The following is a 52,522-nucleotide window of genomic DNA, read 5'->3' as shown; positions in this document are numbered from 1 at the left end:
GGATGGATCGAGGACTACTGTGAGGTTCACCCGCACTCCGGGCTCAAGTTCCGCTCACCACGAGAGTTCCTGCGCCTCAGTGCTTAAACCCAATCGCCGCCTGTCCGGTGAAACGGGGCGCACTCCAGCGATTGAGTGCGCAGTCTTTCTTCGAGGTGTTGATTTAGACGGATTGCTACTGCGAAACTGGCTGCCGGCAGTAGCTCCACGGTCTCCACCAGTTTGACACAGATCGTGCGATACACCGGCCCTCGTAAGTGATTGTCTTCGCTGAATGCTGTCCACAACTCGATACAGCTTAGACGGTAAATCAATTGGTCGGTTGTGCCATGAAGCCACTGGGCGCAGCGTGCCTCCACCTAGGAGGTCAATCATGAACAAGCTAAGTGTTCTCGGCGTGGCGTTCGCTCTTGCACTTGTCGCTGGCCCGGCGCTTGCCCAGGGACAAGGAAACGGCCACGGCAATAACAGCCAAAACGGCAATGGCAGAGGTCAGGGCAACGGCGGCCCGCAATTAGGGGCCCCCGGGCCTGTAGCAGGAATCGGCCTACCGCTTGTAGCGGTGGTCGGGGGGATTGCCTATGTTAGGTCCCGCAAGCGTCGTTCGGATCGGGCCGACGGGTGAGCAGTTTCCGGGCGTCCAGCGCTCTGCTCTTCGCGGAAAGCCGGGACACGAGTCGTCCCATCCTCTTCAGCAGCCTAATCGCCGTCGGTGCTAGCAATGCCCTATCAAGAAATGTGGGTGCCGCCGTCGCTGAGCAGGGCATTCTCTCGGCGACGCTGAACAGTTTCGGCGTGAGCGTCTTTGTTTGGCTCGCGCTCGGCGCGGGCCTATTGCTCCTTTGGCGCTCCCCCGCAGTCGGAACGAACCGGCTTGACTGGGCACTCGCCTCTGCTGCCGGCATCGCCATGCTCGTGCCGGTACCTGATCTGAGCTGGTTCGCCGTCAGCGCCTTGGTGCTGTGCCTCTTCACTGGGTCACCTCCAGGTAGCCCGATGCGGCGCGGTGCCACGATCCTTTTGGCGGTGACCATCCCGATGTTCTGGGCACGCGTTTTTATGAGCTTCTTCAACGAGGTTATTCTCGCAATCGATGCCACACTCGTTTCCCTGGCGGTTGGCACCGATCCGGACGGCAACATCGTCCCCTTTGCCGATGGATCAGGCTCCATGTGGATCGCTCCGGGCTGCTCCTCCTTCACCAATCTTTCGCTGGCCATCCTGGCCCTTGTGGGTGTGGTAAATGTCACCTCCGGCAGGTGGTCATCAGCAAAGCTTGGCCTGGGCGCGCTCGCCTGCGTGCTTGTCGTGGTAATCAACGTCACCCGCATCAGCCTGATCGGCTATTACCCTGAGCATTACGGGCTAATTCATGGAGAGGTGGGCGCCAGTATTGCCGGTTGGCTTACGACAATGGCCATTGCGGCTATCGGCTGGTTTGCGGCGCGGCGTGATGCCATTACGTTGGGCTAGGCTGGCACTCATCCTTCTGCTCGGGGCGAGCCTTAGCTTGAAGGCCTGGCATGGCGCCGCTGCTGATCAGCCGAATGAACGGCTGAGCACCAGTTCGCTGCTCAGAGCTCTCGGGGAGGATGGCTTTACCCTCACAGAACAAGGGTGGCTGGAAAGTCCCTTATGGGTCGCCAGCAAGGATGACTGCCGTATCGTGGTCACCACAGTGTCTCCGCTGGGCTGGCATCAATCATCTATGGTTGCCCATAAGGGACAACAGGCACTGGGCTATGTCTATGACGGCAGGGTCTACCAGGAACAGCCTGTTCTGCTGACCAAGCTCGGTTACTTCTGGCACAAACTTGCGAACTATTTTTATCCGGCCGCGCAGCCGCCTGTGTTTGCGGTAGTGACCTCCAGAGGTTGTGCTGCGCAATCGATCGATACAGCTACGCTTGCGCAGTATCTTTTGTGAAAGTCGCCCTCCCAATATTCCCATCTAAGCAGCCAAAAAAGAGCTTCGCTGTGCTTCACACGTTTTTTATAGGCGGGAAAAGATCTGTGCGTGGGGGAGCTGCGGGTGCAGAAGGAGAGGGCCTTGGGAAGTTTTGACCGCCCCTCTAAGGCTCAGCCGAGCAGTCCGCCCTTCCATGCCTTGCCTTCACCGTGGAAGAAGACTCGCGTGATTGAGTACATGTCGAGTAGGTCATCTATTCGCGGCAGTGCACCGCGCATGCAGTGACCAGGCTCAACTAGCCGCGCCTCATCAATGGCAACGAGGCGCCTGCCAAGTTCATCCTCCATTGCATCAGCGATCCATTGCTCAAGACTCTCGGGCTCAAGCTTGGCCATTGCGTTCTTCCCTCTGCGCCTCGCTGTCGTGCCATTCCTTCGACACCGCTTCGAGGTTGTTAATGTCCCAGAACAGCTGCTCATCGCCCTTGTGCGGCACCTTGTGGTGCACAACAGCGCTGTTCGGTGCCGGCGCCTTACCACTCAGCAGAACGCCTGTGTGCTGGCAGGTGTAGAGATCCCGCTCTAGCACTGCCTGCCTGAGCTTCTGCCACCTGGTCGATTGATGCCAACCGCGCACTGTTGCGTCTGGGCTGTACTTGGTGTCTCGGACTTCACGAGGTGTGGAGAGGCGCGGAGGAAGCTTGTTCAGTCTCGGCTTGAGGACGGTCAACTTAGGCAATTGTGCAGAACCTCAGCTTGACGCTGGACTCCCATCAACAGGAGGCTGATCATCTTGAAACAGCCAATAGACGGATGAACTCGGAGCGCTTGCGCCAACTGAGCATTCTGCCCAACGATCGGCTGAGGGTCATTCCAGGCCCTATGTCCCACCGGGAAAGTGGGGCTAATGGCTGTGACGCTGTCGGATGACTTCACGAACAGTCGGATGATCGGCTCGTTGCTAGCGCGAGAAGGTTTAGTGCCAGCAAGGGCACGAAAAACATACTCCGCTCCCCTTAATTGGGTAGTGCACTACCCGTTCGGAGACCGGCGCCATGCGCAAGTTCCTAACGGTACGCATCAACGTGAATGTCAACGTCGCGGCCTGCATGTATGTGCTTCTGCTCGTTGCCATTCTTGTAATCTGATGCATTGGCGTCACCCAGAAGGTGGCGCTCTTTCCGCGAAGAGAAACCCACAGGACTATCGCTGGGGGGTTAACTAAGCCTCTAGTCTGAAAATCGCATTGACTGCACAAACCGTGATTTGTGGATGATCATCAAGCAGGCTCAAAGTTGTCCACCTTGAGCCGCCTGCTATACCGGTACGGCACAGAAATTCGCTCGCTTTACCGAACCGGAATAAGCCAGGCTTCCGCTGCTTCTATGTCCACAGGAACTTCAAACCTGTGCGTTTAGGTTCGTCGCCCACAGCAGGTGCATGCTGCCAATTAGGTGATACACTCTTTGCAGTACCGCGGGACTTCGGCCCCCCAAAAAGGGGGACCCGCAGGTTCCGCAGTTCCGCAGCGACGCTCCTCATCATGGACGCCATAGGGCAGTTGCTGGGCAAGCTGGCCGACCTTTTCATTGATCAGGGCTTCAATGCCCTCTTCAGCGGCTTTGGCGGTGGTGGTGGGCTGTTTGCAGGGATCGGGAAGCTATTCGGCCTGCCATCCTTTGCCGGTGGAGGCTTCACTGGCACTGGAGCCCGGGCTGGAGGTTTGGATGGCCAGGGTGGGTTCCTTGCGATGATGCACCCGAATGAAACGTTGCTTGACCACTCAGCCAATCGGGCTAATGGCGGCAATACGGTCGTCATGAACCAGAACATTTCCCTTGCCGGTGCCATGTCGCTCAACGATGTTGGTGCCATTGCCAAGCAGTTCGCAGACAATTCCGTTAGGGAAGTCAGGAAGGCTCTGCCTGGCTGGAACTTGGACATGCAGCGAAGGATGGGGTGACGATGGAATTAGAAGGCACGACGCACGAGCTAATCCAGCAACTGGCCAATGTCATCTCTGCCCAGCAAAAGCAGATTGATGCGCAGGCATCGCGGATCAACTGGCTGACTGAACATGCTACTGCGCTTGAGACGGTGCTGCGTGCCGTGCCAAGTGCCATCAGACACGCTGCCGCAGGCAACGTCGAAGAGTGGGATCATCTGATTGAGATTGTTGCCCAGGGCCATCGACAGCAAGCAAGAGTAATGGAGCCTGAGATCGGAGCGAGCCTAGAGCGTATCGCTAACATTGTCGGAGGCCTCACTGACTACGAGAACACCCCAGACACGCCCCGCTTCAAGGTAGTGCCTTCTCATGATAGCGGCGAATAATGCCGCTCAAGATGCTGAAGCCTAGGATAGGCACGCTCCCCCCCGCTGATCCGTACGGCAGCGCCCATGGTACGCCCAGGCCGCAGCAATGATGAAGCCTATCGCAAGTGGTACAAGACCGCACGGTGGCAGAAGCTAAGATGGTCTGTGCTGGTCCGCGACCTCTTCACCTGTCAGATATGCGGCCGGCTGCGAGGCGGCACAAGCAAGCTGTTCTGCGATCACGTGGAAAGGCACAACGGAAAGGGGGCTGCTTTTTGGGCTGGCCCACTCCAGACGCTATGTGCCGATCCCTGCCACAACACGCATAAGCAGCGACTAGAGAACGGCAGCGCCAGTCACGCCATTGGCCTCGACGACTAGCCGACTGCCTAGGGGGCGGGCCAAGACCTTCAATTCAGGCCACTTCTCTAGACGGGCCGGGTTATCACGCGCAAATTTCTTCCTCTGCTATGATTTACGCAGGTGCGAACCGCCTATTCAAAGGCACTTAAGCCCTTGGCACCGCATGGTTTTCCAGCGTTTGATTTCGATAATCAGAGGTACGCAGTTCGCGCAAAGTACGCAGGTGCAAACCAGTGCGTACCGCCCTCCTAGGCAGCCTTAGTATTTTCGGGTTCGATTACACTGAGGCTGAAGTTTGCCTTGGGGCCGAAATACCGCTTGAAGGCTGCATCCATGTCAGCGCTTATCTGTATGCCCTCGGCTGCATCCTGACGCGAATGTTCAGCTATGCCCAAGATATCGAGCTGCTTCGATTTAAAGTTTGCAACAGCCACATCTTCATCGTCCGTGATGCTGGTGTGGGCTTTGCTGCCCTTGAACTTGGTATACTTCGCGAGGAGATGCTCGAGTTCGATCCGATCTCTGCTGTAGGCGGCAAATGCGGCGTCCATAGCGTCTACCTTGTCGGCATAAATCGTACAGCGGTGAACAAGATCCGAAGCACCTGCTGCAATGAATGGCAGAAATAGTGCCGGTTCATATCTCGGGCAGGATGGTGTTGGCCAGACGAAGCACGAACATACTCCCAGAGCGGCCGACCTTCTTCATCCTCCTGCGCTTCTTTTTCTGCCCGAGCGATCATGCTGCTCCACGACGCAGCGCGGTTGACTAGCTGCATGGTGGTAACCATTGCGCTGAGAGCGGCTGCATGTTCCTTCGCTACTCTGGCCTCGTGATCTCTTTGTAAGGTCTGTGCGGACGTCTGCCGTGCAACGAAATACGAGATAATACCCCCGAGAGCGGCACCTCCAAGGCCGGCTAGGAGGGTAGCTGTATTGGGAGAAGCAAGGACAGAGCCTAGGTCACTCCCCCATCTGATGATTGCCCCAGAAGATATGATTAGGCCTGCCACAAAGCCTAGTCCTACCAGCAAAATCACTTTCGGACTGCTCAATTTGGTCGCGGCCATATGTTCCCCCATGTGCCATGGATTCGCCGGGACTGTCGAGAATGCCCCGGAATTGCTGGGGATTTCTTGGCACAACGACAGTTAGGCTCTAGGTTAGGATAAATAAATTATCCGTTGCTAAGCTCTTGTTTTCGCTGTCAAAATCGATGCGGTGGCGGGTAGAGAGGGATTCGAACCCCCGGAACGCTTGCACGTTCGCCGGTTTTCAAGACCGGAGCAATCAACCACTCTGCCATCTACCCGTGGGATGTGCGTTTAGCCGGAGAGCGCCACGCTGTCCAGTGTGGATCGGGCGTGGCGCGTCTGGTCTGTGTCAGGGCAGCAGAACCACCGAGCCTGTGGTCTCTCGGCCCTCGAGCGCGCGGTGGGCGTCGGCGGCCTGGCTCAGGGGGAAGGTCTTGCCGATGTTCACCTTGATGCTGCCATTGGTGATGGCAGCGAACAATTCCTGGGCACCTTCCAGCAGGGCTTCGCGCGTGCTGAGGTAATGCAGCGTTGTGGGGCGGGTGACATAGAGCGAGCCCTTGCGTGAAAGGACGGTGATATCAGGGATGCTCACCACGCCCGAGGCATTGCCGAAGCTGGCCATCAGGCCGCGAGGGCGCAGGCAATCGAGCGAGCCTTCAAACGTTGCCTTGCCGACGCCGTCATAAACAACGTCCACACCCTTGCCACCGGTGATCTCCTTGACCCGGGCAGCGAAGTCTTCGGTGCGGTAGTTGATGACGTGATCGCAGCCTTGCGCACGGGCCAGCTCGAGCTTTTCGGCGCTGCCGGCTGTGGCAATCACTGTTGCGCCCAGCGCCTTGGCCCATTGCGTGGCGATCTGGCCGACACCGCCTGCGGCTGCATGCCACAAAATGGTTTCGCCCTTTGCGAGCGGCCAGGTCTTGCGCAGCAGGTAATAGGCGGTGAGACCCTTGAGCATAATGGCCGCTGCCGTCTGGTCATCAATGCCTTTGGGAATGGGCACCATGCGCTCGGCGGCAGCCAGCCGTTCGGTGGCATAGGCGCCGATCTGTCCCTGGTAGGCAACGCGATCGCCGATCTTGAAATCGGTTACGCCTTCACCAAGCGCGGTGATGACCCCTGCCCCTTCATTGCCCGCCACAAAGGGCGTCTGCATGGGGTAGAGTCCAGAGCGCTGATAGGTGTCGATGAAGTTGAGGCCAATAGCCGTCTGCCGCAGCTTGACTTGGCCCGGGCCGGGTTCGCCGACCGAGTGATCTTCGAAGCTGAGCTGTTCAGGGCCGCCGGTCTGGTGGACAATAATCGCTTTGGTCATGGGCGTGGCTTCCGTGGAGCGGATTTGGGCCGCGCCTGGGCGCGGGCGATCGGAGATGTCTTGGACCGGACGCGTGAGGACGCCGCTTCCTGGGCACTTACCGCACCTGTAGGGCCGGTGAAGGGCGCTATGGCCGGGCCCGCGCCACCTTTGCGGGCACGCTTGCGCTGCGAGGCAATGATGTTGACCGCTTCAACAAGCACCGAAAAGCCCATGGCCGCGTAAATATAGCCCTTGGGAATGTGGAAGCCCAGACCATCGGCCACCAGCGACACGCCGATCAGCAGAAGGAAAGCCAGAGCCAGCATCTTGGTGGTGGGGTGTTCGGAAACGAACTTGGCGACGGGGCCCGACGCGACGAACATCACGGCAACGGCGACGATGACGGCGGCGATCATCACTTCCACATCGTCGGCCATGCCAACTGCGGTGACGATGGAATCGATGGAGAAAACCATGTCGATGACGATGATCTGGCCGATCACGGCCGCGAACATGGCCGTCGCCTTGCTCGCAATCTCGCTTTCATGCGGCTCTTCGATGGCGGCATGCATTTCGTGGGTCGCCTTGTAGACCAGGAAGGCGCCACCCGCGATCAGGATCAGGTCCTTCCAGGAGAGGTCGAGCCCAAAGGCGGAGATAGCGGGCTGGGTCAGGCTGATGATCCAGCTAATCACCAGCAACAGCAAGATGCGGAAGATCAGCGCAAGCGCGAGGCCCAGCTTACGAGCGCGATCGGCCTGCTCCTTGGGCAGGCGCGACACCAGAACGGAGATAAAGACGATATTGTCTATGCCCAGCACGATCTCCATGACCGTCAGGGTTCCAAAAGCGATCCACGCATTGGGATCGGACAATAGTTCAAGCATGTGGCGCTCCGGTGCGAGTCTGTGGCTGAGATATCTAAGCCTTGCCGCGATCCGGGGAAAGCCTTGCTCGCTCTTTTCCGTCGCGGCGGCTTTCAGCGACATTTCGGGCGCTGGCAAAGGCTTGCGGCGGAATGGTAGAGTTGGGCAAAGCAATTGGCAGGAGTTTTCATGACCGATCCCCGGCAGACCACCCATGAGGCCGTCGTAGTTGGCGGGGGACTCGCCGGGACGGCCGCAGCCATCGCCCTTGCCCAGGCGGGCCTTCAAACCCTCCATCTTGCGCCCAAGGGGCCGCCCGACCGGCGGACGTCCGCGCTGATGATGCCCAGCGTGCGCTATCTCCAGCGAACCGGTCTGATCGAGGCGCCGGAGGCGCTTGGTCACAAGCTCAGCCAGATCCGCATCATTGATGCGACAGGGCGCCTGATCCGCGCGCCCGAGACCTTGTTCGACGCGGGTGAAGCCGGGCTTGAAGCCTTTGGGTGGAATTTTGCCAATGCACCCTTGCTGGAGCGCATGAATGACGTTGCCAGCACCCTGCCCCAGCTGGAAACCCGTCCGCTGGCGGTCAGCCGGATTGAAGCGGGCGAGGGCCAGCATTTGCTCCACCTCGCGGACGGCACGCAGGCGAGTGCGCCGCTCTTGATCGGTGCCGATGGCAAGAAGTCGCTGGTGCGCGGCTCGGCCGGCTTCAAGACGCGTGAACGCCCATTCGAGCAATCCGCGCTGGTCTGCGATCTCAAACTTGGACGGCCCCTAGGCCATGCATCGGTTGAATTCCACTATCCCAATGGCCCGTTTACCCTGGTGCCCGCCGGGGGAACACGCGCCAATCTGGTGTGGATCGATCGGGGGGAAACATTGCAGGTGGCTCGCGACGGCGGTGAAGAGGCGCTTGGGGCGGCCTTGCTCGAGCGATCGCAGCGGCTGTTTGGTGGGATAAAAATCGCCTCGCCGAGCTTTATCTTTCCCCTCAGCACGCTTTCGGTCGATCGGGCCGGCGCCAATGGTGTGGTTCTGGTCGGCGAAGCAGCCCATGCCTTCCCGCCGATCGGGGCGCAGGGATTGAACCTGGGCCTGCGCGATGTCGCCGAACTTGCCGATGCACTTGCGGCGGGCAATCGCACCCAAGCGGATTGGGCGGAGCGCATCAGCGCGGACTATGCCCGGCGGCGCGCCGCAGACCTGGCCCGCACCGGGAGCATGGTGGACACCCTGTTCCGTTCGCTGCTGGCCGAGATGGTTCCTGTTCAGGCCCTGCGCGCTGGGGGTCTATGGGCACTCAAGCTGTTGCCGGGTTTGCGGCGGCAGGCCTTCGCGCTTGGCATGGGGGACCGGTAGCCACCGAATCCCCAGTGAACCTCATGGTGAGCCTGTCGAACCACGAGGTCGCGCCACCCAGGCCTCCACGCGCCTTCCCCCATGGTTCGACAAGCTCTCCACAAGGTCCCAAGAACTCAGCGCAAAAAGAACGGGGCGCGGTTTCCCGCGCCCCGTTCCCAATACTTTTGCTGTTGCTTACTCGGCAGCTGGCGCAGTCTCGCCTTCAGCCGGTGCCTCACCGCCATCGAGCTGGCGGCGCAGTTGTTCGGCGCGGTCCTGCAGGACCTGCTCAAGGGCATTCTCGCCCGAGGTTTCCTTGCGGAATTCGTCAAAGCTGAGCGAAGCCTCGCCGTCATAGGCGGCGGTGAAGCCAGCCAAGGTGATCTCGATGGTCAGATCTTCGTTCTGGCGATTCTTGGCGGTAAGCTTGAGCTTGCTGCCCTTTTTGAGCGAGTCGACATATTGCTCGTTGATCACCAACTGGGTGGCGCACGAGGTCGGGTCGCACAGCATGTAGGGCACGCGGACTGGCTTGGCGCCGTCGATCTGCCAGGTTAGCCCGAAGGGCAGCAGCACGCCGAGCGGAACGGCAGCAACGGCCAGCAGGCGTGATTCCTGACCGGGATCGTCGCGCAGAAGGAACGAGCCGAGGAATTGGCCGTTTGCCAGAACCACCTGGCGCATGATGCAGGCCTTCTTGCCGTCCGGGAGCGGGTCGCACACCTTGAGCCAATTCTGCTGTGGTGCCGCGGTACCAGCGGCAGGCGCAGCAGCTTCTGCAGCAGCCGGCCCTTCTGGCGCTGCAGTTTCTTGTGCATAGGCCGACAGCGGGGACAGCATGAGCGCAGCCACCGCTAGACCGGCGACGAGGGGTTTCCTGAAGTTCATAGAATATCCTTGGCTTCTTTGGCGGTCCCGGTGGCCATCGCCACCTAAGAGTACTGAACTGCCCTTCAAGTGCTGAAATCGGGCAATAACATGACCGATGAACCTTGCCAAAGCATTATGGCAGATAGGGTAAGCGCAGCCGCGTTCAGGCCGCATTTTCTGCCAGTTTTGCTAGGCGCGACAGGATTGCGGCGGTGCCCTTGAGACGATCTTCTGCCTTGGGCCAGTTGCGCGCGAACACGAGTTTCTGATCGGGCTTGATGCGCACCTGGTTGGAGATGTCGCTCACCATGCGAACAAGCGCTCCCGGATTTGGGAACTCGTTGTTGCGCAGGGTGAGTACCGCGCCCTTGGGGCCGGCATCGACCTTTTCGACATTGGCCTGACGACACAGCGCCTTGACAAGGATGACCTTGAGCAGGGCTTCAACTTCCTCCGGCAAAGGCCCGAAGCGGTCGATCAGTTCGGCGCCGGCCGCGTCGATGTCCCTGATATCGGTGAGATCGCCCAGGCGGCGGTAAAGCTGCATGCGCAGCTGCAAATCGGGCACATAGTGCTCAGGGATCATCACCGGCATGCCCAACGATATCTGCGGGCTCCACTCGTTTTTGTCCTCGTAGTCCTCATCGCCATTCTTGAGGTTGGCAACAGCCTCCTCAAGCATGGACTGGTAGAGCTCATAGCCGACTTCACGAATATGGCCCGACTGCTCGTCGCCAAGAAGATTGCCCGCGCCACGGATATCGAGGTCGTGGCTTGCAAGCTGGAAGCCCGCTCCGAGCGACTCGAGCGACTGAAGCACACCGAGACGCCGTTCGGCCGTGTCGGTCAGCTTCTTGTCGGCAGGCACGGTAAAGAGCGCATAGGCGCGCGCCTTGGCCCGGCCAATACGACCACGGATTTGATAGAGCTGAGCAAGACCGAAATTGTCGGCGCGATGCACGATCAGCGTATTGGCGTTCGGAATATCGAGCCCTGATTCCACGATCGTGGTAGCCACCAGCACGTCGAACTTGCCGTCATAGAAGGCGTTCATGATGTCGTCGAGCTCGCCCGGGGCCATCTGCCCATTGGCAACCACATAGGAAACCTCAGGCACCTGCACCCGCAGGAACTCGGCAATGTCGGCCTGGTCCTTGATGCGCGGCACGACATAGAAGCTCTGCCCGCCGCGATATTTTTCGCGCAGCAGCGCCTCGCGGATCGACAGCGGATCGAAGGGCGAGATGAATGTGCGGATTGCCAGGCGATCGACTGGCGGCGTCGCCAGCAGCGAGAGGTCCCGCACGCCCGTCAGCGCCAGCTGCAGCGTGCGCGGGATCGGCGTTGCGGTCAGCGTCAGCACATGCACATTGGCCTTGAGCTCCTTGAGGCGCTCCTTGTGACCCACGCCGAAGTGCTGTTCCTCATCGATGATGAGCAGGCCCAGATCCTTGAACTTGATGGTCTTGCTCAGGAGGGCATGCGTGCCAACAACGACGTCCACCTGCCCGTCTGCGAGACCTTCCTTTGTCACCTTAAGCTCGGCCGCCGGCACCATGCGCGAGGCCTGCCGCACGCGGACGGGAAGCCCCGCAAAACGTTCTGCGAATGTCTTGAAGTGCTGCCGCGATAGAAGCGTCGTCGGCACCACCACCGCCACCTGCTTGCCGCTGAGCGCCACGGCAAAGGCCGCGCGCAGCGCGACTTCCGTCTTGCCAAAGCCCACGTCGCCGCACACCAGCCGGTCCATGACGCGCCCGGAGGTCACATCGTCGAACACGGCCTCGATGGCCGCCAGCTGGTCCTCGGTTTCCTCATAGGGGAAGCGCGCGGCAAACTCGTCATAGGCACCGGGATTGATCTCGACCACATCGGCCTTGGTCAAAAGGCGCGCCGCAGCGATCTTGATCAACTGCTCCGCCATCTCGCGGATGCGTTTCTTGAGGCGTCCCTTTTTGGCCTGCCACGCGACGCCGCCCAGCTTGTCGAGCGTCGTATTGCCCTCGTCCGAGCCATAGCGCGTTAGCAGTTCGATGTTTTCGACCGGCAGATAGAGCTTGGTGTCGCCACCATATTCGAGCTCCACGCATTCATGCGGCGCCCCGCCGGCCTCGATGACCTTGAGCCCGAGGAAACGCCCGATGCCGTGATCCACATGAACCACCAGATCACCCGCCGCAAGGCTTGCCGCCTCGGTCAGGGCATCGCTCGCCTTCTTCTTGCGCTGCGGCCGCAGGATACGCTCGCCCAGAATGTCCTGTTCGCTGAGGACCACCAGGTCCTTGGTCTCGAACCCGGTTTCGAGCGGCAGCACGACCAGCGAAGTTGTCGCGGCGCTCGTCGTCTCTGCATCGCGCCAGTTCTCGGCAAGGCGCGGATTGGTCAGCCCATGATCCTTGAGCACCTGAACCATGCGGTCGCGCGTGCCCGTGCTCCAGCACGCCACAATCGCCCGCCGTCCGCGCCTGCGTTCTTCAAGCAAACGGTCAACAACCGCCTGGAATAAATTGGTATCCTGCGCCAATCGCTCGGCGGCAAAGCTCGGCGCTATCGAACCTCCGGCATCATCGGCAGCCTTCGTACCCGGCGCCAGGAACTGGCTGAGCTGCACCACGGAGGCACCCGCCAGCGCATAGGGATGCTCGTCCACGGCATAGAGCAGCTCGGGCTTGATCGGCTTATAGGGCGCCCCTGCGCCCGCCACCACCGGCGCCAGCCGTGCCGCTTCGCGCGCCTCGTAATAATCCCGGATTTGCGTCACGCGATCGGCGTATGCCTCGCTCGCCTGCTCGTCGAACACGAAAGGCGCATCACCGACATAAGCGGCCAATGTGTCCAGATGTTCATAAAAGAACGGCAGCCAATGCTCGGTGCCTGAATAGCGCGAGCCACCGCTCACCGAGGCATAAAGCGTATCATCGACCGTGTTGCCACCAAAGGCGGCCGTATAGTTCTGCCGGAAGCGGCGGATCGTTTCCTCGGTGAGCACCACTTCGCTCATGGGTGTCAGATCCACCCGCTTGAGCTGGCCTGTCGTGCGCTGCGTATCAGGATCAAATGTGCGGATCGATTCGAGCTGGCTGCCAAAGAAGTCGAACCGCAGCGGCGCTTCGGCGCTCGCCGGAAACAAATCCACCAAACCGCCGCGCACGGCATATTCGCCACTTTCGCGCACCGTCGGCACACGCAGATAACCATTGTTCGCCGCCCAGGCGATAAGCTTCTCGCTATCCACGATCCGGCCAGTAACAGCCGAAAACGACATGGTCTCCACCACATCGCGCGGCGGCAATCGCTGGATCAGCGCGTTCACCGCCGTCAGCACCACCGCGCTCTTGGCCCCGCTCGTCAGCGCCGCCAGCGTGTTCATGCGCGCGGCAATCGTCACATTGTTGGGCGAAACCCGGTCATAGGGGAGACAATCCCAGGCCGGCAGTTGTAGGATTGTATGCCCCGGCAACATGGCGGTGAGGATCTCGGCCATGCGCTGCAGCCGACGACCATCGCGCGCCACGAACACGATGCTGGCTGCATCCTCAGGCGCCGCCTCGACCCGCTGCTGGACCAGCTTGGCCAGCACCATGGGCTGCATGCCATCGGGCACATTAGCGATGGTGCGCGTCGGGCGCTGGGCTATTATCTCGTTCATTTTTCCACCCGCGCCTGATGATCGGCAATGACTTCGGCCAGAAACGCCTTGTCGATGTGGTCCGGCGGCGTTTCCTGCCCCATCACCCATTTGAGCAGCGGCGGATCTTCCTCGCTCATCAAGGCTTCCAGCCGGTCGAGCGCGGCATCATCCATGTTTTCGGTGTGCGCGTCGGCATAGGGCCCCAGCACAAGATCCATCTCGCGCGTCCCCCGGTGCCAGGCCCGGTAACGCAGCTTCTTGCGGCGCATGGAAATGTCTTCACCGGCAGTCATTTGACACACCATGATCCCGTTTGTTCTTGATTTGGACGCCCTGTTTACGCGTATAAAACCGGCTTGTCAGCCCTTCCGGAGCATGTTGGCCGCAAGCGGCAGGCCATGCGAGTTTGGCTTGAAGGAGAATCGCTTGGTGTCCCGCCCGGAATCGCTCTCGCAACTGTTTCGTTCCCTCCACTCCATCAAGGGCGTGGGCGACAAGCTTGCCGCCCTGCTCGCGCGCTTCTTCGGCGCCCCCGAGGGACAAGAAGCGATTGCGCTCGATATTCTGATGCACATGCCATCGGGCGTGGTCGACAGGCGTCGGCAGGTCGGCATTGCCGAAGCCTACCTCAACCAGATCGTCACCCTGCGCCTCCACATCGACCGGCACCAGCCCCCGCCCAAGGGCAAGCCGCATATCCCCCACCGCGTTTTCGCTCATGACGAAACGGGCGACGTGCAGCTTGTCTTTTTCCGAGCCCAGGGCGGCTGGGTTGAGCGGGCGCTGCCGGAAGGCGAGGAGCGTTTCGTTTCCGGCCAGATCGGTTTCTTCAATGGCGAAAAGCAGATCACGCACCCGGACTACATCGTTGAGCCCGACAAGTTCGAAACCCTACCCCTGGTTGAACCGGTGTATCCGCTCACCAACGGACTAAGCTCCAAGGCCCTCTCCAAGCTGGTCCGCCAAGTGGTCGAAACCATCCCGCCCCTGCCGGAATGGGCCGGCGAGCACATTCTGCAGGAACGCAAATGGCCGACCTTTGCCCATGCCATGAAGTCCGTCCACCTGCCCGCCTCCCCAGAGGAGGCGGAGCTCTGGGCCCCTGCCCGTATGCGCCTAGCTTATGACGAATATTTCGCCGGCCAGCTCACCCTCCAGCTGATCCGCTCAACGATGGTCGCCGATCGCGGCATCGCCCGCACCTTCACTGGCGAAATTACCGAACGCGTCCGGCAGGCCCTGCCGTTCTCCCTGACCGAAGGGCAGCAAAAGGCCGTCGATGAAATCCGTGCCGACCTCCAATCCCCCAATCGCATGTCGCGCCTTCTCCAAGGCGATGTCGGCGCCGGCAAAACCGTGGTTGCGCTCATGGCCATGGCCGCCATGGCCGAAAGCGGTGCGCAATCCTCCCTGATGGCGCCGACAGAAATCCTGGCCGCCCAGCACTTCAAGACCCTCAAGCCGCTCTGCGACCTGGTCGGCCTTGGCTGCGAGCTCCTCACCGGCAAGATGGGCGCCGCCGAACGCCGAACCAAGCTCGCCGGCATCGCCAGCGGCCAAACCACCATTGTCGTTGGCACTCACGCCCTGTTCCAGTCCGGTGTCGAGTTCCACAATCTTGGCCTTACGGTCGTTGACGAGCAGCACCGCTTCGGCGTCCACCAGCGGCTCGCGCTCTCCGACAAGGGCAAGCACACCGACCTTCTGGTGATGACCGCCACCCCAATTCCCCGCACGCTGGTTCTCACCCATTTCGGTGACATGGAAGTTAGCATCCTCAGGGAAAAGCCGCGCGGCCGACAGCCAATCGACACGGCCGTACTCTCTATCGGTGACTATGACCGTGTCATCGCGCGCCTGCGCGCCCGCCTCGCGGAAGGCGCCCAGGCGTTCTGGGTTTGCCCGCTGGTTGAGGAAAGCGAGCACCTAGACGTCGTCGCGGCCGAAGATCGCTTTGCCGAACTGCAAAAAGTCTTCGGCGACCAGGTCGCCCTGGTCCATGGCCGCATGAGCGCTGCCGCCAAGCAGGAGGTCATGCAGCGCTTCTCCGCCAACGAGCTCAAGCTCCTCGTTGCCACCACCGTCATTGAAGTGGGCGTCGACGTGCCCAATGCCTCGATCATGATTATCGAACACGCCGAGCGCTTCGGCCTAGCCCAGCTCCACCAGCTCCGCGGCCGCGTCGGCCGCGGCACCCAACGCTCCGCCTGCCTGCTGCTTTACAAGGACCCCTTGAGCGAAACCGCCCGCGCCCGGCTCGACACCATCAAATCCACCGAAGACGGCTTCGAAATCGCCGAACGCGACCTCGAACTGCGCGGCCAGGGCGACGTCCTCGGCACCCGCCAATCCGGCATGCCCGGCTACCGCCTCGCCGTGCCAGACGTCCACCGCCACCTCCTCGACTTCGCCCATGACGACGCAAAGGATTTGCTGAGCCGTAACCCCGGCCTCAGCGGCCCTGAAGGCGAAGCGGCACGAACCTGCCTCTATTTGTTCCGGAAGGATTTGGCGATCCCGCTGATCCGGGCGGGTTGAGCAGATGTCTTTTCTCACCCACCGCGCCGCCCTCGGACTTGATCCGAGGGCCACTGTCAACGCGGCACGCGCGGCTAATGGTCCTCGGATCAAGTCCGAGGACGGCCCGTGCTTGCGATGAGCAGGCGCCCTACTCCACCGTTACCGACTTAGCCAAATTCCTCGGCTGATCCACGTCCGTACCCATGAACACAGCCGTGTGATATGCCAGCAGCTGCACCGGAATCGTTGCCAGGATCGGCGCCACAAAGCTCGACACCTGTGGAATGACGATCACATCAGCCACGCCGTGCCCCACCGTTCCGGCTCCTTGCGCATCAGTGATCAGGATGATCTTGCCGCCACGCGCCGCGACCTCTTGCATGTTGCTCAGCGTCTTGTCGACCAGCTCGTCCGATGGCGCCACAACGATCACCGGCATATCCTCGTCCACCAAGGCGATGGGCCCGTGCTTGAGTTCACCCGCTGCATAACCTTCAGCATGTATATAGCTGATTTCTTTCAGCTTCAATGCGCCTTCCATGGCGATCGGGAACATCGGGCCACGACCCAGATAGAGCACGTCCTTGGCCTTGCTCAGACGCTTGGCAATGTCCATGATCTGCGTTTCGGTGTTGAGCGCCTGCGACACGGCCGTGGGCAGATGCACCAGCGAGCGCACGAACTCCGCCTCCTGCTCCGCCGTCAACACGCCCCGCGCGCGCCCGGCAGCAATGGCGAGACTTGCCAAAGCCGTCAGTTGCGCCGTCAGCGCCTTGGTGGATGCCACGCCGATCTCGGGACCGCACAGGATCGGGAACACCACGCTCGATTCCCGCGCAATGGTGGATTCCAGCGTATTGACCAGCGAGGCCACATGTTGGCCCTGCCCCGCGCAATAGCGCAGCGCCGCCAGCGTGTCGGCCGTTTCGCCGGATTGGGAGATGAAAAGCGACAGGCCGCCTTTTTCCAGCGGGGGCTCGCGATAGCGGAATTCGGATGCCACATCGATATCAACCGGTAGTCGCGCATAGCGCTCGAACCAGTACTTGGCGACCGCTCCAGCAAGATAGGCCGTGCCGCAGGCGCTGATCGTCAGGCGCGTCAGATCGGCAAAGTCGAAGGGCAATGTTTCGCGGATCGCGACCTTTTCGGCGCCCATATCCACATAGTGGCTCAACGTATGCGAGATCGTCTCGGGCTGCTCGTAGATTTCCTTGGCCATGAAGTGGCGGTGATTGCCCTTGTCGACCAGCAAGGCCGAGGCTTGCGACAGCTGCTGCTCACGCTGCACAATGGCATCCTTGCCATCTCGGATGGTGACGCCTGCCGGTGTAATCACCGCCCAGTCGCCATCTTCGAGGTAAGTCAGCCGTGAGGTAAACGGCGCCAGCGCCATGGCGTCCGACCCTAGATACATTTCCGTGGTGCCATAGCCGATCGCCAGCGGCGCACCATGGCGCGCTGCAATCAGCAGCCCATCCTCGCCCTTGAACAGGAAGGCCAGCGCGAAGGCGCCCTTGAGCTTTTTCAGCGTCCGAGCAACAGCGAGTTCAGGGTCCGCCCCGTTGGCCAATTCGCGTGACACCCAAAGCGCCACCGACTCCGTATCGGTCTGCGTCTTGGGCAGATAGCCATCTTTGGCGAGGTCCGCCAGCAGTTCCCGAAAGTTCTCGATAATGCCGTTGTGAACGACGGCAACGCGCTCGGTCGCATGAGGATGCGCGTTCTGCTCGGTCGGTGCCCCGTGGGTTGCCCAGCGCGTGTGGCCGATGCCGATCTGGCCACTCAGCGGCTCGAAGCTCAGCTTCTGCGCCAGATTGCCGAGCTTGCCCTCGGCGCGGCGGCGCGCAATGTCGCCACCTTCGAGCGTTGCGACGCCCGCGCTGTCATAGCCGCGATATTCCAGGCGCTTGAGCGCATCCACCAACCGGGTAGCGACTGGCGCACTACCGACAATTCCAACAATGCCGCACATGCTATTTTCCCTTCGCCGCTTTCTTGGCAAGCGCCCGCTCGCGCACTTTGGGCGCATGGCCCCGCTTGTTTTCCTGCCGCGCCCGGCCAAAGGCGACAGCGTCTGGCGGCACGTCTTCGGTGATCACGCTGCCGCTGGCAACCAGCGCGCCTTCCCCGACGGTCACCGGCGCCACCAGCGACGAGTTGGACCCCACAAAGGCATTGTCCCCGATAATGGTACGATGCTTGTTGTAGCCGTCATAGTTCACCGTGATCACGCCGGCGCCGACATTGACGTTCGCGCCCACTTCGGCATCACCGATATAGGTCAAGTGACTAACCTTGGCGCCCTTGCCGATCTTGGCCTTCTTGATCTCGACGAAATTGCCCACCTTGGCGTTCTCGCCAAGGTTCGCCTCCGGCCGTAGCCGTGCAAAGGGCCCCACTGACGCATTGCGGCCGATATGAGCGCCTTCCAGATGGCTGAAGGCGTGGATCACCGCGCCGGTCTCGATCACTACCCCCGGTCCGAACACCACATTGGGCTCGATCGTCACGTCCTGCGCGATCTCGGTATCATAGGAAAACCAGACGCTGTCCGGATCCTTGAGCGTCACGCCTGCCTTCATGAAGTCTTCGCGCCGCAGCTTTTGAAACTGCGCTTCGGCCGCGGCCAGACGTACCCGGTCATCGACCCCCATCACCTCGCCAGGGTCGGCTTCAATGAACTCCACGCGGCGGCCGTCCGCATTGGCGAGTTCAACAGCATCGGTCAGATAGTATTCGCCCTTGGCATTCTTGTTTCCGATGCGGTCGATGATCCCGGTCAGCACTTCCGCGCGGAACCCGATAATGCCGGAATTGGCCAGGCCGATCTTGCGCTCTTCTTCGGTGGCGTCACGATGCTCGCGGATGGCGAGCAACTTCCCGCCATCGGTCAGTAGGCGCCCAAGATTGGTGGGATCGTCCGGCCGATAGCCGACCACGACGATGTCGGCGCCGCCATCGAGCCGTTCGGTAATGGCGCTCACCGTGGTGCTCGAAACCAGGGGATTGTCTGCATAGAGCACAACGACATGGCCTTGGTGCTGGGCAAACGCCTCACGCGCTTGCCGCACCGCATGGCCGGTCCCCAGTCGCTCCAGCTGGCTGAATATGCGCGCACTGCTGGCGTGACGGCTCACCTCAGCCTGAACGGCATCATGGTTTGGCCCCACCACGACGCAGATATTTCCAGCGCCCGATTTCAGCGCCGTTTGCATGACATGTCCGACCATCGGCAAGCCGCCAACGGGATGGAGAACCTTGGGAATTGCCGATCGCATACGGGTGCCTTCGCCCGCTGCAAGAATGATCGACAGCAGTTCAGTCATGACGCGTTCTCCGGTTGAGCCGTCTATTGCCGCCCAAATCAACAGATTTATGGCAGGTAAGCGTTGGCGAATAGCTAATCGTGGCCGCATGTTCAAACCAAAGCTTCACACTTGATTCGAATGCGAGACGAGGGAACGTTGCGTGGCCAGGGCATCTGAACAATTCCGGCAATCGGATGCCGCGCTGTGGGGCGTCGTCGCCCTGGTGTCCTGCGCCATTGCGGTGATGGGTGCTAATGTGTCTGCTCTTATCCCCTCCAGCGTTCTTGGTGGGCTGCACCGCACGCGCATAGAAGGTGCTTCGCTTGAGCAATTGCGCCTGCAGGTCGCCGATCTGCGCCAGCAATCGGTCGAGCTCAAGCGGGAAAACGCTCAACTTCTGACCCGCTTTGCGCTTGAGGAGCAGCAGAACAACGAAGTCGTGCAGCGCGTCGGGGCCCTTGAGGTCAGCCTGCCGCGGATCATGGAGGCCATGCCGGAAGGTGGCGGCATCGACCGCTCGACGATCACATCTTCGATTGGCGAAGAACCGCCGCTCGTTTTCGACGCCGATGGCGGCTCCGTCGCCATTCGCCAGCGCCCGATGCAGGAAGCCCAGCCAGGGCCTGCCGAACAGCCCCTGCCCGATCAAATTGCCGCCTTGCCGTCCACAAACGACTTCGCTGTTGCCCTAGGCGCTCCGGTGGCACCGGAACAGGCCGAAGCTGCCTGGCGCGATCTCTCGATGAAGCTTGGGCCACTCCTGTTCGGCCTGTCGCCGCATGTCGTGGACGACGGCGCGGGTAGGCAGCAGATCGTGCTTGGCCCGCTCCCGCAGCGCGCCGAAGCGGCGGCCCTTTGCATGCAGGTGGAACGCGTTTCAATCTCCTGCATGCCCACACAGCTTGTGGGAACACCGCTTCAAACCCCCGCTCCCGCGCAATAGCGGTTGACAGCGAAAGCTGGCTGACTATGTTCCGCCGCATCGCCTCCGGGCGTAAGCTTTTGGTGCGTGCCGGTAGCTCAGTGGTAGAGCATTCGACTTTTAATCGAATGGTCGAGGGTTCGACCCCCTCCCGGCATACCAAAATTCTCTCCCCATCAAAGCGAGCCTAAGCGGTGTCACAGGACAGCATCGATCTGCTCAAGGTGCTGGCGGCCACGGCCCTGGTGTTCGCCCTTGGCACGCTGGTGATGCTCTATGTCATCTTCGGCATGTCGCAATATGGCGCCGATCTGCCGAAGATCGGCTCGCTGCCGCTGACGGCGCCACCAGAGATGGTGCCGCTGCTGGCCAATACGCAGCTGTTCGCCACGCTCGCTGCCGCCCATGTCACTGCCATGGGCCTTGCGCTCCTGATCACCAGCCAGACCATCGACATGGCGCTCTTGATCACCTCCAAGGCCGTGACTGTAGTCATCACCGCCCTGCTTGGCTTTGCCGGCGGGCACATGATCTTCCTGCAGCTCAACGAGAAAACGGCGCTGAACCTGCAGGCTCTCACGCCCGCCCTGATCGCGCTCGCAGCTTTCTTCGTTCTCTCCAGCGTGCTCAGCATCCCGAACTTGCGCCAGCTCGGAAACTTACGCTTCGTGATCGGCATCGGCCTAATCCTGATCGGCCCCATGCTGCTGATGTGGCTATAGTCACTCCTTCCCTAGTAGACCTCGTTATGAGCTTGTCGAACCACGAGGTCGTGGCACGATAGCTCCACTCACTCGACCGCATGGTTCGACAAGCTCACCATGAGGTCTCAGGCCGCTCGCTGCGCGGCCTAGCTCAGCCATTACAACAACCACCAATGGTCACCCTCGGGCCTGACCCGAGGGCTCTAGTCTTTCGGGTGGTGAAGCAAAGTACAGTCCCCTCGGGTCGAGCCCGAGGGTGACGATCAGGGCATGTAACCACCCCACGCTAACAAAAAGGCCAGGATCGCTCCCGGCCTTCCGTTTATTCTTTGTCTGCCGTTGCCTTGGGCTTCTTCGGCTTTGGCAGCGCCTTGGGCTTGGCTGGGCGCGGTGGAACCGCAATCAGCTCCAGCTTGGCGTCTTGCCCCTCGCCTACCACGGCCACGGTCACCGTGCCGCCATTGACGAGTTCGCCGAACAGCACCTGGTCCGCCAAGGGCTTCTTGATGTGCTCCTGAATCACGCGGCCCAGCGGACGCGCACCCATACGTTCATCATAGCCGCGCTCCGCCAACCAATCGGCGGCTTCGGGCTGCAGGATGATCGTGACGCCACGCTCGGCCAACTGGCCTTCGAGCTGCAGCACGAACTTCTCGACAACGCGACGGACCACTTCGCGTGGCAGCGGCGCAAACGAGATGATCGCATCCAGGCGATTGCGGAATTCGGGCGTAAAGGTGCGGTTGATCGCCTCTTCATCGTCCCCCTGCTCGCGCTTGCGGCCAAACCCGATCGGGCTGCGTGCCAGTTCCTGCGCGCCCACATTGGACGTCATGATCAGGATCACATTGCGGAAGTCCACGGACTTGCCGTTGTGGTCCGTCAGCTTGCCGTGGTCCATCACCTGCAGCAGGATGTTGTAGAGATCCGGGTGGGCCTTCTCGATTTCATCGAGCAGCACCACGCAGTGCGGATGCTGGTCCACGCCATCGGTGAGCAAGCCGCCCTGGTCAAACCCGACATAGCCCGGAGGGGCACCGATCAAGCGCGACACGGTGTGCCGCTCCATGTATTCGGACATGTCGAAGCGCAGCAGTTCCACGCCCAGCGTATCGGCGAGCTGCTTGGCCACTTCCGTCTTGCCGACGCCGGTGGGGCCGGTGAAGAGGTAGGAGCCGATTGGCTTTTCCGGTTCACGCAGGCCGGCACGAGCCAGCTTGATGGCTGATGTCAGCGCGACAATCGCCTGGTCCTGGCCGAACACCACGGTCTTAAGGCTCTGCTCAAGGCCCGACAGCAATTCAGCGTCAGATTTGGTAACCGTCTTGGGCGGGATGCGGGCGATCGTTGCAATGGTGGCCTCGATGTCCTCGACATCGATCACCTTCTTGCGCTGATCTTCCGTCACCAGCATCTGCGATGCGCCGGTTTCGTCGAGCACGTCGATCGCCTTGTCGGGCAGCTTGCGGTCGTTGATATACCGCGCGCTCAGTTCCACCGCAGCCTTGAGGGCATCGTCGGTGTACTTGATCTTGTGGAACTCTTCGAAATAGGGCCGCAGGCCTTTGACGATCTCGATAGCATCGGGCACGGACGGCTCGTTGACGTCGATCTTCTGGAAACGACGGACCAGGGCCCGATCCTTTTCGAAGAACTGGCGATATTCCTTATAGGTGGTCGAGCCAATGCAGCGGATCGCACCCGAAGCCAGGGCAGGCTTGAGGAGGTTCGACGCATCGAGCGCACCGCCAGAGGTGGCGCCCGCACCGATCATGGTATGGATTTCGTCGATGAACAGGACAGAATTCGGAAGCTTTTCAAGCTCCTTCATCACGGCCTTGAGGCGTTCCTCGAAGTCACCGCGATAGCGAGTACCGGCCAGGAGCGAGCCCATGTCGAGCGAATAGATCACCGCTTCCTTGAGCACTTCAGGCACATCGCCTTCGACGATCTTGCGGGCAAGACCTTCGGCGATGGCCGTCTTGCCGACGCCAGCGTCACCCACATAGATCGGGTTGTTCTTGGAGCGGCGGCACAGCACCTGGATAGTGCGGCGCAGTTCGGCATCGCGCCCGATCAGCGGGTCGATCTTGCCCGAACGGGCCTTTTCATTGAGGTTGACGCAGAAATCGGCCAGGGCCGAGCTCTTCTTGGCTTCCGCCCCGCCTTCCCCCTGGTTGTCGCCGTCGTCGGCACCACGCACCTTGCGCTCCTCGCTGGGACCGGACTTGGTGATCCCGTGGCTGATGAAATTAACCGCGTCCAGCCGGCTCATGTCCTGCTGTTCGAGGAAGTATGCGGCGTGGCTCTCGCGCTCCGCAAAGATGGCGACCAGCACGTTTGCGCCCGTCACTTCTTCACGGCCCGAGCTCTGGACATGGATCACCGCGCGCTGGATCACGCGCTGGAATGCCGCCGTCGGGCGGGCGTCCTGGCCGTTGGCAACGATCAGGCTGTCCAGTTCTTCATTGATAAAATCTTCAAGATCGCTCTTGAGCGCGTCGACATCGACGTCACAGCCGGTCAGCACGGCGATCGTTTCACGGTCGTCGGTCAGGGCCAGCAGCAGGTGCTCGAGCGTTGCGAACTCATGGTTGCGCTCACGCGCCAGGTTCATCGCCTGATGCAGAGCCTTTTCAAGTCCGCGGGAAAATGAGGGCATATGATGTTCCTATTGCTTTTCCATCACGCATTGCAGCGGATGCTGGTTTTTGCGTGCCGTATCCATGACTCTGGTGACCTTAGTCTCGGCCACCTCGTAGGGATATACGCCGCACTCACCCACCCCCTTTTGGTGCACGTGCAGCATGATCTGGACGGCCTCTTCACGCGATTTGTTGAAGACGTCCTGTAGAACGAGAATGACGAACTCCATGGGCGTGTAGTCGTCGTTGAGAAGCAGCACCCGATACAAATTCGGGCGCTTGGTCTTGGGCCGGGTCTTGGTAATGATCCCGGTCTCGGTTCCACCCTTGCCATCTCCCTTGCCGGGGTCATCCTCCTTGGGACCCGCCCAGGCAGGCGCAGGCACCAGGCGCATCGCGACTGGGGCCTCTTCGTTGGTTTCGAGGAGGTCTTTGGCAATCATCGGGCAAACATCTGTCGTCAAACGAAGCAGCATGGTGAGGACCATTATGTAAGCAAAACTTCGCCGCTGTTAAGGGGCATTGCATCCCGAATTTGTGAGCGATGTTTGTGGGGAAAGAGTGGAACCAAACAGGGTCTTGGTTCCACACAAAGATGGTGTGTGAACGGCGAATTTCAAGTTGGCCGCAAGAGGGTGCCATCGTTCCAGTGACGACGGGCTATTCCTGCTTTAAACCCGAGACTGACAACTCTGGTGTCGGCCCCCATGCGATATCATCCCGGGTCGGGCCTGGGATGACATCGAGTATGCAACGGGATTGCGCCTTAAGCACCGCTCGTCACCCTCGGGCGAAGACCCGAGGGCTCTTCACTTGCAAAACGCTCACCAAAGTAAAGTACCCTCGGGTCGAGCCAGAGGGTGACGATCCAGTTTGTGTTGGCCTCTGCCCTAGCCCATCCACGATGTCATTGCCCGGGTCCCGACCCGCCCGAGGCAGGCTACCGAGTCAGCACCCGTCTCGAGATCCCGCCACAGCCGCAAGGTGGTTCGATCGTTCACCGAACCAACCACAAATCTCAGGATGGATCCCGGGTCGAGCCCGGGATGACATCGAGTGCGGACCTGAACCGTGCCCCACCCTTCCCTCCGCAGACGAATGGCACCATGCTGCCACACCCACCGCACCACCCTCCCCCTCGCGGGGAGGGCAAGGGTGGGGGGACGAGAGCCACGATGCGAGTACAGGCAAACAGACAAACACCCCTCACCCCAACTCCGCCGCCATCTCCGCGAAAAACCCCTCAGGCCCGTCCATCTCCTTCAGCCGCTTCCCTTCAATTACCAGGAACCGGCTCCCCAGCCCTCGGACGAAGCTCCTGTCATGCGACACCAGAACACAGGTCGCTCCGTGAGCTAGGATTTCCTCCTCCAGCCGCTCCTGCCCCGCGATGTCGACATGGTTGGTCGGCTCATCGAGCAGGTAGAAATTGGGCTGCAGCAATCGCATCGCGAGCAGGCCCAGCCGCGCTCGTTGCCCGAACGACAACTGTCCGATCGGCCGATCCTGCTTTTCCAGCGGGAATCCGGCCGCTGCCAGCAGGCTCTTGCTGCGCTGGTCGCCTTCGTTGAATGCGCCGGTGATGTAGTCGAGCGGCGAGCGCTTGTCGGGCAGAAAGCTCATCGCCTGGTCGACATAGCCCGGCACCACTTGCGGACTGATGCGGATGCCTGCCGTTTCCTCTCCCCTCATGGCACGGTGCAGCAGCCCCATGAACTGCGACTTGCCCGCGCCGTTTCGCCCTAGGATCACCAGCCGGTCCCCCTGGAAGATATGGAGCTTGTCAATGCGGAACAGCTTGTCACCACTCGGCGCCCGCACCTCCACATCCTCAATCGCGGCCATCACCTTGGCCTGCGCGCCGCTATTGCCCAGCTTGATCTCGCCGCTGCGCTCCTTGTGCACCGACAGGACCCTTGTTTCGATCTTCTCGGCACGCTCGCGCAGATATTTGGATTTCACCACCAGCAAATCGCTGCCCGAGTTGATGCCGATGTTGGTCAACTTGGCGGCCTGCTTGCGTAGACGGCTGACCTCCTTGAGGTCGCGCTCGCGCTGGGCTTCAGCCGCCTCATCAGCTTCGGCCAGGGCAATGCGCGCCTTGCTATAGGGCAGCGCGAAATAGTGGGACTGGTCTGGCCGCAGAAACAGGGTGCGGTTGGTCGTGACGTCGAGGAACTCCCGATCATGGCTCGCAATCACCACGGGAATGTTGCCGATAGCCCTGTTGATCCAGTTTTCCAGTTGCACCAGCTTGCCCAGATCAAGGTGGTTGGTCGGCTCGTCCAGCAACAAGGCGTCGGGCTGCGTTACCCAGCAGCGCGCGATCAGCGCTATGCGCTGCCAGCCGCCGCTCAGTTCCGTCAGCTTCCGGTGGCGCATAGCCTCGGGCGTCTGGAATTCATCGAGCACCACATCGACCCGCCAACAGTCGGTTTCCCGATCAACCGCAGGCAGCGCCTCGAGCACAGCCTCATGGAGCGTCAGGCCCATGCTCTGCTTGGGCATGTCCTGTTCCACATAGCCCATTTGCAGGCCACGGGAGCGCACGATGTCGCCGGCGGTGAGTTCCCCCTGCCCGGCCATGGCCCTGAGCAAGGTCGTCTTGCCCCGGCCGTTGCCAGCCACCAGCCCGACGCGGTCGCCGTCGCCGAGCACGACGTTCAGATTGGAAAAAAGAGTTTCACTGGCCACAAGGCCGGCATTGCGAAGGCTGATCGAGCCCATCTTGATCTCACGGAAAGCGGCGCCTGCCCTGCAGCACGCCAAAGCCATTCTGGAAGCGGCAGGCGCAAGCGCTCAAACCGCGTGGAAGGGCAAACCGGAAAATGGAGATAGGAGAAAGCGTCCGTACCAGTTCCTGGTCAGCCCTGCAGCTTTTGCCACAGGGCCTGGACGGGGCCACGAGAGCGATGCTCGAACATCAATGTCATCGGAGCCTCCCTCTTTTGGTGCTGGCCTTGCAAAAGGCATAGCCAAACCCGCTGCGAAAAGCAATTCGCAGCAGGGTTAGACCAGAAAGAAAAAGGTCGATGTCATGATCAATGCCCCGAAACGCGGGACTGTCAGACTGGCCAACCGGTACGCAATACTAATAAATCCGGCATGCGGCCAATATCTGACGGCAGGTGAGCCCGGCGAAATCTGGTACGCAGAACGAAGATCTCGACCGGCTCGCATACGGCAACTCCATACAAAAACCGTATGTCCACTGTTCTAGCAGCGGGCGTTTAAGAAAGTGCTTTCAAGAAGCAAACGGAACGTAAACTCGACGCCCGATCTTGGGACGGTTCTGTTTCGATCCCTAGGCTAGCGCAGCCGGCGCTCGTCCTCGATGCGTCCGGTGCAGGCGTTGAAGTCGAGCAGGTACACAGCGCCATCGCGCGTCGCACGCACCTGCACGTGATCCTCATTGGGTGCATTGAGTGCTATATTGTCGTATCCGGCATCGGCGACAGCGTCGCGGATCTGCCGGTCGGTCATGCAGAGCGCCAGGCGGGGCTCACGGGGAAACAGGTCGTCGCGCTCATCCCCAAAGAAAATGCCGAAGCTCTGGGCGTGGGCGGCGGAAAAAGGAAGCAGCAGTACGAGCGTCAGAGCTGTCGCTAGCGTTCTCATTTAAGGCTCCTCAACGCTTGTGTGGCAGTCTCAACGGTAACAGTCTGCTAACACAAACGCGGTGTTGGTGGACACAGTTGCCAAGGCGAGGGAAAGCCGGTCACGGCCAGTTTTGCAGTTTTAGGACTGCATTATGCTAGAAGGCGTCCTTCGCCCGATTCGGGTACGAAAGCGGAACATTCATGTCGCAAGCAGAAGATCTTTTCGGCGGCTCCATCGAAGCCGAACCGCAGCTCACCAAACCCAAGGCGCCCAAGCTGGCGCCCGTTTCGGCGAGCCCGGCCGGATCATACACGGCTGCAGATATTGAGGTCTTGGAAGGACTTGAGCCAGTCAGGCGGCGTCCGGGCATGTATATCGGGGGCACCGATGCCAACGCCTTGCACCACCTCTTTGCCGAGGTGATCGACAATTCCATGGACGAGGCCATCGCCGGCCACGCCACGCGCATCGAGGTTCACCTTGGCGCCGACGGATATGTCACCGTTTCGGATAACGGTCGTGGCATTCCAGTCGAGCCCCATCCCAAGAACCCCCAGATGTCGACGCTTGAACTGGTGCTGACCAAGCTCCACGCTGGTGGCAAGTTCGACTCCAAAGCCTATGAAACTTCAGGCGGTTTGCACGGCGTGGGCGTGTCCGTGGTGAACGCCCTGTCGGATGACCTGGTGGTCGAAGTCGCCAAGGATCAGACGCTCTACCGGCAAATCTATTCGCGTGGCATCCCCCAGACAAAGGTGGAGATTGTAGGCCGCGTCAACAATCGCCGCGGCACCACCACCCGCTTCCATCCCGACCCGCAGATCTTTGGCGAAACGGCCCGTTTTTCAGCAACGCGCCTGTTCCGCATGACGCGCGCCAAGGCCTATCTTTTCGGCGGCGTCGAACTGCGCTGGAGCTGCGACGAGAGCCTTGCCAGCGATGACGCTCCCGCCAAGGCAGTGTTCCATTACCCCGATGGCCTTAAAGACTTCATGGCCGCCCGCATCGAGGGCGAAACGCGCATCGTCGATGACCTCTTTGCCGGCAGCCATGGCAAGCCCGGCACCCATGGTGCTGTAGAATGGGCCGTGGCCTGGACGCTTGGTGATGGCGGTGTTTCTTCCTATTGCAACACCGTGCCAACGCCCGATGGCGGCACGCACGAAGCGGGCTTGCGCGCCGTTCTGCTGCGTGGCCTCAAGAGTTACGCAGAGCTGACCAAGAACAAGGCTGCCGCTATCCTGACAGCCGAAGACGTTTTTGCCCATTGCAACGCCATGCTCTCCGTCTTCGTGCGCGAGCCTGAATTTGTCGGCCAGACCAAGGACAAGCTGGCTTCCGGCGAGGCCACGCGCATTGTCGACACGGCCCTGCGCGATGCCTTTGACCATTGGCTCGCAGCCTCGCCCAACCAGGCCGGCAAGCTGCTGGATTGGGCCGTTGAGCGCGCCGAAGAGCGCCTCCGCCGCCGCAAGGAAAAAGAGATCGATCGTGCCAGTGCCACGCGCAAATTGCGCCTCCCTGGCAAGCTCGCCGACTGCACGCAAACCGCCGCGCAGGGCGCCGAACTCTTTATCGTGGAAGGTGACTCGGCTGGCGGCAGCGCCAAGCAGGCGCGCAATCGCCAGAGCCAGGCGGTGCTGCCCCTACGCGGCAAGATCCTCAATGTCGCCGGCGCCAGTCGCGAAAAAATGCAGGCCAGCCAGCTGATTTCCGATTTGATCCAAGCGCTTGGCTGCGGCACGCGTGACCGCTACCGGGAAGACGATCTGCGCTACGACAAGATCATCATCATGACCGATGCTGACGTCGACGGCGCCCACATTGCATCCCTCCTGATGACCTTCTTCTTCCAGGAAATGCCCAAGCTTATCGACGGCGGACACCTTTATCTCGCCCTGCCCCCGCTCTACCGCATCAGCCAGGGGGGCAAAACGCTTTATGCAAGGGACGACGCCCATAAGGACGAGCTTCTCGCCACCGAGTTCACTGGCAAGGGCAAGGTCGACATGACGCGCTTCAAGGGCCTGGGCGAAATGCCCTTCGCCCATTTGCGCGAAACCACCATGTCGCCGAAGACCCGCACCCTGCTCCAAGTAAAGGTGCGCGATGATCTGGATGCGACCAAGTCGAGTGTTGATCGGCTGATGGGGACCAAGCCCGAGGCACGCTTTGACTTCATCCAGGCCAATGCAGCCTTTGTTACGGATCTCGATATCTAGCGCTCTGGTATCGTCGGTTTAAGCACGAATCCGGCAAGACCGTTGACTCCGAAGGGGTTTGCGCTATGTTCCGCCGCGCTGGCGCAAGTCAGGCGCGACGGCTGGATCTATTTGTCCGCCTCCCGCTGCTGACGCTGCTCAGGGCCATTCCGCCGTTCTTGCACTTGCTGCATCCCGTCAGGTGGCCACCCAGTTCGCGGGCATGAGCGTACTTACAAGTTATGCCCGCAACTGCCGAACCGGTGTACCGTTCGAATAATTCGACGCGGACTTGGCACCGATTGCCTATATGATGTGGATTACCTGATTTGAGCGACGATTTCTCCGGGCTTGGCCTTTCCACCAAAGTAACCGACGCGGTTTCCGCAGCCGGATACACCAAGCCAACCGAGATCCAGGCGCAGGCCATTCCTCACCTGCTGAACAAGAAAGATCTGATCGGCATTGCCCAGACGGGCACCGGCAAGACGGCGTCGTTTGTTTTGCCCATGCTGACACTGCTCGAAAACGGCCGTGCGCGCGCCCGCATGCCGCGCACCCTTATTCTCGAGCCGACGCGCGAACTCGCGGCGCAAGTCGCCGAGAATTTCGAGAAATACGGGAAGAACCACCGCATCACCATGGCTCTGATCATCGGTGGCGTGTCCTTTGAAGACCAAAACAAAAAGCTCGACCGTGGCGTCGACGTGCTGATTGCCACGCCTGGCCGGCTGCTCGATCAGATCGATCGCGGCAAGATCATGCTGAATGGGGTCGAAATCCTGGTCATCGACGAAGCCGATCGCATGCTCGACATGGGCTTTATCGATGACATCGAAAAGATCTGCTCGCGCTTGCCGCCCCGCCGCCAGACCATGCTGTTCTCGGCCACCATGGATGGCCAGATCGAGAAGCTGACTAAAAAGTTCCTCAAGGATCCGGTGCATGTGCAGGTTTCGCGCACGGCATCGACGGCAGACACCATCGATCAGAAACTGGTCAAGGTCTCGTCCAAGCCGGAAGACAAGCGCTCTTCCCTGCGCGACCTCATTCGCGGCGCAGAAGGGCTGACGAACGCCATCATCTTCTGCAATCGCAAGCGCGATGTGGCGACGCTGGCGCGTTCTCTTGAGCGGCATGGATTTTCTGCCGGGGCTCTCCATGGTGACATGGACCAGAAGAGCCGCACCGAAACCCTTGATGCATTCAAGAACAACCGCCTGACGCTGCTTGTCGCCAGCGACGTTGCTGCGCGCGGTCTTGATATCCCCGCCGTCAGCCATGTCTTCAACTTCGATGTTCCTGTGCACGCCGAAGACTATGTGCATCGCATCGGTCGCACGGGCCGTGCCGGTCGCCTGGGCGTTGCTTACACGCTGGTCGCGCCTGCTGACAGCAAGCACCTCGAGGCAATCCTTAAGCTGATCCAGAAGCCCATCGACTGGCTCGAAGCGCCTGCCGTCGCAGTGCCTGAGGAGACAGCCGAAGAACGTCCCGCTCGTCCGACCCGGACGCGTCGCGGGGGCGCGCGCACCCGTCCAGCGGCTGCAAAGGAAACGGTTCAGACCGAGGAAGCAGCGCTGCAGGAGGTTGCTGAAAAACCACTGGAAGAAACGCCGCAGCCGAGCAAGCGTTCGCAGCGTCAACGTTCGCGTCGGCCGTTGGAAACAACCGAGAACGATTCTAGCGAGAGCAGCAATTCGCCATTCGGTAATGACGGTCCAATACCGGCATTTCTGTTGCGACCGGTGCGTATTGCCAGCTAATTACCTCTAAAACATAGTTGAAGATGCACTCCGGTATATTTTTTCCTTCCTTAACTTCAAGGCAGTAACTATAAGGAGCCAAATCTTCAACATGTGGCGCAGCTGATTTGATTATCGGCGCGTGAGGGGACACAAGTGTCGGAGCAGGAATATAAAAGAGCGCTTGGCTATGCCAACGCTGCGTTTGACTTATTACGGCGTTCCAGTATTCCTCCTTATCCGCAGTTCTATGAACTGCTTTATACATATTCGACTGGCGTCAATCCGCACCTCAACCAGCGCATCAATGACATATTCCGCAATGGTGGCACGCCCGATGCGGATCTTGCTGAAGCTCTCTACAACGAATTCTTGAAGTCAGACGTCAGTGACCGCATGTCTGACGTTTCTGAACGCATGCATGCTCGCATCGAAGCGGTGCATGACGCGATCGACCTGGCCATGAACAATGCCCAGACCTATTCCGGCTCACTCGAATCCGCCGCCAGTCATCTGCGCCAGCCGCTTGCTCCCAAGGCCATCAGCTCGCTGGCGGAACAGCTTCTGGCGCAAACCCTTCAGATGCAGGAAACCAATCTGTCGCTGGAAGAAAAACTCCAGGCTTCTCGGGACGACATTGCGTCCCTCCAGCGAGACCTCGACGATGTTCGCCGCGAATCCCTGCTTGATCCGCTGACCAAGATCGCCAATCGCAAAAGCTTTGATGATGAACTCGCGCGGGCGATTGCCGAAGCCCAAACGAGCGACTCGCCCCTCAGCCTCATCATCGCCGACATCGATCACTTCAAGAATTTTAACGATACGTTCGGGCATCAGACCGGCGATCAGGTCCTGCGCCTGGTCGCGATGACGCTCAAATCCAACATCAAGGGCAAGGATGTTGCGGCTCGCTATGGCGGCGAGGAATTCGTCGCGGTACTTCCCTCGACTGATCTGGCGGGCGCGGTGATCGCAGCAGAGAATATCCGAAAAGCCATACAGGCCAAGGAGTTGCTCAAGCGCTCCACCAACGAAAAGCTCGGCCGCATAACGGCTTCGTTCGGTGTCGCTGCCTTCCACCCGGCGGATAGCGCGTGCTCGCTTATCGAGCGCGCCGACCGGTGCCTCTATGGCGCCAAGCGCTCCGGCCGCAACCGGGTCGTCAGCGAAGAAGAGCTGGAGCGCGTGCTCGAAAAGATCAATGCGGATATGACCGCAGCCTAGTTTGCCGGCTTGAGCTCCACGCCCAGGCTCTCCAACATGTTCCAATATTCGGGGTAAGTCTTGCCGGTGCAGGCCGGGTCCAGGATCGTAATCCCGGGAATGCGCAGCCCAGCCAAGGCAAAGCTCATGGCAATGCGGTGATCATGGTAGGTCTCGATCCGCGTTGTTTCGTTCCGCTGCGCCAGCTTGCGGCCTAGGTCGGGATCGGACGCAACCAGGAGATCATCGCCCTCCTCCGTCCCCAAGCCCGGCAGGATGCGCGACAGTTCCGTCGCCACGGCTTTTGTGCGGTCGGTTTCCTTGACCCGCAGATTGGCAATGCCAACGAAGCGGACAGGGTTGTTGTTGAACGCGGCCAGCACGGCCAGCGTGGGCACCGCATCCTGCATCTGCGAGCCATCGATCACAGGTGGCATGTTGGGGAATTGCGCAATGACTGCCTGAGCCGCCGCGTCAGGCTGGGAAAAGGCATCGGGCGCCACGCCGAGGTCGATTTCGCCGCCCGTAAGCACTTCGGCTGCCCACAAATAGGTGGCTGCAGACGCATCAGGCTCGATGTGGAAGTCGGTTGCCTTGTAGCCGGTCGGCTTCACCAACCATGTGCCGGCATTGAGTTGCTCGACATCGGCGCCAAAGCTGCGCATGGCCGCAAGGGTGAGGTCGACATAGCCGCGCGCGCCGATCTCCGTACCGGTAAGCGCCACTTCAATGGGGCCGTTCCCTAGCGGAGCAGCCATCAGCAAGGCGGAAACATACTGACTGGACAGACCCGCATCAATCTCGACACGCCCACTACCGAAGCTACCATTGCCGCGAACGATCACCGGCGGGCACCCGGTCGGGCTGGTTGCGTCAACGCCAAGGGACTGGAGCGCCGTCACCAGTGGTCCAATCGGACGAACGCGCATCTCTGCGTCGCCATCGACAACAACCTCACCCTGGACAGTCGCCACGGCAGCCGTGAGGAAGCGCGTGGCTGTGCCAGCATTGCCGAGGAACAAGGGGCCTTCCGGCTGCTGTAGTTGGCCGCTGCTGGTGACCACAAAGGTGGTGGCATCAGGCTCGTCTACCGCTACGCCCATCTGCCGCAAGGCGGCGGCCATGAGTGTCGTGTCCTTGCTCTTGAGCGCGCCTGTGAGGCGGCTCGTACCCGTTGCAAGAGCGGCCAGGAGCAGTGCCCGGTTGGTGATGGATTTGCTGCCTGGAGGTGAAACGCGGCCGACGAGCGGATGGGTCGGCGGGACAATGGTCAGGGCCGCAGGCAGGCTAGTCATGGCACAACTCGATAGGGAGGGTCGGACCCCTGCCCCTTAGGCCAAACAGCCCTAGGACGCAACCGGCGCTCAGGCGGTTGCGCGCGCTTCCGCAATCGCCTTGAGGTCAGCAGCCTTTAGCGTCACGCTCTCGCCGCAGCCACAGGCGCCGGTCTGGTTCGGATTCTTAAAGGTGAAGCCGGAGCTCATTCGGGTTTCCTCGAAGTCCATCACCGTGCCGAGGAGGTACATGGTTGCTTTGGGATCGATCCAGACATCGACCCCCTTGTCAGCAACGTGGTCGTCGCCCTTCACCGGCTCAGTTACATAGTCCATGGTGTAGGAAACACCGGCGCAACCAGCATTCTTGATGCCGACGCGCAGCCCAATTACGGGCTTCTCGGAATCTTCAATGATCTCCGTGATCCGTTCAGCAGCGGCGTCGGTCAGGGACATGATCTTGAAGGCCATGGAGCTACCTCGATTATCGGCGTTTCACGATATATAGGGCGAAACGCCGGCGATTACCACCAGTTCAGCGCGACCTGGGCTTCTTCGCTCATTCGTGATGCGTCCCACGGGGGATCGAACACCATGTTGACGGTGACGTCCTGAATGCCCTCGACACCGCGGGCGGCATTCTCCACCCAGCCGGGCATTTCCCCAGCAACTGGGCAGCCCGGAGCGGTTAGGGTCATGTCGATGCTGAGGTTACGGTTGTCGTCCAGATCAACCTTGTAGATCAGGCCGAGCTCATAGATATCGACCGGGATCTCGGGATCATAGACGGTCTTAAGCGCGCCGATTAGATCACTCGTGATGCGCTCGACCTCTGCTTCCGGCAGCTCGCCTGACACGTTTGGCGTGATGCGCGGCTCAGGAATGGTCGGGGCTGGCGCGATTTCGGGTTCGTCGGTCATGAGGTCCTCGCTACTAGGCGAAAAATTTCTGGGCGCGTTCAATGCCGTCGACCAGCGCGTCAACGTCGTCCTTGCCGTTATATAGGGCGAAGGAGGCGCGGCAGGTAGAGGTGACGCCAAAGCGTTTCAAGAGCGGCTGAGCACAATGCGTGCCCGCGCGCACTGCGATGCCGTAGCGGTCGAGAATGGTCGCGACGTCATGGGCATGAGCACCCTTGATCTCGAATGAGAAGATGCCGCCCTTGCCTGCTGCCGTGCCGATCATCCGGAGCGAATTGATGCGAGTCAGCTGCTCCTGGGCGTACTGCGCAACCTCATGCTCGTGAGCGTCAATCGCCTCGCGGCCAAGCTCGTCCATATATTCCAGTGCGCGGCCCAGCCCGATGGCCTGGACAATGGGCGGCGTACCAGCTTCGAACCGATGGGGCGGCGCGTTGTAGGTGACGCCTTCCAGAGTCACGGTGTCGATCATCTCGCCGCCGCCTTGATAGGGCTGCATCTCGGCCAGGAGATCGTACTTGCCATAGAGAACGCCAATACCGGTCGGCCCATAGAGCTTGTGGCCGGTCATCACATAGAAGTCGGCGCCGATGTCCTGCACGTCGACCTTGGTGTGCACGGCTCCTTGCGAGCCGTCGATCAGCACGGATATCCCCCTCGCATGGCACTCGGCTACAATGGCCTTTACAGGGGTTATTGTACCCAGCACGTTGCTCATATGCGTAACGGCAACCATACGGGTACGGGGAGAAAGGGCAGAAATAAATGCGTCGAGGTCGAAGCTGCCGTCGTCGCGCACATCGACCCATTTGATCACGGCGCCCTGGCGTTCACGCAGAAAATGCCAAGGAACGATGTTGGAGTGGTGCTCCATGATTGTGGTGACGATCTCGTCGCCTTCGCCGATACGAGGGCCAGCGAAGGATTGCGCAACGAGGTTGATGGCTTCGGTCGCCGATTTGGTGAAGACGATTTCTTCGGCCCGGCTGGCATTGAGGAAGCGCTGTACGGCCAGGCGCCCGCCTTCGTAAGCTTCGGTTGCGCGATTAGCCAACGTGTGCAGGCCACGATGTACATTGGCGTATTCATGGCGGAACGCATGATCCATCCGGTCCAGCACCTGCACCGGCTTCTGGGCCGAAGCGCCGCTGTCGAGATAGACGAGCCGCTTGCCGTGGATCTGTTCGGACAGGATCGGGAAATCGGCGCGGGCTTTTTCGAGATCGAAGGTCATGACGTTTCCATTTCTCAGTCGTCACCCTCCCCCTTGCGGGAAGGGATCGAGGGTGGGATGTGGAAGCCCGGATGTCGTGGCTTACAACACCCCCCTCCCCACCTCCCCCGTCGAGGGGGAGGTGCCGCGCAGCAGACGGGACGCTATAGCGCCCCTGACATAAGCCTTGGCCTACTTACCGAGCAGCCACCCGTCGACAACCATGTGTAGGGCCTCGGACAGCGCTTCATCCTCGATCGGGTCAAGCACTTCCTCGATAAACCCACGAACCAGCATGGTTTCGGCTTCAGCCTGGGGGATGCCGCGGCTCATCAGATAGAACATGCTATCCTCATCGAGCTTCCCGCAGGTAGATCCGTGGCCGCACACAACGTCGTCGGCATAGATCTCAAGTTCGGGCTTGGAGAGGATCTCGGCCTCGTCCGAAAGCATCAAGCCCTGGCTCATCAGCTTGGCGTCCGTCTTCTGCGCGTCGCGGGCAACAACCAAACGCCCCTGAACGACTGCCTTCCCACGCCCACGGGCGATGGACTTAAACAGCGGTTGCGATGTCGTGTGGGGCACGGCATGCGCGGCGTCCATGGTGATATCGGCGTGCTGGCCATCGGCAACGAGGTTCATCCCCGTGATGTTGCCGTGGGCGCCTGCGCCTTCATAGCGCGGGAACAAATGCGTACGGCTGAGCCCCGCACCGGCGTGGATCACCAGCGTGCGGAGCTGCGCATCTTCAGCCAGGTGATATTCGTTGGTCGCGAAATGCGAAGACGCCTTTGCCGAGAGATCAACCGTGACATGGGTCAGGTTTGCGCCCTTGCCCAAGGCCACATAGGTGGCGTGGTTGCCCACATGGGCGACTTCGGAACCAGAGAAAACCTCCACGATCGTCGCTGCCGCACCATCGGCCACGAAGATCTTGAGGGCATCTGCGACGTGCGCAGCTTCGCCTTCAATCCGGTGGTCGATCTGGATGACCTGATCGAGGGAACGCTCGATGGTCAAAGCCAGACTCTGCTTCGCAAGGGCGCCATTGAGATGAACCAGAATGTCATCGCGCGTGCTGAGCACACCACCTTGTGCACGGCCGACCGTGACCCCGGAAGGGGCTGAAAGGTCAGACGGAACAAGGCCATTGGTAATGGCGATGTGATGGGCGCCAGCGACTTGCAGCGGCAAGGGGCCAGCCTTGAGCGCGAGCTCAAGGGTAGCACTGCCATCAACCATCGGCGGCACAGCCCGCAACAGCGTCTTGAGGTCCGTGTAGTGGTAAGCCTCGACCCGCCTTGTGGGCAGACCAGCCACGGCGATGCGCTCGGCGGTGGCATCAGCTCCAACGCTCTTGAGTTGCTCGATCAGCGTATTTTCAGCCGGGCCAAGCCGGACGGGGAACGAAACAGCCATGGTCAAGCCGCCGCAGTGTCGAAGTCGGCATAGCCCTTGGCTTCGAGCTGAAGTGCAAGGCTCTTGTCGCCGCTCTCGACGATCTTGCCATCGGAGAAGACATGCACGACGTCGGGAACGATGTGGTTCAGCAGGCGCTGGTAGTGGGTAATGACCAGCATGGAGCGACCGGCATTGCGCAGAGCGTTGACGCCCTTCGAGACGACCTGCAAGGCATCGATATCGAGGCCGGAATCGGTCTCGTCGAGAATGCACATCTTGGGCTGGAGCAGCGCCATCTGCAGCACTTCGGCGCGTTTCTTTTCGCCGCCAGAGAAGCCGACGTTGAGCGGACGCTTGAGCATGTCGGTGTCGATGTTGAGGTCGGTGCCAGCAGCCTTCACGGCGCGCATGAAGTCAGGCGTTGAAAGCTCGCCCTCGCCGCGTGCCTTGCGCTGGGCGTTCATGGCTGCCTTGAGGAAGGTCATGGTCGCAACGCCCGGGATTTCGATCGGGTACTGGAAGGCTAGGAACAGCCCAGCCGCGGCGCGCTCGTCCGGCTCCATGTCGAGCAGGTTCTCGCCGTCGAGCAGCACTTCGCCTTCGGTGATCTCGTAGTCTTCCTTACCGGCCAGCACATAGCTCAGCGTCGACTTGCCCGACCCATTGCGACCCATAACGGCGTGGACTTCGCCGGGCGGAATGATGAGGTTAACGCCCTTAAGGATTTCACGATCTTCGATGCGGGCATGCAGATTGCGGATTTCAAGGATGGGGGTGGTCATTTTGCTTCTCCAGTTCCCAGCCTGTGTCGCTTGCGAGCGCCGACAGGCAATTGTTTAGTAGACCTCATCCTGAGCTTGTCGAAGGCGAGGTCGTGGCAGTCAGGTGGCAAGACTTCATGGTTCGACGGGCTCACCATGAGGTCTGATAATGGGGCCAGGCTTAGCCGACGCTACCCTCGAGGCTGATCGAGATCAGCTTCTGCGTCTCCACCATGAACTCCATGGGCAGATGCTGCAGCACGTCGCGAACGAAGCCGTTGACGATCAGCGCCACCGCTTCCTCTTCGTTGAGGCCGCGCTGCTGGCAATAGAACATCTGGTCGTCCGAGATCTTGCTGGTGGTCGCCTCGTGCTCGAACACCGCAGTGCCGTTACGAGATTCGATGTAGGGCACGGTGTGGGCACCGCACTTGTCGCCGATCAGCAGCGAGTCGCACTGGGTGAAGTTGCGCGCGTTCTTGGCCTTGGCGTGTGCCGAAACCTGGCCACGATAGGTGTTGTCCGAGAACCCGGCAGCAATGCCCTTGGCAATGATACGGCTGGACGTGTTCTTGCCCAGATGGATCATCTTGGTGCCGCTATCGACCTGCTGGTAGCCGTTCGAAATGGCGATAGAATAGAACTCGCCGCGCGAGCCGTCGCCACGCAGAATGCAGCTTGGATACTTCCAGGTGATGGCCGAACCGGTCTCGACCTGGGTCCAGGAGATCTTGCTGTTGGCGCCACGGCAGTCACCACGCTTGGTAACGAAGTTGTAGATGCCGCCCTTGCCGTCCTTGTCGCCGGGGTACCAGTTCTGGACCGTGGAGTACTTGATCTCAGCATTGTCGAGGGCAATCAGTTCCACGACTGCGGCGTGCAACTGGGCCTCGTCGCGCATGGGCGCGGTGCAGCCTTCAAGGTAGCTCACATAGGAGTCAGCCTCGGCGATGATGAGCGTGCGCTCGAACTGGCCGGTCTTCTTTTCGTTGATCCGGAAATAGGTCGACAACTCCATGGGGCAACGAACACCCCTGGGGATGTAGACGAACGAACCGTCGGTGAAGACCGCGGAATTAAGCGTTGCATAGTAGTTGTCGGTGACCGGAACTACGGACGCCAGATACTTTTGCACCAGCTCGGGATATTCGCGGATGGCCTCGGAGATCGAGCAGAAAATAATGCCGACCTTGCTCAGTTCTTCGCGGAAAGTCGTGACAACGGACACCGAGTCCATCACCGCATCAACGGCAACCTTGGGCCGCTCGACGCCAGCCAAGATTTCGCGCTCGCGCAGCGGCACGCCAAGCTTGTCGTACATTGCGATCAGGGCCGGATCGACCTCATCCAGGCTCTTTGGCGCAGGCGAGGACTTGGGCGCGGCGTAGTAATACATGTCCTGCAGATCGATCTGCGGGTAATGCACCTTTGCCCAAGTCGGCTCAGTCATGGTCAGGAAACGACGGTAAGCGTCAAGACGCCATTCCAGCATCCACTCCGGCTCGTTCTTCTTGGCCGAAATAAAGCGAACGGTATCCTCGCTCAGGCCCTTGGGAGCCATGTCGGATTCAATATCGGTCTCGAACCCATATTTGTACTTGTCGACATCAAGCGCCAGGACAGAATCCACGGTCTCGCGGTCGATGTTTTCCTTCAGCGTTGGGATATCGGCGTAGTCGGCCATTGCGGCTTCTCCTTCTTGCCCGGTGGCGATTCAAGGTCGCCATGAGCCTTCTAAAACTGCAGCCTTTAGGCCGCCTGCCCTTGCCGCGTCCGGTGGCGCTCAAGGATCGATTGGTAACCGGCGACAAACGCATCGACGTCGCCCGCAGTGGAATTCCAGCCCAGGCTGACGCGCAGGGCACATTCGGCAAGCTCGGGCGCAACACCCATGGCAGCCAGCACATGGCTTGGGCCAACCTTGCCCGATGAGCAGGCCGAGCCCGACGACACTGAAAGGCCCAGCAGATCCAGCGCCATCATCGCCGTCGTGTTCTTGACACCCGGAACGGCAAAATTCGTCACGTTGCCGAGCCGCTCGCCGCCGAAGATCACCAAGTCGGGAGACAACGCACCAAGGCCTGCCTCGAGCCGGTTGATCAGGGAAGGCACTTCAGCACCCGAATACCGCCTTGAAACCGCTGATGCAGCAGCGCCAAAGGCCCCGATCAACGCCGCCGCTTCCGTGCCGCCGCGGCGGCCCTGTTCCTGGCCCCCCCCCGGGATCAGCCGCACCACATCCGCATGCGACTTGACGAGCAAAGCGCCGACGCCGGCCGGAGCGCCAATTTTATGGCCGCTTACAGCCATCATATCGGGAGCCGAAGCCGCAAAATCCAGCTCCAGCTTGCCGAAAGCCTGCACCGCGTCGATAAACAGCGTGTGACGGGTCGGCCCCACGAGCGCGTTAATCTGCCCGATGGGCTGGAGCACGCCGGTCTCATTGTTCACCCAATGAAGAGCAACCAGCAGATTGCCATCGGCTTCGGCAACTATTTTGCCCAACTGCGCGACGTCGATGCAGCCGTCGCCGAGCAAACCAACGGTGATCACAGGCAAGCCCGTTGCTTCTGCCGCCTTAGAAACGGCGGCATGCTCGCCTGCGCTCGTAACCACAGCGGTGGAGCCGAACGTCTTGGCGCCACCAACGATCGCCTGCGTGATCGCCTCTGTGGCCGAACCGGTAAACACCACCTGCTTGCGCTCGGCTCCGGCAAGCACGGCAACCTGCCCACGGGCGGTTTCGATGACGTTACGCAGCGCGCGACCGTGGGCATGGACCGACGACGGATTGCCCGTCAGCTCCAGGGTGGAGACAAGCGCTTCGCGCGCCTCCGGCAAGAGCGGAGACGCGGCATTATGATCAAGATAGATCGCCGGTCTAGTCATCGAAGTCCTATAGGGCGCCTACGCGCCGGTCATACCATCCATGCCCAAAGCCGGCGCTGCGACGCCGCCGACTCCAAACACTTCTTGAAATTTGACGCCCAACTTCATTACAAGGGGCGCTCTTGCTGGCCTTTGTACGGCCGATAACCGAGTTTCGAATTATTCTAAACTAGATTTTGCGCCCTTGTTTTAGGGATGGGCACTGGCTTAGTCAAGCCGCCAGAGCCTGCCAACGTGAGCGCCAAATCTAACCAACAGAGCCAACAGGGCCGGAAGAACAAGACCATGCCAGAAGTGATTTTCAATGGGCCGGAAGGCCGTCTGGAAGGCCGGTACCAGCCAGGCAAGGAGCCGAACGCTCCAATTGCCATCGTGCTGCATCCTCACCCGCAGTTTGGCGGGACGATGAACAACCAGATTGTCTACAATCTCTTCTATATGTTCGCCCAGCGTGGCTTTGCCGTGCTGCGCTTCAACTCGCGCGGCGTGGGACGCAGCCAAGGCCTCTTCGACCATGGTGTGGGCGAACTCTCCGATGCCGCTGCTGCACTGGATTGGTTGCAGGTCATTAATCGCGAGTCGCGCGGTTGCTGGATCGCCGGCTTCTCGTTTGGAGCCTGGATCGGCATGCAATTGCTGATGCGCCGCCCAGAAGTCGAAGGTTTCATATCGGTAGCCCCGCCGGAAAACCTTTACGACTTCTCGTTCCTGGCGCCCTGCCCTTCGTCCGGCCTCATCATCCATGGCGACAAGGATCGTGTGGCGCCGCCAACTTCGGTTCAGAAGCTGGTGGACAAGCTCAAGACCCAGAAGGGCATCACCATCGAGCAACAAATCGTCGAGGGTGCAAACCACTTCTTTGAAGGCAAAATTGATGAATTGACCACACGGTGCGCAGACTATCTCGACCGTCGCCGGCAGGAGATCGCCGCCGGCGGCGGGCGCTAAGAGAGCGCAGCACCGCGATCTGTTGGAAGGGACCTCATCCTGAGCCCGTCGAAGGACGAGGTCCCGCATGCACCGACCTCGTGGTTCGACAAGCTTACCATGAGGTCACACGAACCTCAGTGATTGTCATATGACCAAGTTCAAGTCCGATTTCCTCCAAGTGCTCGACGAGCGCGGCTTCATCCACCAGATCTCCGACCCGGAAGGGCTGGATGCGCTGGCCCTCAAGGGGCCGATCTGCGGCTATGTAGGCTATGATGCGACGGCAACGTCGATCCACATAGGCAATCTGATCACCGTCACTATGCTCTACTGGCTGCAGGAGACCGGCCACAAGGCGATCAGCCTCATGGGTGGTGGCACATCGATGGTAGGCGATCCTTCGTTCCGCGACGATCAGCGCAAGCTGCTGACCGTGGAGCAGATCGAAACCAATATCGAGAGCATCAAAAAGGTCTACAGTAACATCCTCAACTATGAGGGCTCCAACCCAGCCATCATGGTCAACAACGCCGATTGGCTGTTGAAGCTGAACTATGTCGAGTTCCTGCGCGATGTGGGCCGGCATTTCTCGGTCAACCGGATGCTGAGCTTCGATTCGGTGAAGCTGCGGCTTGACCGCGAGCAGTCGCTAAGCTTCCTTGAATTCAACTACATGATCATGCAGGGCTACGACTTCACCGAACTCAACCGGCGCTATGGCACCGTGTTGCAGATGGGTGGGTCTGACCAATGGGGCAACATCATCAATGGTGTCGATCTCAACCACCGCATGGGCGGCGAGCAGCTTTATGCACTGACGACGCCATTGCTGACCAAGGCTAGCGGCGAGAAGATGGGCAAGTCAGCCTCGGGCGCCGTGTGGCTCAATGGCGAACTCTTCAGCCCCTACGACTTCTGGCAGTACTTCCGGAACACTGAAGACGCCGATGTCGTCAAGTTCCTCAAGATCTTCACCCGCCTGCCGCTCAGCGAAATCGAAAAACTCGGGGCACTCGGCGGCAACGAGATCAACGAGGCCAAGAAGGTGCTGGCAACAGAGGTCACCGCCATCGTCCACGGGCGGGCGGCAGCTGAAGAAGCCGCGCACACAGCGCGCCAGACATTTGAGTCGGGTGCAATCGACCTGTCGCTTCCGACGGCCACTGTGACGCGTGCGGAGCTGTTAGGAGGCGTCGGCATCCTGGCGGCCCTGGTGACCGCGGGGCTAGCCGGTTCCAACGGCGAAGCTCGTCGTCATGTGCAGTCCGGTGCAGTGCGCGTGAACGACGCAGTCATCGAGGATGACAAGCTTAGTCTGGGAGAAAACGCGTTGTTGGCCGAGGGAGTTATCAAGCTGTCCGTGGGCAAAAAGCGGCACGCGCTGATAAAGCCAGTCTGATCTGGAAACAGATAGGTCGAGCGGAGATCCATTCCGCTCGACCACTAAAGTCTAGTGCTTCGTCACTTCGCTCAGCGCTGCAGCGATGTGCTCCCACTCGGAGCTGACGCTTGCGGTGGCACGACGCTTGTTGGCCCGTCGATACCAATAGTCGGCATTGCCCATGTCGGCTTCAATCCAGTGCATCAGGGCATGAACCCAGTCAAATGCCTGTACCCCCTCCATCGCCTGGACGATGTTATGGGCCTGCTCCCATTCGGGGCCGACACGTAGATTGCCCTTTTTGAGCCACCAGAGCGCCTGCAGGGGCTTGCTCATGTCCTTGGGTGGTTCGGACCAATCAAGTGAAGTGAAAATATCAGAGGCCATCGGCAAAACCCTTGTCGGCCCGGACGCCGCCGGTGGCGACGTCACTACCAATTTCAATTTGTGCATGGACGCCAGATAAGGCGGATCAGCGCCACGATCAAGTGGCGCTGAGTACACCCGGTTACCACCACGGCTTAGGCGAGAAGTCCGTAGCCGCGCTTCGTTCAATCACTCGAGCCGCGGCAAACAATGTTTCTTCGTCGAAGGGCTTGCCGATCAGTTGCAGCCCAAGGGGAAGCCCCTTGGCGTCCTTGCCAGCAGGAACGGCGATGCCTGGCAGGCCAGCCATGTTCACCGTGACTGTGAAGACGTCGTTGAGGTACATGGCGACCGGATCTGCGGCGAGTGCCTCATCGCCGATACCGAAAGCGGCAGATGGTGTAGCCGGGGTCAGGATAGCGTCGACACCGGCGTCGAACGCATCCTCGAAGTCCTTCTTGATCAGCGTGCGGACCTTCTGGGCCTTGACGTAGTAGGCATCGAAATAACCAGCCGAGAGCACATAGGTGCCGATCATGATGCGGCGCTTCACTTCGCGGCCGAAACCGGCAGCGCGGGTGAGTTCATACATGTCGGTGATGTCCTTGCCCGACACGCGAAGCCCATACTTCACACCGTCATAGCGAGCCAGGTTCGAAGAAGCTTCAGCCGGTGCCACAATGTAGTAAGCCGGGAGAGCGTACTTCGTGTGTGGCAGGGAGATGTCCTTGACCGTAGCGCCTTCGGCTACCAGCCAGTCCAGCCCCTCTTTCCAGAGCTTCTCAATTTCCGCAGGCATGCCTTCCATGCGGTACTCGCGCGGGACACCAATGGTAAGGCCTTTCACGCCCCGTTCGACGGCCGCAGCGAAGTCTGGAACGGCCATGTCGACGCTGGTTGAATCCTTGGGATCGAACCCCGCCATCGAGGTCATCAGCAAGGCTGCATCCTCTACAGTGCGAGCGATAGGACCAGCCTGATCGAGTGACGACGCGAAAGCCACCGTGCCCCAGCGCGAGCAGCGCCCATATGTCGGCTTGATCCCCACAGTACCGGTAAATGCCGCCGGCTGGCGAATTGAGCCACCGGTGTCGGTAGCCGTTGCGCCGGCGCAAAGCCACGCTGCAACGGCCGCAGCCGAACCGCCCGACGAACCGCCAGGAACCAGATTGGCATTGCTGCCGTCAGCGCGGAAGGGGCTAACCACTGGACCGTAGTAGGAGGTCTCGTTGGAGGAACCCATGGCAAACTCGTCCATGTTGAGCTTGCCCAGCATCACCGCGCCGTCGCGCCATAGGTTGCTCGTCACCGTCGATTCGTACTCGGGCTTGAAGCCATCAAGAATGTGACTGGCGGCCTGAGTGTGGACGCCCCTGGTGGCAAAGAGATCCTTGATGCCGAGCGGAATGCCTTCAAGCGAGCCGCCCTGCCCTGAGGCAAGTCTTTCGTCGCTGGTCTTTGCCATGGCCATGGCCTGCTCAGCAGTAACCGCCACATAGGCGTTCAAGCTCGGATTTGCCGCCTCGATCGCGCTCAGATAGGCGCCAGTGAGTTCGGTGGCAGTGAAGCTCTTATCGGCAAGCCCCTTGCGGGCATCGGCCAGGCTCAGCTTTGTCAGATCGGTCAAAGGAATTCTCGCTCAGTTAATGCAGGGCTTGCAGGTGATGTCATTGGTTCAATGACCGTCACGCCGGCTGCGCTACTTGCAAAGGCAATTCAAAGAATGCGGACCATTGGCTATCGGGATAGTCGAGGAACGGCCCACGCGGCTTGAAGCCGCTACGGGTATAGAGCCGATGGGCTTCGGCCATGCCGTCGCCGGTACCTGTCTCCAGCATCAGCATAGGAAGTTTCTTTTCGCGAGCCAGCGCTATGATGGCCTTCAACAGGGCAGATCCAACACGCTGGCCACGCACCTGCGGCTCGGTGAACATGCGCTTCACTTCTCCAAGTTCGGGTGAATGCACCTTAAGGGCACCCATTCCGACAGCCTTGCCAGTGTCGTTACGCGCAACAAACAAGGTCGTATGCGGCTCCGCCATCTGCTCCACCGTCATCTTGAACTGGAACTCAAGCGGTGAGAGCGGAAGCAGATGCGCATTTAGCTGTTCTACCAACTCGCGCACATCATCCTGCAGCGGTGTTTCGGTGGCGATCGAAACGGCCAATTTATTCGACCACCTTGGGCACCATGAAGAAATTGTCTTCAGAGAGCGGCGCATTGCTCACGATCTTTTCTGCGTACCCGCCGTCGGTGATCAGGTCGTCACGGCGACGCAGGGTCATTGGCGTGACCGAGGTCATCGGCTCGACGCCTTCAACATCGACTTCCTGCAACTGCTCGACGAAACCCAGAATCGCATTGAGTTCGCCCTGATAGCTGGCGATCTGGTCTTCCTCGATGCGAATGCGGGCTAGGCGCGCAATGCGCTTCACGGTTGCGGCGTCGACAGACATAAGAAACTCCAGAACAGCGGCTTGTTTGGGCAGGTTATTAGCAACCGCTCGTGCAAAAAGACAATGAAAATGGCTCGTACGGAGGATCAGACTTCCAAAGCCATCCCGATCTCTAGCGCAACAAGGCTTGCGCCATCCAATTGATCGCGCAAGCGGGGCACAGCATAGTCGATCGCGGCCTCATCACCCGCAAGCGCCAGCAAGCGGGGTGACCTCTCCCGGAGCAAGGCGGAACCAAGAAGCACCAAGCGCCTCCCATCACCGAAGAGAGCCACGACAGCACTCTCGGCCCACCGGCCCATCGGCAGCAGCTGATTCGAGACGAGAAGCAGGGGCGCCTCCCCTAAGGTCTCCAAAAGAATGCCGCCTGATCCTGTCGACCAAGCCTCAACAGCAGGCTCAATAACCACATCAAGCAGCCTGCCAGCTTGTCGTGGTCGCCATGTGGCCAGATCAGCCAGGGGAAGCTCATCAGCATCGAGAACCCGATCAGCACCCGATAGAAGCTCCGCCCGGTCCAAACCTGCCGGCGCGTCATTCGGCTTCACAACCAGAATCATTCCGCCCATGTGCACGCGCACGGTCGTACCGCCAAACCAGGTGAGTTTCATTGCTGCTTCCCTGTCGCAAAATCGGCGCATACCCTATAGAACGGCTTCAATGTGGCAAGCGAGCTCCCCGTGACCGACGACTACGCCAATCCTCTCGAGCTTATCCCAACCACAGGCAAGATCCTGGGCCTGGATCTGGGGACAAAAACTATAGGCGTCGCGATCAGCGATGCCATGAGATATTCGGCAAGCCCCTTGGAAACGATCAAGCGGACCAAGTTCACCAAGGACGCCGAGCGAATTGATCAGCTCATAGCCGAGAACAAGGTCGTCGCGATCATCCTGGGATTGCCGTTGAACATGGATGGCTCAGAAGGACCACGCGTGCAATCGACGCGAGCCTTTGCCCGCAGTCTTTCTCAGCGTATGAGCCTGCCGATCGCCTTCTGGGACGAGCGGCTTTCCACCTCTGCGGTGACGCGAATGATGATCGAAGCCGACCTGCGTCGGGATCGCCGGGCTGAAGTCGTGGATAAGTTGGCCGCGAGCTACATCCTGCAGGGAGCGCTCGACCGCCTGCGCAGGGGATAATTCAACATTATGTTGAATCAGCCTTTTGGCTCCGCTAGACCCCCGAGAACCACGGGAGATCGGAACGCATGGGCGAAACGCGGGCGATGACGTCGAATACACTAGGCGCTTCATCTGGCGACTTTCCCCCATTTAGGCAAAAGCATCTGCTCTCCATCGCCGATCTTCAGCAGCATGAAATCATCGATCTGCTTGATCGCGCCGAGCGGATGGTTCCGGTAAGCCGCCAAGAGCGCAAGTCACACCCGACGCTTTCAGGCAAGACACAGATCAATCTGTTTTTCGAGCCATCAACCCGGACTCAAGGATCATTCGAGATCGCCGGCAAGCGGCTGGGCGCGCTGGTGATGAACATGTCTGTGAAGTCGAGTTCTGTCAGCAAGGGCGAGACACTGATCGACACCGCGGCCACGCTCAACGCCATGCGGCCCGACGTGATTGTGGTTCGCCATTCGGCAGCAGGGGCTGTGGAACTCCTGAGCCAGAAGGTTGGGTGTTCCGTGATCAATGCAGGCGATGGCGCCCATGAACATCCGACACAAGCACTGCTCGATGCCCTTACCATCCGCAACCACAAGGGGCGCATATCAGGGCTTACAGTTGCAATTTGCGGCGACATTGCCAACTCGCGCGTGGTTAGGTCCAACCTTTTGTTGTTGGGAGCTCTGAACGTGCGTACGCGCGTGATTGCACCTCGAAATCTTCTTCCCGCCGGAATAGAGCAACTTGCGACCGAGGTGTTCACCGACATGCGCGCGGGGCTCAAAGATGTGGACGTGGTGATGATGCTGCGGCTGCAGCATGAGCGGGCGAACGGCAAGATGATCCCGTCCGTACGAGAGTACTACCGGTTCTATGGGCTTGATGCGGAAAAACTCAGCCATGCCAAACCCGACGCCATTGTCATGCATCCTGGACCGATGAACCGGGGCGTCGAAATCGACCCAGCAATTGCTGATGGTCCTGCCTCGGTGATCACTGATCAGGTGGAAATGGGTGTTGCCGTCCGAATGGCGGTGCTTGATGCATTGCTGCCAGCGGGGCGCGAGTCATGAGTTCCGTCCTGTTGATCAAGAATGCCCGGATCGTGGATCCAGCATCAGGCATGGATTCGCCGGGCGCCGTGTTGGTGCGGGACGGCGTTATTGCCGAGGCCGCTTATGGCCAGACTATTGCCACTCCGGAGGGCGCTCAGGTTATCGATGCGAGAGGCTTGATCCTTTCGCCTGGCTTGATCGACATGCGGGTGTTCACCGGGGAGCCAGGCAAAGAATATCGCGAAACCCTGCAGTCCGCAGGTGAAGCCGCCGCTGCCGGGGGCGTCACAAGCTTTGTGATGATGCCGGACACGGCGCCAGTTGTGGACGACGGCGCGCTAGTGGATTTCCTGATTCGTCGGGCCAAGGCTACCAGCAAGGTCAATGTCTTGCCCGCGGCAGCGATGACCAAGGGCCTCGCTGGACAAGAGATTACAGAGTTTGGACTTCTGCAGGAAGCAGGAGCCGTTTGCCTGACGGACGGACGGCACTCGGTGCAATCCAGTTCGATGCTGCGCACGATCATGAGCTACGCGGCCAATTATGGCCTCACCGTTGTTCATCACCTGTCCGATGATGGCCTAACCAGCGATGGCGTGATGAACGAAGGGCTTTTCGCAACGGTCCTGGGCCTCAAGGGCATTCCCAGGGAAGCCGAGACCATCCCACTCGCACGCGATCTGCAATTGGCAGCTTTGACGGGGGTGAGATACCATGCGGCGCAGATATCCTGTGCTGCCTCGGTCGAGCTTTTGGCAGCTGCCAAGAAGCGCAACCGCAATGTTACCGCGGGTGTGTCGATCAACAATCTCGCGTTGAACGAGAATGACATTGGCCGCTACCGAACTTTCTTCAAGCTCTCGACGCCACTAAGGTCCGAGGACGACCGGCAGGCTGTCATCGAGGGCCTTCGAAGCGGCGCGATCGACACTATCCATTCAGACCACGATCCACAGGACACTGAAGTAAAGCGCCAGCCATTTGCTGAGGCTTCCGATGGGGCCATAGGGCTGGAAACATTGCTAGCGGCTGCTTTGCGCCTTGTTCATTCCGGACAGGTGGAGCTTCTGGCGGTTCTGCGGGCCATGACCAGCCGGCCAGCCGAGATCCTGGGGCTCGCCGCCGGCCGCATAGCACCGGGTGCACCGGCAGACTTGATCCTGTTCGATCTCGACTATCCCTGGCAGGTCAATGAAAAGGCAATTCGGTCGCGCTCTCGCAATACGAGCTTTGAAGGAGCGCGGCTTGCTGGCAAGGTGATGTACACCCTGGTGGGCGGCCAGATCGTCTACACGCACAGCGAGGAGAACCAAGGCCGTGATTGATAGCTATGTCCCAGTGTTTGCCTCTTGGCTTTTTGGTGGAGCCGCGCTCCCGGGCTTCATCGTCACCGCGCTGATCGCTTACCTGTTTGGCTCCATCCCGTTTGGGCTGCTACTGACCAGGGCTGCGGGCCTGGGGGATATCCGCTCGATTGGTTCGGGCAATATCGGCGCAACCAATGTCCTGCGCACAGGTAACAAGCCGCTCGCAGCTGCGACATTGCTGCTGGACGCGGGCAAGGCGATCGTTGCTGTCCTGGTTACCCGCACTCTCCTTCACAATCCCGACGTCCCAGTTGGTGGAGGCGAGGCCTGGCCGCTCTACCTTGCGGCCATTGCCGTCTTTGCCGGTCACTGCTTCCCGGTTTGGCTGCAGTTCAAAGGCGGCAAGGGCGTGGCGGTTATGATCGGCGCCCTTCTGGTTCTAAGCTGGCCGGTGGGGCTGATCTTCTGTGCAGTGTGGCTGCTGATCGCGTTTACCCGCAAGATGTCTTCACTTGCCGCCCTGACCGCAGCCGCGACGGCACCTATCTTTGCCTATGTATTCGTGGATGAATGGCTTGCTGCAACCGTGGCGGTACTGGCTATCCTGCTGTTTTTTCAGCACCGCACCAATATAGCCCGTCTTCTGTCTGGAACCGAGCCCCGGATCGGGTCCGGCAAGAAAGCGGCTTAGCTGTTGGGACAGTGGCGAGAAGGTGAGCAATTGAGCCAGGCTGAACGCTTGGCATGGCTTCGTTTGATCCGGACCGAGAACGTCGGTCCCGCAACCTTTCGGCAATTGCTGCATCGTTTCGAAACCGCGCAGGCAGCCCTTAGTGCTTTGCCCGATCTGCTTAAGCGCACAGGCAAGCCAGCGCGCATCGCAAGTCAGTCAGAAGCGGAAGACGAAATCGCGGGGCTGGAGCGCTATGGTGCGCGGATCGTTGCCAGCTGTGAACCAGACTATCCACCCCTGCTCCGCTTCATCCCGGCCTCGCCACCCATCTTGACGATGGCAGGCGGCGAAAATCTTGATTGGCAGCGCACAGTGGGGATTGTCGGCGCACGCAACGCATCCTCCGCCGGCGTAAAGATGACCCGCCTGCTTGCAACAGGGCTCGGTGAAAGGGGATACACTGTTGTATCGGGCCTTGCGCGCGGAATTGATACAGCGGCGCATCGCGCTAGCCTCGTCAGCGGGACAATTGCGGTGTTGGCTGGGGGATTCGACCGGATATATCCTGACGAGAATATTCCGCTTGCTCATGACATCCTGGACAATGGTGGGGCACTCCTTACCGAGATGCCGCTTGGTTGGGAGCCGCGGGCGAGAGACTTCCCACGACGCAATCGCCTGGTGTCCGGATTGTCACTGGGCATCGTGGTTGTGGAAGCGGCCAAGCGCTCCGGCTCGCTCATCACCGCGCGGCTGGCGCTGGAGCAAAACCGCGATGTATTTGCCGTGCCTGGGTCTCCCCTCGACCCGCGCGCTGAAGGCGGGAATTTGCTGATACAGCAAGGCGCCAAGCTCATAACCAACGTGGATGACATTGTGGAAAGCCTGGGCAGCGCCGACGCCGCCCGGAGCGCCTTGTTTGATCGGGACTGGGAGCCGGACTTGGCACCCGAAGTGCTGCCAAGTGAAGATGACAAGTCGCGCTTGTTGTCCGCGCTTAGCTCAACGCCGATCGAAGTAGATGAACTCGTTCGTCAATCAGGCCTGAGCGTGTCGAGCATGCAGATGCTTCTGCTGGAGCTTGATCTTTCCGGCCAGATCGAATGGTCAACAGGCCAACTGGTCTCGCTACGGTACTAGAGAGCCATCTTCGACCCATCACATCGTTTGATGGCTCCTATTGCTAAAATCGGTTCGACCCCTACCGTCTGCAAGGCAAAAGGTGAGTGCATCACGGAGGCATTCATGGAACGGCGCGACTGGTTTTGGATCTTGTTTCTTGGCGCCATTTGGGGCTGCTCGTTTATTTTCAACGCCGTACTCATCCGTGAGATTGGGCCTCTTTGGGTCACCTCCTTCAGAGTAGCCATCGGTGCTGCAGGTTGCTGGGCCGTTATGCTCGCCTTGCGCAAGCCAGTGCCCAACAATCCAGTGCTGTGGATGAAGCTAGGTCTGTTAGGCATTTTGGCCTACGCCATTCCATTCGCGCTCTTCCCGCTTGCACAATCTCACCTAGCGAGCGGCGTGGCTGCCATCATCAATGCCCTGACCCCGATCATGACGGTTATTGTCAGCCACTTCTGGGTAGGCGGCGAGAAGGCTAGCCGCATAAAAACTGCAGGCGTTGCAGTTGGTTTTGTGGGCGCAACTATACTAGCGTCACCTGCACTACTATCGGAAGGGGAATCGCAACTCTGGGCTGTAAGCGCGTGTCTTCTGGCAACGATCTGTTACGCCCTGTCCCTCAACATCACCCGAAGCTTCAAGTCCATAGAGCCAACGGCATTGGCTTCCATTGCGCTGACAGGCGCCGCTCTCGTCTCCATTCCAGTCGCCTTCGCGGCCGAAGGCATTCCAGTCATCGCGAAGGGTGAAACATGGTTGGCGGCTGTGGCCATCGGCTTGGTGTCCACAGCATTCACATTTCAGATCATGTACCGCGTGCTGCCGCGCGTAGGCGCCACAAACTTTGCAACGACGACCTTTGTCGCGCCGATCTCCGCAATCGTGCTCGGCGTCACACTGCTGGGTGAAACTGTCTTGCCGATCCAAGTCGTCGGTATGCTGGTCATCTTCGCAGGACTGCTGCTGATCGACGGGCGCGTGGGCAAGCTCTGGCGGCCTTCAGTCGCGTGAAGATGGAACAGGTGCCGGGGCACTGGAGCGCACCCTATTTTGACCGGACATGTGGCATAGCTGATAAGGCATAGGCATACGCCTATGAGTACGACTATGTCCAAGAGTGCCGATGAGCCGTTTCGACGGGTCGAAGTGATTACTTCCGTG

46 protein-coding genes, 2 tRNA genes and 1 pseudogene are annotated in these 52,522 nt (G+C 60.2%); 20 read left to right on the top strand and 29 right to left on the bottom strand.

Translation table 11 applies throughout. The features are described 5' to 3' along the window. Positions 1-382 precede the first annotated feature (382 nt). A complete protein-coding gene (locus DDE77_RS20115) occupies positions 383-514 on the bottom strand; it encodes a hypothetical protein (protein ID WP_281261316.1) in 132 nt (43 codons plus the stop codon). 107 nt (positions 515-621) lie between these two features. On the opposite strand from DDE77_RS20115, the gene DDE77_RS18470 reads away from it, so the two are divergent. Both DDE77_RS18470 and DDE77_RS18465 read left to right on the top strand, forming a co-directional pair. Then, positions 622-1,473 (top strand): exosortase/archaeosortase family protein, encoded by an 852-nt coding sequence (locus DDE77_RS18470; protein WP_157959947.1) that lies wholly within the window; start codon positions 622-624, stop codon positions 1,471-1,473. A gap of 37 nt (positions 1,474-1,510) precedes the next feature. Then, positions 1,511-1,927: a hypothetical protein gene (locus DDE77_RS18465; RefSeq protein WP_157959946.1), complete on the top strand. Its 417-nt coding sequence runs from the start codon at positions 1,511-1,513 to the stop codon at positions 1,925-1,927. 152 nt (positions 1,928-2,079) lie between these two features. Here the strand turns inward: DDE77_RS18465 and DDE77_RS18460 are convergent, their stop codons facing one another. Both DDE77_RS18460 and DDE77_RS18455 read right to left on the bottom strand, forming a co-directional pair. Continuing rightward, positions 2,080-2,304, bottom strand: coding sequence for a hypothetical protein (locus tag DDE77_RS18460; RefSeq protein ID WP_108398953.1), 225 nt, complete (start codon positions 2,302-2,304; stop codon positions 2,080-2,082). After that, positions 2,291-2,647, bottom strand: coding sequence for an HNH endonuclease (locus tag DDE77_RS18455; RefSeq protein ID WP_108398952.1), 357 nt, complete (start codon positions 2,645-2,647; stop codon positions 2,291-2,293). The genes DDE77_RS18460 and DDE77_RS18455 overlap by 14 nt, the downstream gene beginning before the upstream one ends. 804 nt (positions 2,648-3,451) lie before the next feature. Here DDE77_RS18455 and DDE77_RS18450 point away from each other — a divergent pair. Then, on the top strand, positions 3,452-3,871 hold the full coding sequence (locus DDE77_RS18450; protein ID WP_108398951.1) for a hypothetical protein: 420 nt from the start codon (positions 3,452-3,454) through the stop codon (positions 3,869-3,871). Positions 3,872-3,873: 2 nt separating this feature from the next. Then, entirely contained in the window at positions 3,874-4,242 is a 369-nt protein-coding gene (locus DDE77_RS18445) for a hypothetical protein (RefSeq protein ID WP_108398950.1), read from the top strand. Positions 4,243-4,835: 593 nt separating this feature from the next. Here the strand turns inward: DDE77_RS18445 and DDE77_RS18435 are convergent. The 4 genes and pseudogenes from DDE77_RS18435 to DDE77_RS18415 all read right to left on the bottom strand — a co-directional run. After that, positions 4,836-5,138, bottom strand: a complete 303-nt coding sequence (locus tag DDE77_RS18435; protein WP_108398948.1) for a hypothetical protein — start codon at positions 5,136-5,138, stop codon at positions 4,836-4,838. A 670-nt stretch (positions 5,139-5,808) separates the two neighbouring features. Continuing rightward, positions 5,809-5,898: transfer RNA gene (locus DDE77_RS18425), tRNA-Ser, on the bottom strand. A gap of 71 nt (positions 5,899-5,969) precedes the next feature. Continuing rightward, positions 5,970-6,941, bottom strand: a complete 972-nt coding sequence (locus DDE77_RS18420) for a quinone oxidoreductase family protein (RefSeq protein WP_108398946.1) — start codon at positions 6,939-6,941, stop codon at positions 5,970-5,972. 146 nt (positions 6,942-7,087) lie between these two features. Then, positions 7,088-7,810, bottom strand: a pseudogene (locus DDE77_RS18415) (TerC family protein); the annotation flags it as partial. Between the two features lie 168 nt (positions 7,811-7,978). Between DDE77_RS18415 and DDE77_RS18410 the strand changes: the two are divergent. Next, on the top strand, positions 7,979-9,151 hold the full coding sequence (locus tag DDE77_RS18410; protein ID WP_108398945.1) for an FAD-dependent monooxygenase: 1,173 nt from the start codon (positions 7,979-7,981) through the stop codon (positions 9,149-9,151). Positions 9,152-9,328: 177 nt separating this feature from the next. Here DDE77_RS18410 and DDE77_RS18405 read toward each other — a convergent pair whose 3' ends face one another. From DDE77_RS18405 to DDE77_RS18395, 3 genes are all read right to left on the bottom strand, one after another. Next, positions 9,329-10,021, bottom strand: a complete 693-nt coding sequence (locus DDE77_RS18405) for an invasion associated locus B family protein (RefSeq protein WP_157959945.1) — start codon at positions 10,019-10,021, stop codon at positions 9,329-9,331. A 145-nt stretch (positions 10,022-10,166) separates the two neighbouring features. Next, positions 10,167-13,652 carry a transcription-repair coupling factor gene (mfd, locus tag DDE77_RS18400; protein ID WP_108398943.1) on the bottom strand — a complete coding sequence of 1,162 codons (3,486 nt, stop codon included), beginning with the start codon at positions 13,650-13,652 and terminating at the stop codon, positions 10,167-10,169. Next, entirely contained in the window at positions 13,649-13,927 is a 279-nt protein-coding gene (locus DDE77_RS18395; protein ID WP_245895387.1) for an FAD assembly factor SdhE, read from the bottom strand. The genes mfd and DDE77_RS18395 overlap by 4 nt, the downstream gene beginning before the upstream one ends. Before the next feature lie 82 nt (positions 13,928-14,009). Between DDE77_RS18395 and recG the strand changes: the two genes are divergently transcribed. Continuing rightward, a complete protein-coding gene (recG, locus tag DDE77_RS18390) occupies positions 14,010-16,172 on the top strand; it encodes an ATP-dependent DNA helicase RecG (protein WP_108398941.1) in 2,163 nt (720 codons plus the stop codon). Between the two features lie 130 nt (positions 16,173-16,302). Here recG and glmS read toward each other — a convergent pair whose 3' ends face one another. Together glmS and glmU are read right to left on the bottom strand one after the other, a co-directional pair. Then, on the bottom strand, positions 16,303-18,129 hold the full coding sequence (gene glmS / locus DDE77_RS18385; RefSeq protein WP_108398940.1) for a glutamine--fructose-6-phosphate transaminase (isomerizing): 1,827 nt from the start codon (positions 18,127-18,129) through the stop codon (positions 16,303-16,305). A 1-nt stretch (position 18,130) separates the two neighbouring features. Continuing rightward, a complete protein-coding gene (glmU, locus tag DDE77_RS18380; protein ID WP_108398939.1) occupies positions 18,131-19,483 on the bottom strand; it encodes a bifunctional UDP-N-acetylglucosamine diphosphorylase/glucosamine-1-phosphate N-acetyltransferase GlmU in 1,353 nt (450 codons plus the stop codon). A 142-nt stretch (positions 19,484-19,625) separates the two neighbouring features. Here glmU and DDE77_RS18375 point away from each other — a divergent pair, with 142 nt between their 5' ends. The 3 genes from DDE77_RS18375 to DDE77_RS18365 all read left to right on the top strand — a co-directional run bounded on the left by DDE77_RS18375 (position 19,626) and on the right by DDE77_RS18365 (position 21,109). Further along, on the top strand, positions 19,626-20,408 hold the full coding sequence (locus tag DDE77_RS18375; protein ID WP_108398938.1) for an SPOR domain-containing protein: 783 nt from the start codon (positions 19,626-19,628) through the stop codon (positions 20,406-20,408). 66 nt (positions 20,409-20,474) lie between these two features. Continuing rightward, a tRNA-Lys gene (locus tag DDE77_RS18370) sits at positions 20,475-20,549 on the top strand. 32 nt (positions 20,550-20,581) lie between these two features. After that, positions 20,582-21,109, top strand: a complete 528-nt coding sequence (locus tag DDE77_RS18365; RefSeq protein ID WP_108398937.1) for a hypothetical protein — start codon at positions 20,582-20,584, stop codon at positions 21,107-21,109. A 304-nt stretch (positions 21,110-21,413) separates the two neighbouring features. On the opposite strand, the gene clpA is transcribed toward DDE77_RS18365, so the two are convergent. The 4 genes from clpA to DDE77_RS18345 all read right to left on the bottom strand — a co-directional run bounded on the left by clpA (position 21,414) and on the right by DDE77_RS18345 (position 27,354). Further along, complete coding sequence (clpA, locus tag DDE77_RS18360) at positions 21,414-23,753, bottom strand: ATP-dependent Clp protease ATP-binding subunit ClpA (protein ID WP_108398936.1); 2,340 nt, start codon at positions 23,751-23,753, stop codon at positions 21,414-21,416. A 9-nt stretch (positions 23,754-23,762) separates the two neighbouring features. Then, positions 23,763-24,131 (bottom strand): ATP-dependent Clp protease adapter ClpS, encoded by a 369-nt coding sequence (gene clpS / locus DDE77_RS18355; protein ID WP_108398962.1) that lies wholly within the window; start codon positions 24,129-24,131, stop codon positions 23,763-23,765. A gap of 811 nt (positions 24,132-24,942) precedes the next feature. Continuing rightward, entirely contained in the window at positions 24,943-26,463 is a 1,521-nt protein-coding gene (locus tag DDE77_RS18350) for an ATP-binding cassette domain-containing protein (protein WP_108398935.1), read from the bottom strand. Positions 26,464-27,045: 582 nt separating this feature from the next. After that, the gene (locus DDE77_RS18345) at positions 27,046-27,354 is read right to left on the bottom strand and encodes a hypothetical protein (RefSeq protein ID WP_108398934.1); all 309 of its coding nucleotides are present in this window, start codon (positions 27,352-27,354) and stop codon (positions 27,046-27,048) included. Between the two features lie 182 nt (positions 27,355-27,536). Here DDE77_RS18345 and parE point away from each other — a divergent pair, with 182 nt between their 5' ends. The 3 genes from parE to DDE77_RS18330 all read left to right on the top strand — a co-directional run bounded on the left by parE (position 27,537) and on the right by DDE77_RS18330 (position 32,506). Continuing rightward, entirely contained in the window at positions 27,537-29,558 is a 2,022-nt protein-coding gene (parE, locus tag DDE77_RS18340) for a DNA topoisomerase IV subunit B (protein ID WP_108398933.1), read from the top strand. Positions 29,559-29,866: 308 nt separating this feature from the next. Beyond that, complete coding sequence (locus DDE77_RS18335; protein WP_108398932.1) at positions 29,867-31,303, top strand: DEAD/DEAH box helicase; 1,437 nt, start codon at positions 29,867-29,869, stop codon at positions 31,301-31,303. Between the two features lie 135 nt (positions 31,304-31,438). Next, positions 31,439-32,506, top strand: coding sequence for a GGDEF domain-containing protein (locus DDE77_RS18330; protein WP_108398931.1), 1,068 nt, complete (start codon positions 31,439-31,441; stop codon positions 32,504-32,506). Here DDE77_RS18330 and DDE77_RS18325 read toward each other — a convergent pair. The 8 genes from DDE77_RS18325 to DDE77_RS18290 all read right to left on the bottom strand — a co-directional run bounded on the left by DDE77_RS18325 (position 32,503) and on the right by DDE77_RS18290 (position 40,943). Next, positions 32,503-33,780: a 3-phosphoshikimate 1-carboxyvinyltransferase gene (locus DDE77_RS18325; RefSeq protein WP_108398930.1), complete on the bottom strand. Its 1,278-nt coding sequence runs from the start codon at positions 33,778-33,780 to the stop codon at positions 32,503-32,505. The two genes, DDE77_RS18330 and DDE77_RS18325, sit on opposite strands and share 4 nt — an antisense overlap. A 69-nt stretch (positions 33,781-33,849) precedes the next feature. Next, a complete protein-coding gene (locus DDE77_RS18320) occupies positions 33,850-34,230 on the bottom strand; it encodes a HesB/IscA family protein (protein ID WP_170116549.1) in 381 nt (126 codons plus the stop codon). 53 nt (positions 34,231-34,283) lie between these two features. Next, entirely contained in the window at positions 34,284-34,679 is a 396-nt protein-coding gene (locus tag DDE77_RS18315) for an SUF system Fe-S cluster assembly protein (RefSeq protein ID WP_108398929.1), read from the bottom strand. 13 nt (positions 34,680-34,692) lie between these two features. Then, positions 34,693-35,913 (bottom strand): cysteine desulfurase, encoded by a 1,221-nt coding sequence (locus DDE77_RS18310; protein WP_108398928.1) that lies wholly within the window; start codon positions 35,911-35,913, stop codon positions 34,693-34,695. 171 nt (positions 35,914-36,084) lie between these two features. Next, positions 36,085-37,311 (bottom strand): Fe-S cluster assembly protein SufD, encoded by a 1,227-nt coding sequence (sufD, locus tag DDE77_RS18305; protein ID WP_108398927.1) that lies wholly within the window; start codon positions 37,309-37,311, stop codon positions 36,085-36,087. A 2-nt stretch (positions 37,312-37,313) separates the two neighbouring features. After that, positions 37,314-38,063 (bottom strand): Fe-S cluster assembly ATPase SufC, encoded by a 750-nt coding sequence (gene sufC, locus DDE77_RS18300; protein WP_108398960.1) that lies wholly within the window; start codon positions 38,061-38,063, stop codon positions 37,314-37,316. Positions 38,064-38,235: 172 nt separating this feature from the next. Next, a complete protein-coding gene (gene sufB, locus DDE77_RS18295; protein WP_108398926.1) occupies positions 38,236-39,738 on the bottom strand; it encodes a Fe-S cluster assembly protein SufB in 1,503 nt (500 codons plus the stop codon). 65 nt (positions 39,739-39,803) lie between these two features. Continuing rightward, the gene (locus tag DDE77_RS18290) at positions 39,804-40,943 is read right to left on the bottom strand and encodes a cysteine desulfurase family protein (protein WP_108398925.1); all 1,140 of its coding nucleotides are present in this window, start codon (positions 40,941-40,943) and stop codon (positions 39,804-39,806) included. 285 nt (positions 40,944-41,228) lie between these two features. On the opposite strand from DDE77_RS18290, the gene DDE77_RS18285 reads away from it, so the two are divergent. Further along, the gene (locus tag DDE77_RS18285) at positions 41,229-41,891 is read left to right on the top strand and encodes an alpha/beta hydrolase (protein ID WP_108398959.1); all 663 of its coding nucleotides are present in this window, start codon (positions 41,229-41,231) and stop codon (positions 41,889-41,891) included. Positions 41,892-42,021: 130 nt separating this feature from the next. After that, a complete protein-coding gene (gene tyrS / locus DDE77_RS18280) occupies positions 42,022-43,272 on the top strand; it encodes a tyrosine--tRNA ligase (protein ID WP_108398924.1) in 1,251 nt (416 codons plus the stop codon). 51 nt (positions 43,273-43,323) lie between these two features. Here tyrS and DDE77_RS18275 read toward each other — a convergent pair whose 3' ends face one another. From DDE77_RS18275 to DDE77_RS18255, 5 genes are all read right to left on the bottom strand, one after another. Continuing rightward, entirely contained in the window at positions 43,324-43,641 is a 318-nt protein-coding gene (locus DDE77_RS18275; RefSeq protein WP_210204436.1) for a hypothetical protein, read from the bottom strand. A 121-nt stretch (positions 43,642-43,762) separates the two neighbouring features. After that, positions 43,763-45,247 carry an Asp-tRNA(Asn)/Glu-tRNA(Gln) amidotransferase subunit GatA gene (gatA, locus tag DDE77_RS18270; protein ID WP_108398923.1) on the bottom strand — a complete coding sequence of 495 codons (1,485 nt, stop codon included), beginning with the start codon at positions 45,245-45,247 and terminating at the stop codon, positions 43,763-43,765. Between the two features lie 58 nt (positions 45,248-45,305). After that, positions 45,306-45,788, bottom strand: coding sequence for a GNAT family N-acetyltransferase (locus DDE77_RS18265; RefSeq protein ID WP_108398922.1), 483 nt, complete (start codon positions 45,786-45,788; stop codon positions 45,306-45,308). A 1-nt stretch (position 45,789) separates the two neighbouring features. Further along, on the bottom strand, positions 45,790-46,077 hold the full coding sequence (gene gatC, locus DDE77_RS18260) for an Asp-tRNA(Asn)/Glu-tRNA(Gln) amidotransferase subunit GatC (RefSeq protein ID WP_108398921.1): 288 nt from the start codon (positions 46,075-46,077) through the stop codon (positions 45,790-45,792). 86 nt (positions 46,078-46,163) lie between these two features. Further along, complete coding sequence (locus DDE77_RS18255) at positions 46,164-46,688, bottom strand: hypothetical protein (RefSeq protein WP_108398920.1); 525 nt, start codon at positions 46,686-46,688, stop codon at positions 46,164-46,166. Between the two features lie 69 nt (positions 46,689-46,757). Here DDE77_RS18255 and ruvX point away from each other — a divergent pair, with 69 nt between their 5' ends. The 6 genes from ruvX to DDE77_RS18225 all read left to right on the top strand — a co-directional run bounded on the left by ruvX (position 46,758) and on the right by DDE77_RS18225 (position 52,372). Next, positions 46,758-47,219, top strand: a complete 462-nt coding sequence (gene ruvX / locus DDE77_RS18250; protein ID WP_210204435.1) for a Holliday junction resolvase RuvX — start codon at positions 46,758-46,760, stop codon at positions 47,217-47,219. Positions 47,220-47,305: 86 nt separating this feature from the next. Continuing rightward, positions 47,306-48,274 (top strand): aspartate carbamoyltransferase catalytic subunit, encoded by a 969-nt coding sequence (locus tag DDE77_RS18245; protein WP_108398957.1) that lies wholly within the window; start codon positions 47,306-47,308, stop codon positions 48,272-48,274. Next, entirely contained in the window at positions 48,271-49,581 is a 1,311-nt protein-coding gene (pyrC, locus tag DDE77_RS18240; RefSeq protein WP_108398918.1) for a dihydroorotase, read from the top strand. The genes DDE77_RS18245 and pyrC overlap by 4 nt, the downstream gene beginning before the upstream one ends. Further along, on the top strand, positions 49,577-50,254 hold the full coding sequence (gene plsY, locus DDE77_RS18235; protein ID WP_425430763.1) for a glycerol-3-phosphate 1-O-acyltransferase PlsY: 678 nt from the start codon (positions 49,577-49,579) through the stop codon (positions 50,252-50,254). Before pyrC ends, plsY begins: the two co-directional genes overlap by 5 nt. Before the next feature lie 30 nt (positions 50,255-50,284). After that, a complete protein-coding gene (gene dprA / locus DDE77_RS18230) occupies positions 50,285-51,376 on the top strand; it encodes a DNA-processing protein DprA (RefSeq protein ID WP_245895383.1) in 1,092 nt (363 codons plus the stop codon). Between the two features lie 105 nt (positions 51,377-51,481). Next, positions 51,482-52,372 (top strand): DMT family transporter, encoded by an 891-nt coding sequence (locus tag DDE77_RS18225; protein ID WP_108398915.1) that lies wholly within the window; start codon positions 51,482-51,484, stop codon positions 52,370-52,372. Positions 52,373-52,522 lie beyond the last annotated feature (150 nt).

The organism is Devosia submarina (assembly GCF_003056345.1).
In the GTDB taxonomy this organism is placed as follows: Bacteria; Pseudomonadota; Alphaproteobacteria; order Rhizobiales; family Devosiaceae; genus Devosia; species Devosia submarina.
This window is presented reverse-complemented; position numbering and strand designations above follow the sequence as displayed.

Coding starts and splice junctions, on each gene's coding strand:
- DDE77_RS18310 (WP_108398928.1), bottom strand. CDS start 35,913: ATGACCTTCGATCTCGAAAAAGCCCGCGCCGATTTCCCGATCCTGTCC.
- pyrC (WP_108398918.1), top strand. CDS start 48,271: ATGAGTTCCGTCCTGTTGATCAAGAATGCCCGGATCGTGGATCCAGCA.
- DDE77_RS18435 (WP_108398948.1), bottom strand. CDS start 5,138: ATGGACGCCGCATTTGCCGCCTACAGCAGAGATCGGATCGAACTCGAG.
- glmS (WP_108398940.1), bottom strand. CDS start 18,129: ATGTGCGGCATTGTTGGAATTGTCGGTAGTGCGCCAGTCGCTACCCGG.
- DDE77_RS18320 (WP_170116549.1), bottom strand. CDS start 34,230: ATGGCCTTCAAGATCATGTCCCTGACCGACGCCGCTGCTGAACGGATC.
- DDE77_RS18395 (WP_245895387.1), bottom strand. CDS start 13,927: ATGACTGCCGGTGAAGACATTTCCATGCGCCGCAAGAAGCTGCGTTAC.
- DDE77_RS18255 (WP_108398920.1), bottom strand. CDS start 46,688: ATGAAACTCACCTGGTTTGGCGGTACGACCGTGCGCGTGCACATGGGC.
- parE (WP_108398933.1), top strand. CDS start 27,537: ATGTCGCAAGCAGAAGATCTTTTCGGCGGCTCCATCGAAGCCGAACCG.
- DDE77_RS18225 (WP_108398915.1), top strand. CDS start 51,482: ATGGAACGGCGCGACTGGTTTTGGATCTTGTTTCTTGGCGCCATTTGG.
- glmU (WP_108398939.1), bottom strand. CDS start 19,483: ATGACTGAACTGCTGTCGATCATTCTTGCAGCGGGCGAAGGCACCCGT.
- DDE77_RS18445 (WP_108398950.1), top strand. CDS start 3,874: ATGGAATTAGAAGGCACGACGCACGAGCTAATCCAGCAACTGGCCAAT.
- clpS (WP_108398962.1), bottom strand. CDS start 24,131: ATGCGCCTGGTGCCTGCGCCTGCCTGGGCGGGTCCCAAGGAGGATGAC.
- DDE77_RS18285 (WP_108398959.1), top strand. CDS start 41,229: ATGCCAGAAGTGATTTTCAATGGGCCGGAAGGCCGTCTGGAAGGCCGG.
- DDE77_RS18345 (WP_108398934.1), bottom strand. CDS start 27,354: ATGAGAACGCTAGCGACAGCTCTGACGCTCGTACTGCTGCTTCCTTTT.
- sufB (WP_108398926.1), bottom strand. CDS start 39,738: ATGGCCGACTACGCCGATATCCCAACGCTGAAGGAAAACATCGACCGC.
- DDE77_RS18405 (WP_157959945.1), bottom strand. CDS start 10,021: ATGAACTTCAGGAAACCCCTCGTCGCCGGTCTAGCGGTGGCTGCGCTC.
- recG (WP_108398941.1), top strand. CDS start 14,010: ATGTTGGCCGCAAGCGGCAGGCCATGCGAGTTTGGCTTGAAGGAGAAT.
- clpA (WP_108398936.1), bottom strand. CDS start 23,753: ATGCCCTCATTTTCCCGCGGACTTGAAAAGGCTCTGCATCAGGCGATG.
- DDE77_RS18290 (WP_108398925.1), bottom strand. CDS start 40,943: ATGACTAGACCGGCGATCTATCTTGATCATAATGCCGCGTCTCCGCTC.
- mfd (WP_108398943.1), bottom strand. CDS start 13,652: ATGAACGAGATAATAGCCCAGCGCCCGACGCGCACCATCGCTAATGTG.
- gatC (WP_108398921.1), bottom strand. CDS start 46,077: ATGTCTGTCGACGCCGCAACCGTGAAGCGCATTGCGCGCCTAGCCCGC.
- DDE77_RS18315 (WP_108398929.1), bottom strand. CDS start 34,679: ATGACCGACGAACCCGAAATCGCGCCAGCCCCGACCATTCCTGAGCCG.
- DDE77_RS18275 (WP_210204436.1), bottom strand. CDS start 43,641: ATGGCCTCTGATATTTTCACTTCACTTGATTGGTCCGAACCACCCAAG.
- DDE77_RS18325 (WP_108398930.1), bottom strand. CDS start 33,780: ATGACTAGCCTGCCTGCGGCCCTGACCATTGTCCCGCCGACCCATCCG.
- DDE77_RS18420 (WP_108398946.1), bottom strand. CDS start 6,941: ATGACCAAAGCGATTATTGTCCACCAGACCGGCGGCCCTGAACAGCTC.
- DDE77_RS18245 (WP_108398957.1), top strand. CDS start 47,306: ATGACGTCGAATACACTAGGCGCTTCATCTGGCGACTTTCCCCCATTT.
- DDE77_RS18350 (WP_108398935.1), bottom strand. CDS start 26,463: ATGGGCTCGATCAGCCTTCGCAATGCCGGCCTTGTGGCCAGTGAAACT.
- sufD (WP_108398927.1), bottom strand. CDS start 37,311: ATGGCTGTTTCGTTCCCCGTCCGGCTTGGCCCGGCTGAAAATACGCTG.
- DDE77_RS18410 (WP_108398945.1), top strand. CDS start 7,979: ATGACCGATCCCCGGCAGACCACCCATGAGGCCGTCGTAGTTGGCGGG.
- DDE77_RS18450 (WP_108398951.1), top strand. CDS start 3,452: ATGGACGCCATAGGGCAGTTGCTGGGCAAGCTGGCCGACCTTTTCATT.
- DDE77_RS18460 (WP_108398953.1), bottom strand. CDS start 2,304: ATGGCCAAGCTTGAGCCCGAGAGTCTTGAGCAATGGATCGCTGATGCA.
- tyrS (WP_108398924.1), top strand. CDS start 42,022: ATGACCAAGTTCAAGTCCGATTTCCTCCAAGTGCTCGACGAGCGCGGC.